The organism is Kitasatospora sp. NPDC004615, from assembly GCF_042873545.1.
In the GTDB taxonomy this organism is placed as follows: Bacteria; Actinomycetota; Actinomycetes; order Streptomycetales; family Streptomycetaceae; genus Kitasatospora.
Map to the genome: position 1 here is coordinate 338,457 of NZ_JBIALQ010000006.1, position 54,916 is coordinate 393,372.

The 54,916-nt window shown below is 71.6% G+C and carries 42 protein-coding genes (1 of these 42 running past the window's edge); 27 read left to right on the forward strand and 15 right to left on the reverse strand.

The genetic code is table 11. The annotated features are described in order from the left end of the window. Window positions 1–1,188, forward strand: partial view of an ATP-binding protein gene (locus ACFYS8_RS22715; RefSeq protein WP_387643418.1) — the end only. The gene continues 2,115 nt to the left of window position 1, outside the view; the window shows 1,188 of its 3,303 coding nt (coding positions 2,116–3,303); the start codon falls outside the window, past its left edge; the stop codon is at window positions 1,186–1,188. Window positions 1,189–1,211: 23 nt separating this feature from the next. Here the strand turns inward: ACFYS8_RS22715 and ACFYS8_RS22720 are convergent, their stop codons facing one another. The 3 genes from ACFYS8_RS22720 to panB all read right to left on the reverse strand — a co-directional run bounded on the left by ACFYS8_RS22720 (window position 1,212) and on the right by panB (window position 4,130). Further along, window positions 1,212–2,042, reverse strand: a complete 831-nt coding sequence (locus ACFYS8_RS22720) for an ABC transporter permease (protein WP_387643420.1) — start codon at window positions 2,040–2,042, stop codon at window positions 1,212–1,214. Continuing rightward, complete coding sequence (locus tag ACFYS8_RS22725; RefSeq protein WP_387643422.1) at window positions 2,039–3,019, reverse strand: ATP-binding cassette domain-containing protein; 981 nt, start codon at window positions 3,017–3,019, stop codon at window positions 2,039–2,041. The genes ACFYS8_RS22720 and ACFYS8_RS22725 overlap by 4 nt, the downstream gene beginning before the upstream one ends. Before the next feature lie 241 nt (window positions 3,020–3,260). Next, window positions 3,261–4,130, reverse strand: coding sequence for a 3-methyl-2-oxobutanoate hydroxymethyltransferase (panB, locus tag ACFYS8_RS22730; RefSeq protein WP_387643424.1), 870 nt, complete (start codon window positions 4,128–4,130; stop codon window positions 3,261–3,263). 213 nt (window positions 4,131–4,343) lie between these two features. Here panB and ACFYS8_RS22735 point away from each other — a divergent pair, with 213 nt between their 5' ends. The 3 genes from ACFYS8_RS22735 to ACFYS8_RS22745 all read left to right on the forward strand — a co-directional run bounded on the left by ACFYS8_RS22735 (window position 4,344) and on the right by ACFYS8_RS22745 (window position 7,751). Continuing rightward, the gene (locus tag ACFYS8_RS22735; protein WP_387643426.1) at window positions 4,344–5,957 is read left to right on the forward strand and encodes an MFS transporter; all 1,614 of its coding nucleotides are present in this window, start codon (window positions 4,344–4,346) and stop codon (window positions 5,955–5,957) included. A gap of 23 nt (window positions 5,958–5,980) precedes the next feature. Next, entirely contained in the window at window positions 5,981–6,622 is a 642-nt protein-coding gene (locus tag ACFYS8_RS22740; RefSeq protein ID WP_387643428.1) for a TetR/AcrR family transcriptional regulator, read from the forward strand. Window positions 6,623–6,752: 130 nt separating this feature from the next. Then, the gene (locus ACFYS8_RS22745) at window positions 6,753–7,751 is read left to right on the forward strand and encodes an endonuclease/exonuclease/phosphatase family protein (RefSeq protein ID WP_387643430.1); all 999 of its coding nucleotides are present in this window, start codon (window positions 6,753–6,755) and stop codon (window positions 7,749–7,751) included. On the opposite strand, the gene ACFYS8_RS22750 is transcribed toward ACFYS8_RS22745, so the two are convergent. Beyond that, window positions 7,748–8,551 (reverse strand): putative protein N(5)-glutamine methyltransferase, encoded by an 804-nt coding sequence (locus ACFYS8_RS22750; protein WP_387643432.1) that lies wholly within the window; start codon window positions 8,549–8,551, stop codon window positions 7,748–7,750. The two genes, ACFYS8_RS22745 and ACFYS8_RS22750, sit on opposite strands and share 4 nt — an antisense overlap. Window positions 8,552–8,734: 183 nt before the next feature. Next, on the reverse strand, window positions 8,735–10,480 hold the full coding sequence (locus ACFYS8_RS22755; protein ID WP_387643434.1) for an NAD+ synthase: 1,746 nt from the start codon (window positions 10,478–10,480) through the stop codon (window positions 8,735–8,737). Window positions 10,481–10,694: 214 nt separating this feature from the next. Here ACFYS8_RS22755 and glnA point away from each other — a divergent pair, with 214 nt between their 5' ends. From glnA to ACFYS8_RS22770, 3 genes are all read left to right on the forward strand, one after another. Beyond that, a complete protein-coding gene (glnA, locus tag ACFYS8_RS22760; protein WP_387643436.1) occupies window positions 10,695–12,056 on the forward strand; it encodes a type I glutamate--ammonia ligase in 1,362 nt (453 codons plus the stop codon). 89 nt (window positions 12,057–12,145) lie between these two features. Next, a complete protein-coding gene (locus ACFYS8_RS22765) occupies window positions 12,146–12,373 on the forward strand; it encodes a dehydrogenase (RefSeq protein WP_387643438.1) in 228 nt (75 codons plus the stop codon). A 186-nt stretch (window positions 12,374–12,559) separates the two neighbouring features. Then, complete coding sequence (locus tag ACFYS8_RS22770) at window positions 12,560–16,234, forward strand: tetratricopeptide repeat protein (RefSeq protein WP_387643440.1); 3,675 nt, start codon at window positions 12,560–12,562, stop codon at window positions 16,232–16,234. A gap of 6 nt (window positions 16,235–16,240) precedes the next feature. Here ACFYS8_RS22770 and ACFYS8_RS22775 read toward each other — a convergent pair whose 3' ends face one another. Then, window positions 16,241–16,369 (reverse strand): hypothetical protein, encoded by a 129-nt coding sequence (locus tag ACFYS8_RS22775; protein WP_387643441.1) that lies wholly within the window; start codon window positions 16,367–16,369, stop codon window positions 16,241–16,243. A gap of 74 nt (window positions 16,370–16,443) precedes the next feature. Here ACFYS8_RS22775 and ACFYS8_RS22780 point away from each other — a divergent pair, with 74 nt between their 5' ends. Next, window positions 16,444–19,485 (forward strand): bifunctional [glutamine synthetase] adenylyltransferase/[glutamine synthetase]-adenylyl-L-tyrosine phosphorylase, encoded by a 3,042-nt coding sequence (locus ACFYS8_RS22780; RefSeq protein ID WP_387643443.1) that lies wholly within the window; start codon window positions 16,444–16,446, stop codon window positions 19,483–19,485. A 51-nt stretch (window positions 19,486–19,536) separates the two neighbouring features. Here ACFYS8_RS22780 and ACFYS8_RS22785 read toward each other — a convergent pair whose 3' ends face one another. After that, a complete protein-coding gene (locus tag ACFYS8_RS22785; protein ID WP_387643445.1) occupies window positions 19,537–20,484 on the reverse strand; it encodes a phosphatase PAP2 family protein in 948 nt (315 codons plus the stop codon). 305 nt (window positions 20,485–20,789) lie between these two features. Here ACFYS8_RS22785 and pulA point away from each other — a divergent pair, with 305 nt between their 5' ends. From pulA to ACFYS8_RS22830, 9 genes are all read left to right on the forward strand, one after another. Further along, entirely contained in the window at window positions 20,790–26,321 is a 5,532-nt protein-coding gene (pulA, locus tag ACFYS8_RS22790; protein ID WP_387643447.1) for a pullulanase-type alpha-1,6-glucosidase, read from the forward strand. Between the two features lie 413 nt (window positions 26,322–26,734). Next, window positions 26,735–29,089 (forward strand): M4 family metallopeptidase, encoded by a 2,355-nt coding sequence (locus tag ACFYS8_RS22795; RefSeq protein ID WP_387643449.1) that lies wholly within the window; start codon window positions 26,735–26,737, stop codon window positions 29,087–29,089. A 290-nt stretch (window positions 29,090–29,379) separates the two neighbouring features. Next, entirely contained in the window at window positions 29,380–30,552 is a 1,173-nt protein-coding gene (locus ACFYS8_RS22800) for a macrolide family glycosyltransferase (RefSeq protein WP_387643451.1), read from the forward strand. Window positions 30,553–30,860: 308 nt separating this feature from the next. Then, window positions 30,861–32,588, forward strand: coding sequence for a carbohydrate-binding module family 20 domain-containing protein (locus ACFYS8_RS22805; protein WP_387643453.1), 1,728 nt, complete (start codon window positions 30,861–30,863; stop codon window positions 32,586–32,588). A 259-nt stretch (window positions 32,589–32,847) separates the two neighbouring features. Next, entirely contained in the window at window positions 32,848–33,873 is a 1,026-nt protein-coding gene (locus ACFYS8_RS22810) for an alpha/beta hydrolase (protein WP_387643455.1), read from the forward strand. A gap of 171 nt (window positions 33,874–34,044) precedes the next feature. Then, window positions 34,045–34,773: a hemerythrin domain-containing protein gene (locus tag ACFYS8_RS22815; protein ID WP_387643457.1), complete on the forward strand. Its 729-nt coding sequence runs from the start codon at window positions 34,045–34,047 to the stop codon at window positions 34,771–34,773. A 103-nt stretch (window positions 34,774–34,876) separates the two neighbouring features. Next, on the forward strand, window positions 34,877–35,503 hold the full coding sequence (locus tag ACFYS8_RS22820; protein ID WP_387643459.1) for a TetR family transcriptional regulator: 627 nt from the start codon (window positions 34,877–34,879) through the stop codon (window positions 35,501–35,503). Between the two features lie 69 nt (window positions 35,504–35,572). Further along, window positions 35,573–36,328: an SDR family NAD(P)-dependent oxidoreductase gene (locus ACFYS8_RS22825; protein ID WP_387643461.1), complete on the forward strand. Its 756-nt coding sequence runs from the start codon at window positions 35,573–35,575 to the stop codon at window positions 36,326–36,328. A gap of 45 nt (window positions 36,329–36,373) precedes the next feature. Then, entirely contained in the window at window positions 36,374–37,414 is a 1,041-nt protein-coding gene (locus ACFYS8_RS22830) for an NAD(P)-dependent alcohol dehydrogenase (protein WP_387643463.1), read from the forward strand. 43 nt (window positions 37,415–37,457) lie between these two features. Here ACFYS8_RS22830 and ACFYS8_RS22835 read toward each other — a convergent pair whose 3' ends face one another. Further along, window positions 37,458–37,931, reverse strand: coding sequence for a pyridoxamine 5'-phosphate oxidase family protein (locus tag ACFYS8_RS22835; protein WP_387643465.1), 474 nt, complete (start codon window positions 37,929–37,931; stop codon window positions 37,458–37,460). Between the two features lie 67 nt (window positions 37,932–37,998). Here ACFYS8_RS22835 and ACFYS8_RS22840 point away from each other — a divergent pair, with 67 nt between their 5' ends. Further along, window positions 37,999–38,544: a DUF1697 domain-containing protein gene (locus ACFYS8_RS22840; RefSeq protein WP_387643467.1), complete on the forward strand. Its 546-nt coding sequence runs from the start codon at window positions 37,999–38,001 to the stop codon at window positions 38,542–38,544. A 7-nt stretch (window positions 38,545–38,551) separates the two neighbouring features. On the opposite strand, the gene ACFYS8_RS22845 is transcribed toward ACFYS8_RS22840, so the two are convergent. Continuing rightward, the gene (locus tag ACFYS8_RS22845) at window positions 38,552–39,517 is read right to left on the reverse strand and encodes a DUF1152 domain-containing protein (RefSeq protein ID WP_387643469.1); all 966 of its coding nucleotides are present in this window, start codon (window positions 39,515–39,517) and stop codon (window positions 38,552–38,554) included. A gap of 346 nt (window positions 39,518–39,863) precedes the next feature. Next, entirely contained in the window at window positions 39,864–41,189 is a 1,326-nt protein-coding gene (locus ACFYS8_RS22850) for a helix-turn-helix transcriptional regulator (RefSeq protein ID WP_387643471.1), read from the reverse strand. 156 nt (window positions 41,190–41,345) lie between these two features. Here ACFYS8_RS22850 and ACFYS8_RS22855 point away from each other — a divergent pair, with 156 nt between their 5' ends. From ACFYS8_RS22855 to ACFYS8_RS22865, 3 genes are read left to right on the forward strand one after another with little or no spacing between them, the layout of a single operon-like run. Next, a complete protein-coding gene (locus ACFYS8_RS22855) occupies window positions 41,346–42,338 on the forward strand; it encodes a Gfo/Idh/MocA family protein (protein ID WP_387643473.1) in 993 nt (330 codons plus the stop codon). Continuing rightward, window positions 42,335–43,588: a DegT/DnrJ/EryC1/StrS family aminotransferase gene (locus ACFYS8_RS22860; protein WP_387643475.1), complete on the forward strand. Its 1,254-nt coding sequence runs from the start codon at window positions 42,335–42,337 to the stop codon at window positions 43,586–43,588. The genes ACFYS8_RS22855 and ACFYS8_RS22860 overlap by 4 nt, the downstream gene beginning before the upstream one ends. Next, window positions 43,585–44,019: an NUDIX domain-containing protein gene (locus tag ACFYS8_RS22865; RefSeq protein WP_387643477.1), complete on the forward strand. Its 435-nt coding sequence runs from the start codon at window positions 43,585–43,587 to the stop codon at window positions 44,017–44,019. The genes ACFYS8_RS22860 and ACFYS8_RS22865 overlap by 4 nt, the downstream gene beginning before the upstream one ends. A 128-nt stretch (window positions 44,020–44,147) precedes the next feature. Here the strand turns inward: ACFYS8_RS22865 and ACFYS8_RS22870 are convergent, their stop codons facing one another. The 3 genes from ACFYS8_RS22870 to ACFYS8_RS22880 all read right to left on the reverse strand — a co-directional run bounded on the left by ACFYS8_RS22870 (window position 44,148) and on the right by ACFYS8_RS22880 (window position 47,453). Further along, window positions 44,148–45,113, reverse strand: a complete 966-nt coding sequence (locus ACFYS8_RS22870; protein ID WP_387643479.1) for a DUF1152 domain-containing protein — start codon at window positions 45,111–45,113, stop codon at window positions 44,148–44,150. Between the two features lie 234 nt (window positions 45,114–45,347). Continuing rightward, window positions 45,348–46,031 carry a RibD family protein gene (locus ACFYS8_RS22875; protein ID WP_387643481.1) on the reverse strand — a complete coding sequence of 228 codons (684 nt, stop codon included), beginning with the start codon at window positions 46,029–46,031 and terminating at the stop codon, window positions 45,348–45,350. 45 nt (window positions 46,032–46,076) lie between these two features. After that, window positions 46,077–47,453 (reverse strand): helix-turn-helix domain-containing protein, encoded by a 1,377-nt coding sequence (locus tag ACFYS8_RS22880; RefSeq protein WP_387643483.1) that lies wholly within the window; start codon window positions 47,451–47,453, stop codon window positions 46,077–46,079. Between the two features lie 273 nt (window positions 47,454–47,726). On the opposite strand from ACFYS8_RS22880, the gene ACFYS8_RS22885 reads away from it, so the two are divergent. From ACFYS8_RS22885 to ACFYS8_RS22900, 4 genes are read left to right on the forward strand one after another with little or no spacing between them, the layout of a single operon-like run. Next, complete coding sequence (locus ACFYS8_RS22885) at window positions 47,727–47,867, forward strand: hypothetical protein (RefSeq protein WP_387643484.1); 141 nt, start codon at window positions 47,727–47,729, stop codon at window positions 47,865–47,867. Window positions 47,868–47,881: 14 nt separating this feature from the next. After that, the gene (locus ACFYS8_RS22890) at window positions 47,882–49,069 is read left to right on the forward strand and encodes a cupin domain-containing protein (protein WP_387643486.1); all 1,188 of its coding nucleotides are present in this window, start codon (window positions 47,882–47,884) and stop codon (window positions 49,067–49,069) included. Then, window positions 49,066–49,962: an aldo/keto reductase gene (locus tag ACFYS8_RS22895; RefSeq protein WP_387643488.1), complete on the forward strand. Its 897-nt coding sequence runs from the start codon at window positions 49,066–49,068 to the stop codon at window positions 49,960–49,962. The genes ACFYS8_RS22890 and ACFYS8_RS22895 overlap by 4 nt, the downstream gene beginning before the upstream one ends. Then, window positions 49,946–50,788 (forward strand): hypothetical protein, encoded by an 843-nt coding sequence (locus tag ACFYS8_RS22900; protein ID WP_387643490.1) that lies wholly within the window; start codon window positions 49,946–49,948, stop codon window positions 50,786–50,788. Before ACFYS8_RS22895 ends, ACFYS8_RS22900 begins: the two co-directional genes overlap by 17 nt. Window positions 50,789–50,825: 37 nt before the next feature. Here ACFYS8_RS22900 and ACFYS8_RS22905 read toward each other — a convergent pair whose 3' ends face one another. Further along, window positions 50,826–51,674 (reverse strand): siderophore-interacting protein, encoded by an 849-nt coding sequence (locus ACFYS8_RS22905; RefSeq protein ID WP_387643492.1) that lies wholly within the window; start codon window positions 51,672–51,674, stop codon window positions 50,826–50,828. 102 nt (window positions 51,675–51,776) lie between these two features. Continuing rightward, entirely contained in the window at window positions 51,777–52,136 is a 360-nt protein-coding gene (locus ACFYS8_RS22910; RefSeq protein WP_387643493.1) for an arsenate reductase family protein, read from the reverse strand. A 107-nt stretch (window positions 52,137–52,243) separates the two neighbouring features. On the opposite strand from ACFYS8_RS22910, the gene ACFYS8_RS22915 reads away from it, so the two are divergent. Further along, entirely contained in the window at window positions 52,244–53,458 is a 1,215-nt protein-coding gene (locus tag ACFYS8_RS22915) for a cytochrome P450 (protein WP_387643495.1), read from the forward strand. Window positions 53,459–53,636: 178 nt separating this feature from the next. Beyond that, a complete protein-coding gene (locus tag ACFYS8_RS22920) occupies window positions 53,637–54,803 on the forward strand; it encodes a PP2C family protein-serine/threonine phosphatase (RefSeq protein WP_387643497.1) in 1,167 nt (388 codons plus the stop codon). Window positions 54,804–54,916 lie beyond the last annotated feature (113 nt).

Genomic DNA, 54,916 nt, shown 5'->3' on the forward strand with positions numbered 1-54,916 from the left:
CCACTGCCGCCCGAGGTCCTCCAGGAGGCCCGCCGCCACCTCGGGCTGCACCGGCTGATCAGCATGTTCTCCGGCGACCTCGGGATGCTCGACGACGCCGCCGCGCTGAGAACCGCCCACCGGGTGCTGGAGGTCTACACCCCCGACCTGCCGCAGTCCTACCAGGCCCCGGTGCTCAGCCGGGTGTTCGCGGTCTTCCTCACCGGCGAGATGGACCGCACCCGGGCGGTGCTGGACGACGCGGTGGCCGGCGCCCGCCGCCACGGCGCCCCCGGCGACCTGGCGTTCGCCTTGCAAATGCGCGCCCGGCTGCTCAACGACCTGGCCGGGGGACTGGAGCAGGCGATCGCCGACAGTGAGGAGGCGCTCGCCCTGTACACCGCGCAGGGCGACCTGTGGGGCAGCTCCGACGCGCTGGCCGCGAAGGCGGAGAACGCCACCAAGTCCGGCGACCGCGCGCTCGCCGAACGGGCCTTCCGCGAGGCGATCGAGCTGGCCGTCCGGCTCGGCGCCCGCCAGGAGGTGCCGCTGCTGCGCGCCCGGCTCGGCGAGGTGATCGCCGAATCGGACCCGGCGGCCGGCGAGCGGATGGTCCGCGAGGCCGTCGCCGAGGCCGCCGTGGACAGCCGGGACGCCGAGGGCGCGCGGCTCTACGGCCGCCTGGTGCTGTGCAACCTGTGCGTGCAGCGCGGTGAGTACGCCGGGGCGCTGGCGGTGCTCGACGAACTGTCCGACGAAGTACCCACCCGCGGCCCGCTCCCCTGGGTGTTCCTCGGCATCACCACCTGCATCCGGGGCTGGGCGACCGCCCGCTCCGGCGACCCGCGGGCCGGACTGGCCCTGATGCGCGAGGGCCGCCGCGCGATGGCCGAGGTGGAGGGCCGGGCCACCGTCTTCGTCGAACACATGGCGATGATGCTGATGATCCCGCTGGCCGCCGTCCTCGCCGAACTGGCCCAGCAGGAGGGCAACTTGGCCGCCGCCCGGCGCGGCGCCGAACTGGTCGGCGCGCACGAGGGCCTCAGCGGCGCCTCCGGCTCCTTCATGGAGCGCGCCGAACGTGCCCGCTGCGAGGCGGTCCTGCGCGAACTGCTCGGCGAATCGGCGTACTCGACGGCACACGAGAAGGGCGGACGCCTCGACCTGCACGAGGCGTCCGCCCTGCTGAACGATCCCGGGGAGTTCTGAGACCGACCTCCCCAGCCCGGCGTTCAGGTGCGCTTGCGGAAGCGGGCCACCGCCAGCGGCGCCGTCACCGCGGTGATCGCCGCCGACCAGATCAGCACCGTCACCACCGAGTTGCCGACCGCGCCGCCGTTGATCAGCGCCCGGCAGGCATCCGCCAGCGCCGACAGCGGATTGTGCTTGGTGAACGCCTGCAACCAGCCCGGCATGGTGCTGGGATTGGCGAAGATCGAGCTGCCGAACTGCAGCGGCATCATCACCAGCATCGCCATGCCCTGCACCGCCTGCGCACTGCGCATCGCCATGCCCAGCAGCATCGACACCCACATCAGCGAGGCGCCGAACACCAGCGACAGACCGACCGCGGCCAGCAGCGCCAGCGGGCCGCCCTTGACCTCCAGGCCGAGGATCAGCGCGAAACCGATCAGCACCACGAACGCGACGACCGCCCGCAGCGTCTCCGCGATCATCTTCGACAGCAGCACCGCCGAACGCCCGATCGGCAGGGTGCGGAAACGGTCCATCACGCCGGTCTGGAAGTCGGTGTTCAGGCCGGTGCCCAGCGCCATCGCCAGACTCAGGCCGGTGGTGCCGAGCAGGCCGGGCACCATGTACTGCATGTACTCGTGCTGGTTGGAGGCCATCGCGCCGCCGAACACGTAGACGAACAGCAGGATCATGATGACCGGTACCAGCAGGGCGTCCAGCATGGACTCCGGGTCGGCCTTGATCCGCATCAGGTTCCGGCGGGTCAGCGCACCCAGGTGGCGCAGGTTCGAACGCAGGCCGATCCGGGTGTCGTCGGCGGACCGCACGGACGCGGCGGCCGGGGCGGGGCTCAGGGTGGCGGTGCTCATGCGACGGACTCCTTGTCACGGGCCGGGGCGGGGACGGACGGCTTGCCGGTGATGGACAGGAATACCTCGTCCAGGCTCGGCAGTTTGGTGTCGATGCTGGCGATCCCGAATCCCCGGGTGCCCAACACGCCTATCACGGTGGTCAGTTGGCCTTCGTCGGTGAGGTGCACCGCGAGCAGGCCGGACTCCTCGGAGCAGGTCGCCGGGATGCCGGCCCCGTGCAGCGACCGGGCCATCTCCGGCAGCTCCGCCGGCCGCAGCGGGCGCACCTGCAGGCTCTGACCGCCGACCTGGGTCTTCAGCTCCTGGATGCCGCCACTGGCGATCACCCGGCCCTTGTCGATCACGGTCAGCGCGTCGGCGAGCTGCTCCGCCTCCTCCATGTACTGGGTGGTCAGCAGCACCGTCGACCCCTCACCGACCATCCGCTGCACCTCGTCCCACACCTCGTTGCGGGTCCGCGGATCCAGGCCGGTGGTGGGCTCGTCCAGGTACAGCACCTTCGGGCGGCCGATCATCGACGCCGCGAGGTCGAGGCGGCGCCGCATCCCACCCGAATAGCCCTTCGCCGGGCGCTTGGCGGCCTCCGTGAGCGAGAACCGCTCCAGCAGCTCGGCCGCCCGGGCCTTGGCGTCCTTGGCGGACAGATCCAGCAGGCGCCCGATCAGGTACAGGTTCTCGTAGCCCGACAGCAGCTCGTCCACCGACGCGTACTGGCCGGTCAGCCCGATCGTCCGCCGCAACTGCTTCGGCTGCCGCAACACGTCGAACCCGCCCACGAACGCCGTGCCCGCGTCCGGCTTGATCAACGTCGACAGCACCCGCACCAGCGTGGTCTTCCCGGCCCCGTTCGGCCCGAGCAGCCCCAGCACCGTCCCCTCACGCACCGTCAGATCGACCCCGTCCAGGGCCTTCGTCTCCCCGTAGTGCTTCACAATGCCGTGGACCTCCACGGCGTTCCCCGTGTTTCGTGTCATGGGAACACCGTGCCGGGGCCGGCTGTCACGGGGCTGTCAGCCCGCTGTCAGGCAGACGGTTGCGATGACAGGGGCGCGAAAGTTGTGCGGGTGCGAAACCAGGGGCGCGTGGGGGCACCTCCCAGCCCCCTGGGGCTGGGGGAGAACTGCGCGAAACGGAAGGCACCCAACAGCAAGATCGCGACGCACGGCAATGACTTGCACGTGGTCGCGACCTCGCAGATGGGCTCCCGAGAACCGGCTACTGGAAGCTGTGCTCCGGCCCCGGGAAGGTGCCCTCGCGGACGTCCGAGGCGAACTCGCTCGCCGCCTGCGCCAGCGTCGCGCGCAGGTTGGCGTACTGCTTGACGAACTTGGGGACGCGGCCGGCCGTCATGCCGGCGAAGTCGGTCCAGACGAGGACCTGGGCGTCGGTGCCGGGGCCGCCGCCGATGCCGACGGTCGGGATCGCGGAGTGGGTGGTGACCTCGGCGGCGAGTTCGGCGGGGACGGCTTCGAGGACGACGGAGAACGCGCCGGCCTGCTGGACGGCCTTCGCGTCGCGGAGCAGCTGGTGGGCGGCCTCGTCGCCGCGGCCCTGGACGGGGTAGCCGCCATAGGCGTGCACGGACTGGGGGGTGAGGCCGATGTGGGCCATCACGGGGATGCCGGCCTCGACGAGGAGTTCGATGGTGCGGGCGCTGCGTTCGCCGCCTTCGAGCTTGACGGCGTGGACGCCGGCCTCCTTCATCAGGCGGGCCGCGTTGTGCATGGCCTGGGCGGGGGATTCCTGGTAGGAGCCGAAGGGCAGGTCGGCGACGATCAGGGCGCGCTGGGTGCCGCGGACGACGGCGGCGGAGAGCATCACCATCTGGTCCATGGTCACCGGCACGGTGGTCTCGTAGCCGAGGTGGCAGTTGCCGGCGGAGTCGCCGACGAGCAGGACGGGGATGCCGGCTTCGTCGAAGACGCCGGCGGTGAGGGCGTCGTAGGCGGTGAGCATGGCCCACCGTTCGCCGTTGCGCTTGGCCTTGGCGAGGTCCCGGACGGTGACCCGCCGGTTGGTGACCCCGCCGTAGAGGGTGGCGGGCGCGTCCTGCGGCTGGGCAGGCTGAAGCGGAGAGGCGTTCATTGAACAGACTCCTGGTGTGTGTCGTCTCGTGGCGCCGTGCGGCGTCCCCGGATCTGGCTCCATGCTTGCATGCCACGGGCCGTCAGCAAAGGGGCGGGAGTCCTGCCGTCCCCGGCCGTTCGGAGGGGTTCTTGGGGAGGTCTTTGCCGTACGGTGTCCCGACCGTTACGATACGGGACCGTCTCGTATCGAATAGGCGGCTAGTCTGCTCGTATGACCTCGCCGACCGCGCCGCCGGCACCTCGGGTGCCGGAAGCCGTACACCGCCGACGCTGGTGGATCCTGGGCACCCTGGTGCTCGCCCTGCTCGTCGTCGTGCTCGACAATTCGATCCTCAACGTGGCGATGAAGACCATCGCCACCCCCGCCCCGGTGGGCCTCGGCGCGAGCCAGAGCGACCTGGAATGGGCGATCAACTCCTACACGCTGGTCTTCGCCGGCCTGCTGTTCACCGCCGGCCTGCTGGGCGACCGGTTCGGCCGGAAGTGGACCCTGCTGTCCGGCATGGTGGTCTTCGGCCTCGGCTCGCTGCTGTCCGCGTTCGCCGCCAGCCCGGGCGAACTCATCGGCTACCGCGCGGTGATGGGCCTCGGCGGCGCGTTCGTGATGCCGGCGACGCTGGCCATCATCATGAACGTCTTCGAGCGGCACGAGCAGCCCAAGGCGATCGGCATCTGGGCCGGCGCGGTGGGCCTGGCGATCGCCATCGGCCCGATCACCGGCGGCCTGCTGATCGAGCACTTCTGGTGGGGCTCGGTGTTCCTGGTGAACGTCCCCATCGTGATCCTCGCGCTCGGCCTGATGGGCTGGCTGGTCCCGGACTCCAAGGACCCCAACCCGGGCAAGCTCGACCCGGTCGGCGTGCTGCTCTCGGTGATCGGCCTGGTGGCGCTGATCTACGGCATCATCAAGGGCGGCGAACTCGCCGACTTCACCGCCCCCGAGGCATGGGTGCCGACCCTGATCGGCGTGGTCGCGCTGGCCGCGTTCGTGCTGTTCGAGAAGCGCACCAGCCACCCCGCGCTGGACGTCACCTGGTTCCGCAACAAGGTGTTCTCCGCGTCGATCAGCGTGGTCGGCATCGTGTTCTTCGCGCTGATGGGCGTCTCGTTCTTCGGAGTGTTCTACATCCAGAGCGTGCGCGGCTACAGCGCCCTGCAGGCCGGTGAGCTGATGCTGCCGCTGGCCGTCGCCCAGCTGATCTTCGCGCCCCGGGCCCGGCTGGTGGTCGACCGGATCGGCATCCGGCTGACCTGCGCCGGCGGCATGCTGCTGGTCACCGTCGGCTTCCTCGGCTACGCGTTCCTGACCGCGACCAGCCCGATCTGGCTGCTGATCGTGCTCGGCTTCGTGATGGGCACCGGCATGGCGCACGTGATGCCGCCGGTGACGGTCGCCATCATGGGCGCGCTGCCGCGCGAGAAGGCCGGCGCGGGCTCCGCGCTGAACAACACCTTCCGCCAGGTCGGCGGCTCGCTGGGCATCGCGGTGCTCGGCGCGATGCTGTCCACCGTGTACCGCAACGGCATGGAGGACCACCTCGGCACCGTGCCGGAGCAGCTCCGCGACCGGGCCGGCGAGTCGATCGAGTCCACCCTCGGGACGGCCGAGAAGCTGCACCTGCCGGGCCTGGTCGACCCGGCCAAGGACGCGTTCATCCACGCCATGCACGTGGTCTCCGCCGTCTCGGCCGGCGTCACCGTGCTCGGCGCGGTGCTCGCGATGGCGCTGCTGCCCGGCAAGCTCCCCGCCGCCCCCGGCGGCCCGGCCGGCCGGGCCGACGCGCAGGGCAAGGCGGACTCCGACGCTAGTCCCGCCAAGGTCTGATCGGCAGGGTGGAGAATAAGGCCATGACAAGCGCCGACACTCCGCTCAAGCCGTGCCACGGCCCCGCCGCGGAGCAGGACGCTCCGCGGCGGGGCCGCCCGCGTAGTGAGGCCGCCGAGCAGGCGATCTACGGCGCCGTCGAGAAGCTGATGGAGGACGGCGTCGGCCTGGCCGAGCTGTCCATGGAGCGGATCGCCGCCGAGGCGGGCGTCGGAAAGGCCACCATCTACCGGCGCTGGCCCAACAAGGAAGCCCTGCTGGTGGACGTGGTCGCCCGGCTGGAGGAGCCGATGCCCCCGCTGGCCGGCCCCACCTACCGCGACGACCTGATCAGCGCCGTCGACTACATGCGCCGGCGCGGCCTGATCAAGCGCTCCCGGTGGATCGTCAAGTCCGCGCTCGGGCAGATGAACAGCTGGCCCGAACTCAAGCAGACGTACCACGAACGGGTGGTCCATCCGCGCCGCGAACTGATCCGGCAGATCGTCCGCCGCGGCGTCGAGGCGGGCGAACTCCGCTCCGACGTGGACGTCGAGCTGCTCTGCGAGATGCTCATCGGACCGATCCTGCTGCGCACCGTCCTGTGGGACGACGCACCGCTGGAGGACCCCGACCTGCCCCGCCAGATGATCGACGCCGTCCTGGAGGGCATCGCCGCCCGTTAGATCGGCCTGGGCGTGGAACTCCTCGCACACATTGTCGCGTCCCTCCCGTCATAGGCTGAGCCGAGAATCGGATCGGAGCAGGTCGGGCGGGTCGGCAGGGAGTCGACGGACACGGCGGCAAGGAGCGGGCATGGTGCGGGCGGACGGCCCGGCGGTTGTGGCGGACGAGCAGGCGCCGACCTGGCGCGGCCGGCTGCGGCGCTGGTTCGACTGGCGGCGCGCCTGGCTGCTCACCGCGCTCGGCGTACTGCTCACGGTGCTGCTGGTGACCCACGCCCAGCTGCCGAACCGGTTCGGCAACCTCGGCAGCCTGCTGGAGACCTTCCTGCCCTGGCTGGGCCTGGCGGTACCGGTGCTGCTGGTACTCGCCCTGTGGCGGCGCTCCGGCGTCGCCGTGGTGGCCGCGCTGCTGCCCGCCGCGGTGTGGCTGAACCTGTTCGGCGCGCTGCTGGTCGACAAGAGCAGCGGACCCGGCGACTTCACCGTGCTCACCCACAACGTGTCCGCCGCCAACGACGACACGCAGGGCACCATCCGGATGCTCAACGGCTCCGGCGCGCAGATCGTCGCCCTGCAGGAGATCTCCGGCGCCGTCGCGCCCGTCTACGCCGCCGGGCTGGAGCAGGCGTACCCGTACCACGTGGTCAAGGGCACCGTCGGCCTGTGGTCCAGCTACCCAATCGACGACGTCACCGTGGTCGACCTCAAAATGGGCTGGACCCGGGCCTTCCGCGCCCAGGTCACCACCCCCAAGGGCCCGCTCGCCGTATACGTCGCCCACCTGCCCTCGGTGCGGGTCAAGTTCGACAGCGGCTTCACCGCCGGCCGCCGCGACGTCAGCGCGCAGGCCCTCGGCGACGCCATCGAGCACGAGCCGCTGGGCAAGGTGCTGCTGCTCGGCGACCTCAACGGCACCATGAACGACCGCAGCCTCGCCCCCATCACCTCCCAGCTGCGCTCCGCCCAGGGCGCGGCCGGCGACGGCTTCGGCTTCTCCTGGCCGGCGTCCTTCCCGATGGCCCGGATCGACCAGATCCTCAGCAAGGGCGGGCTGGTCCCCACCGACTCCCGCACCCTGCCGGCGGACGCGAGCGATCACCTGGCGCTGACCGCCGCGTACAAGTACTAGGAGGGCCCGCCCGGACTGCTGCCGATCACCACGGTGGCGTCCCGCTCCTCGTCCTGCTCGATCCGGACCGTCAGGCCCTGGCGGGACATCAGTGCGGCCGTCGCCGGGGCCTGCCGTTCGCTGGTCTCGATCAGCAGGTGGCCGCCGGGCGCCAGCCAGCGCGGCGCGGCGGCCGCCACCCGGCGCTGCACTGCCAGGCCGTCGGCGCCGCCGTCCAGTGCCACCGGCGGCTCGTGGTCGCGGGCCTCCGGCGGGAGCAGCGGTATTTCGCCGGTCGGCACGTACGGGGCGTTGGCCACCAGCAGTCCGACCCGGGCGCGCAGGTCGGCGGGCAGCGGGGCGTCCAGGTCGCCCAGGTGCACCACGCCGCCGTACGGGGCGAGGTTGCGGCGGGCGCACGCGACGGCGGCCGGGTCGACGTCGGCGGCGTGCAGCTCGACCCCGCCGAGCCGGGCGGCCAGCGCCGCGCCGATCGCGCCGGAGCCGCAGCACAGGTCCAGCACCACCGCGCCGGGCGCGCCCAGTGCGACGGCCCGTTCGACCAGGAACTCGCTGCGCCGGCGCGGAACGAACACACCCGGGGTCAGCGCGATGCGCAGCCCGGCAAACTCGGCGAAGCCCACCACCTGCTCCAACGGGTGCCCCGCGCACCGCAGTTCGAGCATCTCGGCGAGCCGGTCGGGGCGGTCGGCGGCGGACAGCAGCAGCCGGGCCTCGTCCTCGGCGAAGACACAGCCGGCCGCCCGCAGCCGGTCGGTGACGTGGTCGGTCAGCTGGGCGGGGGAAAGGGGGAACGACACGGAGACCTCTCGGAAAGCCTTGCGGGCTCCCCGTCCGGTCAGGCCGCGGCCGGACGGCGGGGGAGCACCTCGACAACCTGCACGGTGATCTCTCCCACCTCCTTCGGCCGGCGCGCCGTCCATGATCGGGCGCGTATCGCGGCGCTCACCCTAACCCCTGCCGCCCGTCCTGTCAGCCCTTTGTCAGCCCTGTCGCCAGCGGTTGGTGATGGGCAGCCGGCGGTCGCGGCCGAAGTTCTTCGGCGAGACCTTCGGGCCCGGCGGGTACTGCCGGCGCTTGTACTCGGCCAGGTCGACCAGGCGCACCACCCGGTCCACCACCTCGGCCGGGAAGCCCTCGGCGACGATCGCGTCCCGCCCCTGGTCGCCCTCGACGTACCGGTCCAGGACGGCGTCCAGCAGGTCGTAGTCCGGCAGCGAGTCGGTGTCCACCTGGTCGGGGCGCAGCTCGGCGGACGGTGGCTTGCTGATGGTGTTCTCCGGGATCGGCGGCACCTCGCCGCGCGCCTCGGCCTGCGCGTTGCGCCAGCGGGCCAGCCGGAAGATCAGCGACTTGTAGACGTCCTTGATCGGGCCGTACGCGCCGACCGAGTCGCCGTACAACGTCGAGTAGCCGACCGCGAGTTCACTCTTGTTGCCCGGGGCGAGGACGATCTGCCCCTCCTGGTTGGAGATCGCCATCAGCAGGGTGCCGCGCAGCCGGGACTGCAGGTTCTCCTCCGCCAGGCCGGTCAGCTCGGTGGCGCCCATGTAGGCGTCGAACATCGGGGCGATCGGGACGGTGCGGAAGTGCAGCCCGGTGCGGCGGGCCAGCTCGGCGGCGTCGTCGCGGGAGTGCTGCGAGGAGTAGCGCGAGGGCATCGAGACGCCGTACACGTGCTCCGCGCCGATCGCGTCCACCGCGATCGCCGCCACCAGCGCCGAGTCGATGCCGCCGGACAGGCCGATCAGCACCGAGCGCATGCCGTTCTTGCGGACGTACGCCCGGGTGCCCTCGACCAGCGCCGCGTACACCTCGGCCTCGTCGTCCAGCCGCTGGTTGATGTGGGGGGACTCGATCTCGGCGGGCGCGGGCTTCGGATCGCCGCCCAGGTCGACCCGGGTCAGCCGCAGGCCGTCGGCGAGCACCGTGCCGTCGGGCAGGCCCGGCTCGGACGCGGCCGGCAGGTCGAGGTCCATGACCAGCAGCGCCTCCGCGAACTGCGGTCCGCGGGCCAGCAGTTCACCGTTCTCGTCGACCACCAGCGACTCGCCGTCGAAGACCAGCTCGTCCTGCGCGCCGACCATGTTCAGGTACACCAGCGGGCAACCGGCCTCGGCCGCACGGCGCTTGACCAGCTCCAGCCGGACGTCGTCCTTGTCCCGCTCGTACGGCGAACCGTTGATCGACAGCAGCAGCCCCGCGCCGGCCTGACCGGTCGCGGCGACCCGGCCGCCCTCCTGCCAGATGTCCTCGCAGATCGCCAGCGCGACGTCCACGCCGTGCAGCCGAAGGACCGTCAGCTGGTCGCCCGGCACGAAGTAGCGGTACTCGTCGAACACGCCGTAGTTCGGCAGGAAGTGCTTGGCGAACCTGGTCACCACCTCGCCGCCGCGCAGCACCGCCGCGCAGTTCTGCGGCTTGCCCGCGTACTTGCTGCCCGGCTCGCCCCGGCCCAGGTAGCCGACCAGCACCGGAGTTTCGCCCAGGCCCTCGGCCTGCAGCTTGGCCGCCAGGTCCACCAGGGCGGCGCGCGAGCCCTCCACGAAAGAGTCGCGGAACGCCAGGTCCTCGACCGGGTAGCCCGTGAGCACCATCTCCGGGAACGCGATCAGGTCCGCGCCGGACTCGGCGGCCCGCTTCGACCAGCGCAGCACCTCCTCGCTGTTGCGGGCGAGGTCACCGACCCAGGGGTCGATCTGGCACAGGGCGAGACGCAGATTCGGCATGCCCCTGAGTGTAATCGTCTAACTGACGTTATGTCGCGAGGGGTGGGTTGCCCGCACGGTCCGCGCGGTCGGCAAGCGGACCGGGATCCGCCATGATGGGTCACGGCGCGATGCGGTCCGACGCGGCGCGGTTCGGTGCGACGCATCCGGTTCGTCCGGTTCAGGGCGTGTCAGGCGTAACACGGGCGTAAAGAGCAGAGGTGAGACTGTCCCCATGGGCAAGCAGCAGGAGTTCGTGCTTCGCGCACTCGAAGAGCGTGACATCCGGTTCGTCCGGCTGTGGTTCACCGACGTCCTCGGTTTCCTCAAGTCCGTGGCGGTCGCCCCCGCGGAACTGGAGCAGGCCTTCGAGGAGGGCATCGGCTTCGACGGCTCCGCGATCGAGGGCTTCGCCCGGGTGTACGAGTCCGACATGATCGCCAAGCCGGACCCCACCACGTTCCAGATACTGCCGTGGCGCTCCGAGAACCCCGGAACCGCCCGAATGTTCTGCGACATCCGGATGCCCGACGGCTCCCCGTCCTACGCCGACCCGCGCTATGTCCTCAAGCGCACCCTGAAGAAGGCCTCCGACCAGGGGTTCACCTTCTACACCCACCCCGAGATCGAATTCTTCCTCCTCAAGGACCTCCCCGGCGACGGCACCCCGCCCACCCCCGCCGACCAGTCCGGCTACTTCGACCACACCCCGCGCGGCATCGGCCACGACTTCCGCCGCCAGGCCATCACCATGCTCGAATCCATGGGCATCTCGGTCGAGTTCAGCCACCACGAGGGCGCCCCCGGCCAGCAGGAGATCGACCTCCGCTACGCCGACGCGCTCTCCACCGCCGACAACATCATGACCTTCCGCCTGGTCATGAAGGAGGTCGCGCTCGAACAGGGCGTCCACGCCAGCTTCATGCCCAAGCCGTTCTCCAACTTCCCCGGCTCCGGCATGCACACCCACGTCTCCCTCTTCGAGGGCGACCGCAACGCGTTCCACGAATCCGGCGCGGAGTACCAGCTCTCCAAGGTCGGCCGCTCCTTCATCGCCGGCCTGCTCAAGTACGCCGCCGAGACCGCCGCCGTCACCAACCAGTGGGTCAACTCCTACAAGCGCATCTGGGGCGGCTCCCAGCGCACCGCCGGCGCCGGCGGCGAAGCACCCTCCTACATCTGCTGGGGCCACAACAACCGCTCCGCCCTCATCCGCGTCCCCATGTACAAGCCCGGCAAGCAGGGCTCCACCCGCATCGAGGTCCGCTCCCTCGACACCGGCTGCAACCCCTACCTCGCCTACGCCGTCACCCTCGCCGCCGGCCTCAAGGGCATCGAGGACAACCTCGAACTCCCCCCCGGCGCCGACGACGACGTCTGGGCCCTGACGGATGGCGAACGCCGCGCCCTCGGCATCCAGCCCATGCCCCAGAACCTCGGCGAAGCGATCGACCTCATGCAGCGCAGCGAACTCGTCGCCGAGACGCTGGGCGAGCACGTCTTCGACTTCTTCCTGCGCAACAAGCGGCAGGAGTGGGAGGAGTACCGCTCGGAGGTCACGCCGTTCGAGCTGAAGAAGATCCTCCAGGTGCTGTAGCCCTGCGGGTCTTGGGGGTTCCGGGCCGGTGGCACGTACTGCCGCCCCGGGGCCCCGGGGGCCGGTGTCGCATCGGTACAGTGCGCGCCATGTCATCCGAGGAGAACCGGCCGGGCTGCCCCGAGTGCGATCGTCCGCTGTCGTTCGGCGCCATGGTGCTGTTCGAGCGCGAGGACGACGGCAAGCGGACCTGTCGCGGCGTGTGGGAGTGCGACCAGCGGCACGTCTGGTGGGGGTGGCTGGACCGGCCGGGTGAGCCGTTGGAGGCCTGCCCGTACCCCGACATCCTCCGTGAGTGGCCGCCGTCGACGGGGTAGTGGCGGGTTGTGTCGACAGTTGGTCGCGGGCGGTTCCAGTTGCTGGGCTGCCGCGCCGGGGAGCGATCTGGGGGCGGGCGTGGCCGGGGTGCGTGAATTGCGGGTGGTCGAGCAGGAGGCGATCGTGTTCCACGAATGCCGCGAGCCGCAGGCCGAGATGCAGCAGCGGGACGGCGGGTCGCCGAGGTGAGTGGCGGGCGGGGGCCTTCGCGGCAGGAGTTGATCCGGCGTCGGCGGCGGAGCGGGTTCGTCGGGCGGCGGAGTGAACTGGCTGTGTTCACCGAGGTGTTGGGGCAGGTGCCGGAGGACGCGGCACAGTTCCTGTTCCATGTGCACGGGCCCGGCGGGGTGGGGAAGTCCACGCTGGTGCGGCAGATGGAGACGGCGGCGCGGGACGCACGGGCCGCGACCGGGTACGTGGACGAGGCGGTGGCCGATCCCGTCGAGGCGATGAAGGCGCTCGCCGGGCAGTTCGGGCAGCAGGGTGCGCCGATGAAGGCGCTGGAGCGGCTGCTGAACACGTATCAGCAGCGGCGGCACGAGGCGGACGCCGGTCTGGTGGTGGCGGGGGAGAGCGCGTCCCCGTCTCCGGGAAGTGTGATCGCGTCGAGGGTCGGCCTGGTCGGGCTGGGGATGATCCCCGGGGTCGGAGCATTCACGGGGGCGTTGGACGCCAATCAAGTCGCTGCCGGCGCCGAGCAGTTGAAGGGCATGCTCAGCGCGCGGTTCCGTAGCCACGAGGACGTGCAGCTGGTGCTGTCGCCCGTCGAGGCGCTGGCGCCGGTATTCCTTCAGGAGCTGACGGAGATCGCGCAGCGGCGCAGCTGGGTGGTGTTGTTCTTCGACACCTACGAGCGCACCGGGCCGATGCTCGACACCTGGCTGCGGGACGTGCTGCTCAGCGACCGCTACGGCGAGTTGCCCGCGAACGTGCTGGTGGTGCTGGCCGGGCAGAGGCGGCTGGACGCGCAGTGCTGGGGGGACTGGCTGGACCTGGTCGCGGATCTGCCGCTGGACGTGTTCACCGAGACCGAGGCGCGCCAGCTGCTGGCCGCCAAGGGCGTCACGGACGAGCACGTGATCGAGGTGGTGCTGCGGCTGTCCGGTCGGCTGCCGCTGCTGGTCTCCACTCTCGCCGAGTCGCAGCCGAGTGCGGCGGCCGAGGTCGGCGACCCGGTCGGCACAGCGGTTGAACGCTTCCTGAAGTGGGAGACCCGGCCCGAGCGGCGGGCGGCCGCGTTGGCCTGTGCGCTGCCGCAGGAGTTGGACGAGGACGTGTACCGGGCGGCCGTTGAGGACGAGGAGGCTCGGGAGCTGTTCGAGTGGCTGCGGTCGATGCCGTTCGTCACCGACCGGTCGGGCCGTTGCCACTACCACGACGTGGTGCGGACGGCGATGCTGCGCTTGCAACGCCAGCAGTCGCCGGTGCGGTGGCGGCGGCAGCACGAGCGGCTGGCGACGACGTTCGGCGAGTGGCGGGCTCAACTCGCCTGCGACGCAGAGGAGACGGGAGGCCGCTGGCGGGACGAACGCTGGTGCGGGTACCGCCTCCAGGAGACGTACCACCGGCTGTGCGCCGACCCCGACCGGGCGCTGCCGCTCGCGTTGCGGGAGTTGCTCGACGCCTGGAGCCACAGCACTGCGACGCTGCTCCGCTGGGTGCAGATGCTCGCCCGGGCAGGTCGGGACACGGGCACGGGGGAGCTCCAGGAGTGGGGTGATCGGCTGGTGGCGGCGATGGCCGAACCGGAGCCGGGGATCGCCGCGACGACGCTGCTGCTGTCGGGCAGGGTCCTCGACCGCCCGGGTCGGGCCGTGGCGTACCGGCGGCGCGGCATCGGACACCACGGGCAGGGCCGGCACGACCTCGCGCTGGCGGACTTCGACCGGTCGGTGACGCTCGACCCCGACCGGCCGGAGGCGCTGCACAGTCGCGGGCGCGCCCTGATCACGGCGGAGCGGTACGAGGAGGCGCTGGCCGATCTCGACCGGGCCGTCGAGCTGGATCCCGACTACGCCGCGGCCTTTGCCACCCGGGGGGAGGCCCGGCGTCTGATGGGACAGTACGAGGAGGCGCTGGCCGACTTCGACCGGGCGGTCGAGCTCGACCCCGGCCACGGCTGGGCCCTCGGGCGTCGCGGCGACACCCATCAGGAGTTGGGACGGCACGAGGAGGCGCTGGCGGACTACGACCGGGCCGTCGAGCTCGATCCGGACGACCGCCGGGCTCTCATCGGCCAGGGGCAGACCTACTGGGGGAGAGGGCGAACCGAGGAGGCGCTGGCCAGTTTCGGTCGAGCGATCGAGGTCGATCCCGAGGACCTGTTCTCCCTCACCGTCCGGGGCGAGATCCACCGGCAGTCGGGGCGGCCCGAGGTGGCGCTGGCCGACCTCGACCGGGCGATCGAGCTCGACCCGGAGTACGTCCTGGCCCTCAGCTTCAGGAGCCACGCCAACCGGGACCTGGGGCGTCACCAGGAGTCACTGAGGGATCTCGACCGGGCGCTCGAGCTCGATCCGGACAATGCGCCGGCCTTGGTCCGCCGAGGTCTGACCTACCGGGAGCTGGGCCGGCTGGAGGAGGCGCTGGCCGACTTCGCCCGGGCGATCGAGATCGACGGCGAGTACGGGTGGGCCTTCCACGTACGGGGTGGGACCTACCGGGAGCTGGGCCGGTTCGAGGAGGCGTTGGCGGACTACGACCGGGCCGTCGAGCTCGATCCCGGGGACGTGGTGGCCCTCACCGCGCGCGGCGACACCTGCCGGGAGCTTGGGCGGCCCGAGGAGGCGCTGGCCTCGTACGACCGGGCAGTGGAACTCGACCCGCACTCCCAGTGGACGGTGCTGGCACGTACGTGGATGTACCGGGACCTGGGGCGTCATCAGGACGCGCTGGACGGTCTCGACCGGGCCATTCGGCTGATGCCCGAGGCGGCGACGCTGTTCGTCACCCGCGGCAGCCTTCACCAGGCGATGGGAGACCACCCGGAGGCGCTGGCCGACTTCGACCGGGCGCTCGCCCTCGAACCCGACGAGCCCAGGACTCTGGCGGCGCGTGGCCACCAGTACGTGGCGATGGGACAGCACACGGAAGCACTGGCCGACTTCGACCGGGCCGTGGAACTCGCCCCCGGAAGCGGCTGGGCGGTCGAGCAGCGGGGCAACGCCCACCTGGCGATGGGCAGGTACGACGAGGCGTTGGCAGACTACGACCGGGCGCTCGAACTCGGTCCCGACCATGCGTTGCTCGCCGGTTCGCAGGGCTTCGCCCACCGGATGGCGGGCAGATTCGCCGAGGCCCTGACGGCGTACGACCGCGCGGTGCGACTCGATCCGGCCCACGGTGTGCTCCGGGGCGTCGTGTACCGGCTCCTCGGCCGGTACGACGAAGCGTTGGCCGACTGCGACCGGGCCGTCGAGGCCAGTCCGGCGGCCTGGCTGGTGGCGGCGCGAGGGCTGACGTACCGCCTGCTGGGCAGATACGCGGAGGCGTTGGCGGACCTCGACCGGGCGATCGAGGAGGAGCCGGAGAAGGGCTGGGTCCACTACGAGAAGGGGGTGGTCCTGCACGCGCTCGGCCGGCCCGAGGGGGACGCCTGCTTCGCACGTGCCGTCGAACTCCTCCGACCGGGCGGCACTGTCGCGACCCTGAGCAACCTGGTGCTCGCCCACACCGCCGCGTCCGATCCGGCCGAAGCCGCTCATGTGCTGGACGCGTTCCTGCAGGCCGCGCCGTCCGCCGGGCAGCTCGCCGAACTGCACATCGAACTCGGCACCCTGGTCCAGGTCATGCCGTCCGTCGCCGAGCATGCGGCCGCCCTCCGGCAGCGGCTGCTGGAGGCACGGGCAGTGCCGGGCTGAGTGCGCTCAGCGGCGCAGCTGCTCGCGGCGCCGGGCGGGTGCGGGCCACGGGGCATGGCGGCGGCCCTCGTGGAACAGCAGGTTTTCGCGGGCCGGACTTGGTCGGACGAGCAGCGCGGGGGGACGGGCTGCCACGAGAGCGGCGAACGGTCCGGGGGCCCGCCTGGAACGTACGCTTCGGAGACGGGAGACGAACGGGAGGCGGAGCGGTGGAGGAACGGTCCGGGAGTCGGGTGAGTCGGTTGGAGACTCGGCTGGTGCGGCGGGGGTTCTCCGATCCGGATCAGGCGGTGCGGTTGTTGGACGAGCCGGAGTTGAGCGGGCTCGCTGCTGATCCGGTGCTGTTGGACGCGTTGGGGGCGGCGGCCGATCCGGATCAGGCGCTGTTCGGGTTGGCGCGGTTGCTGGAGGCGCTGGATCCGCATGAGCGGCACACCTTGCGCGACACGCTCACCACGTCGAAGCCGCTGCGTGACCGGTTGCTGGGGGTGCTGGGGGCGTCGACGGCGCTCGGTGATCATCTGGCCCGGCATCCGCGGGACTGGCACGCGCTGGTCACGTTCGAGTTGCGCGACATCCACCCGGGGCGTGGGGATTTTCTCGGCGAGCTGGCCCGTCGCGTTCAGCCGGGGGAGGCGGGGGCGGCCGATGCGCTGCGGGCCGCGTACCGGCGCTGCCTGCTGACGATCGCCGCCCGCGACCTGTCCGGCACCACCGACCTGCCGCAGGCCGCCGCCGAGCTGGCCGACCTGGCAGGTGCCACGTTGCAGACCGCGCTGGACATCGCCGCCGCCGAGGACCCGGCGGCGGCCGCCGCGTGCCGGCTGGCGGTGATCGGGATGGGGAAGTGCGGCGGCCGGGAGCTGAACTACGTCTCGGATGTGGACGTGATTTTCGTGGCGGAGCCGCGGGACGGGGTGGACGAGCAGCGCGCGATGCAGGCCGCCACCCGCCTCGCCGCGCGGCTGATGCGGCTGTGCTCGGACACCACCGGCGAGGGCGTGATTTGGCCGGTGGACGCCAATCTGCGCCCGGAGGGCCGCAACGGTCCGCTGGTGCGCACCCTGGCCAGCCACCTCGCGTACTACCGGCGGTGGGCCAAGACCTGGGAGTTCCAGGCGCTGCTGAAGGCCCGCCCGGTCGCCGGGGACGCCGAACTCGGCCGGGCGTACACCGAGGCGGTGGCCCCGCTGGTGTGGGAGGCCGCCGCCCGTGAGCACTTCGTCGCGGACGTCCAGCAGATGCGCCGCCGGGTGGTCGACACGATTCCGGCGGGCGAGCTGGAACGGCAGCTGAAGCTCGGCCCGGGCGGGCTGCGGGACGTCGAGTTCGCCGTCCAGCTGCTGCAACTCGTGCACGGCCGGACCGACGAGGGCCTGCGCAGCGGCAACACCCTGGAAGCGCTTTCCGCGCTCTCCTCCGGGGGTTACGTCGGCCGCGCCGACGCCGCCTCGCTGGACGGCGCGTACCGCTTCCTGCGCACCCTCGAACACCGCATCCAGCTGCACCGGCTGCGCCGCACCCACCTGATGCCCACCGACCCGGCCGACCTGCGCCGACTGGCCCGCACCATGGCCCCGCTGATCAACGGCGACACCAGGGACGACCCCGTCACCGCCCTGCAACGGGAGTGGAAGCGGCACGCCGTCGAGGTGCGGCGGCTGCACGAGCGGCTGTTCTACCGTCCGCTCCTCGACGCCGTCGCCGAACTGCCCGTCGCCGAACTGCGGGTCACCCGCTCCGGCGCCGCCGGGCTCACCGCCGAAGCCGCCCGGCAGCGCCTCGCCGCACTCGGCTACGCCGACCCGGCCGCCGCGCTGCGGCACATCTCCGCACTCGCCTCCGGCGTCAGCCGCAAGGCAGCCATCCAGCGCACCCTGCTGCCGGTGCTGCTCGGCTGGTTCGCCGACTCCGCCGACCCGGACGCCGGCCTGCTCAACTTCCGGCAGGTCTCCGACGCGCTCGGCGGCACCCCCTGGTACCTGCGGCTGCTGCGCGACGAGGGCGCGGCCGCCGAACACCTGGCCCGGGTGCTGTCGGCCGGGCGATTCGCCCCTGATCTGCTGCTGCGGGCACCAGAGGCGGTCGCGATGCTCGGGGACTCCAGCGGGTTGGCGCCGCGCGGCCGGGCCGCACTCGAGTCCGAGATCCTTGCCGCCGTCGGCCGCGCCGACAGCCCCTCGGCCGGGGTGGCGGCAGCACGGTCGGTGCGCCGCCGCGAACTGTTCCGCACCGCCGCCGCCGACCTGCTCGGACGACTCGACGACGACCCCGCACAGGCGCTGGACGCCGCCGGCGAAGCCCTCACCTCGATCAACGCCGCCACCCTGCAGGGCGCGCTGCGCGCCGCGACCGCCGGCTGGGAGGCCCGCAACGGCGAACTGCCCACCCGGATCGCGGTCATCGGCATGGGCCGGTTCGGCGGCCACGAACTCGGCTACGGCTCCGACGCGGACGTGCTGTTCGTCCACGAGCCGCGACTCGGCGTCCTGGACGACGACGCGGCGGGCGCGGCGAAAGCCGTGATCGGCGAGATGCGGACCCTGCTCGCCGCGCCCTCGGTCGAACCCCCACTGGAGGTCGACGCGGACCTCCGCCCCGAGGGCCGCAACGGCCCGCTGGTGCGGACCCTCGCCTCCTACGCCGGCTACTACGCGCGCTGGTCGCACGCCTGGGAGAGCCAGGCGCTGCTACGGGCCGAACCGATGGCCGGCGACCTCGAACTCGGCGCACGCTTTCGGGACCTCATCGACCCGCTGCGCTACCCCGGCGGGGGCGTCTCCGAACGCGACCTGACGGAGATCCGCCGCATCAAGGCCCGGATCGAGGCCGAACGACTGCCCCGCGGCGCCGACCCCACCACCCACACGAAGATCGGCCGCGGCGGGCTGGCGGATGTGGAGTGGACGGTCCAGCTTCTCCAACTCCGGCACGGCCACGAGATCCCGGACCTGCGCACCACCCGGACCCGAGCCGCGCTCTCGGCCGCGACGGCGGCCGGCCTGGTGGAGCGGGAGGACGCGGAGGTGCTGGACGCCGCGTGGGTCCTGGCCTCGCGGGTACGGGCCGCCGTGATGCTGGTCCGGGGCCGGGCCGGGGACAGCTTCCCGGGCGACGCGAGGGAACTGGCGGGCGTCGCGCGCTACCTCGGCTACGGGGTCGGGCACTCCGGCGAGCTGCTGGACGACTACCGTCGGGTCACGCGGCGGGCGCGACACGCTGTCGAGCGGCTGTTTTACGGGACGGAGTAGGGCGAACGCAGGCGGGCCGCTCGCGCAAGTCTTCCTGCGCCCCTGGTTTCCCTAGGCAGAGACCTTGGTTTCCCAGGAGACCGGAACCGTCAGGGCGTTCTCCGCCGGGTCGTCCGGGTCGCGGGGGAGGCGGTAGACCCAGTTGTGGTAGATGAACCGGGCCGCGACGAAGCCGATGATCAGGCAGATCTCGCCGCCGACGGCGTCCAGCCAGAAGTGGTTGGCGGTGGAGATGATCACGCTGAGGGTGACGAGGGGGTAGGCGAGGCCGAGGACGCGGACCCAGGTGCGGCGGGCCAGGAAGAAGATGGTGAGGCCGCACCACATGGACCAGCCGATGTGCATGGAGGGCATGGCCGCGAACTGGTTGGAGACGTGTGCGCCGGCGCCGGAGGCCATGGAGCCCCAGGTCTGGTGGACGGTGACGGTGTCGACGAAGCCGGCGTCCATCAGGCGGGGTGGGGCGAGGGGGAAGAAGTAGAAGCCGAGCAGGGCGATGCCGGTGGTGACGAAGAGCACCGTGCGGGCGGCTGCGTAGCGGCCGGGGTGGGAGCGGTAGAGCCAGACCAGTACGCCGATGGTGACGATGAAGTGCAGGGTGGCGTAGTAGTAGTTCATTCCGACGATCAGCCAGGTCACCGAGTTGACGGCGTGGTTGATCGAGCGCTCGACGGCGATGCCCAGGGTGTGTTCGAGGCCCCAGATCCAGTTGGCGTGCTTGTGCGCTATCGCGGCCTGCTCGGGAACCGCGTTGCGGACCAGCGAGTACAGCCAGTAGCTGATGCCGATCAGGGCGAGTTCGAAGAGCAGGTGCGGTCTGCGCGGGATGCGGCGCTGCTCGCGCAGGCGGGCGCGGAGGCCGGCGGCGGGTGGCTGGGCGACGCGGGTGGCTCCGCCGGGCTTGTGGGCGGTGTGGTCCGTGCCCGGGTCGGAACCGTCGCGTGCGCTCCGCTCGGCGCGGTCGGCGCCGGGTGCGTGGATCTCGGTCGGTTCCCCCATGGACGAGAAGTCTGCCAGAAGAGGTGTGGCCGCTTGCTCATCCTCTGGTCGGGGATTCTTCACCGACTGTCCCCCTACGGGGGTAGGGGTCGATCGGTTCTCGAGGCGCATGGGGTCCATTGTGGCGTGAGGGTTACCGGGGGTCGAGCCGGGGTCTCGTTCGTGCGCGGATCCCAAGCGGGGCAGGTCACGACTCGATATGACTCCCGGCCGGAAGGGCTTTCGCATCTTGCTGAAACATCTTGCAGAGCGCTAGGTTCCACGCCACCCACCCTGCCCGAGCGCCCCAGAGGGAGAGCCCTGTCGTGGCCGACGCCCAAGCCCGTTCCCCGCGCCGCACCACCCCGTACCGCCGTCCCGGACGGGCCTCCGTCCTGGTGGCGGCCTCGCTGATCGCCGCGACGCTGGGCGCCGTGCCGCTCGCGTCGGCCGCGCCGTCCGCCCCGCCGGCCGCGCCGTCGGATGCGTCGCTGGCTTCGACCGCGGCCCGGCACGACCTGACCCGGGAGCAGTTCTACTTCGTGCTGCCGGACCGGTTCGCCAACGGCAGCACCGGCAACGACACCGGTGGGGTCACCGGCGGGCGGCTGGACAACGGCTTCGACCCGGCCGACAAGGGCTTCTACCACGGTGGCGACCTGCAAGGGCTGATCGACAAGCTGGACTACATCCAGGACCTCGGCACCACCGCGATCTGGATGGCGCCGATCTTCAAGAACAAGCCGGTGCAGGGCGCGGGGGCGGACGCATCTGCGGGCTACCACGGCTACTGGATCACCGACTTCACCCAGGTCGACCCGCACTTCGGCACCAACGCGCAGCTCAAGGAGCTGATCGACAAGGCGCACAAGCGCGGCCTCAAGGTCTTCTTCGACGTCATCACCAACCACACCGCGGACGTCATCGACTACGCGGAGGGCTCGTACGACTACCGCTCGACGGGCGCCTACCCGACGCTGGACGCCGACGGGAACCCGGTGGACGAGACGGCGGTCGCCGACGCTCGGGCGCAGTGGCCGGGCATCTCGAAGGACTCCTTCCCCTATGCCCCGGTGTTCCGGGCGCCCGCGGACGCGAAGGCGAAGTCCCCGTCCTGGCTGAACGACCCGGCGCTCTACCACAACCGGGGCAACTCGACCTTCGTCGGCGAGTCCGCGACCGAGGGCGACTTCTCCGGCCTGGACGACCTGGACACCCAGAACCCGAAGGTCGTCGCGGGGATGGAGAAGATCTACCAGCAGTGGGTGGCCGACACCGGGGTGGACGGGTTCCGGATCGACACCGTCAAGCACGTGAACATGGCGTTCTGGGAGCAGTGGGCGCCGGCGCTGAAGCAGTTCGCGGCGCAGCAGGGGAACAAGAAGTTCTTCATGTTCGGCGAGGTGTACTCGGGTGACCCGGCGGTGACCTCGCCGTACGTCACCAAGGGCAAGCTGCAGGCGACGCTGGACTTCGCGTTCCAGGAGGCGGCCCGGAAGTACGTGTCGCAGAACGGTTCGGCGAAGGCGCTGAGCGAGCTGTACGCGCAGGACTACCGGTACACCACGGCCGACACCGACGCGTACGAGCTGCCGACCTTCCTCGGCAACCACGACATGGGCCGGTTCGGGTCGTTCCTGCGGAGCGACAACCCGGGGGCGTCGGACGAGGCGCTGCTGGGCAAGGACCGGCTGGCCAACGAGCTGCAGTTCCTGACCCGCGGGCAGCCGGTGGTCTACTACGGCGACGAGCAGGGCTTCACCGGCGCGGGCGGCGACAAGGACGCCCGGCAGGACATGTTCGCCTCGAAGACCCCCTCGTACAACAGCGACCCGGTGATCGGCGGCGACGCCGGTTCGAAGGACCGGTACGGCCGGGACGGGGCGCTGTACCGGGGGATCGCCGGGCTGGCGAAGCTGCGCAAGGACAACCCGGCGCTGGCCGACGGCGCGCAGGTGGAGCGGTACGCGGCGGACGGGCCGGGGGTGTACGCGTTCTCCCGGATCGACGCCAAGGACCAGGTGGAGTACCTGGTGGCGGTGAACAACGCGGCCGGGGCGAAGACCGTCACGCTGGACACCTTCTCGGCGGGCATGGACTTCGACGGCCTGTACGGGTTCCAGGGCAGGGTGAGCAGCGGCGCGGACGGCAAGGTGACGGTCACCGTCCCGGCGATGTCCTCGCTGGTGCTGAAGGCGAAGCACAAGCTGGCCAAGCCGGCGGCGGCTCCGTCGGTCACCGTGAACGCTCCGGCCGACGGTTCGTACGGGACGGTGGCGCTCGGCGCGAGCGTGCCCGGTGGCGGGTTCAACCGGGTGACGTTCGCCGCGCAGGTCGGCAACGGGCCGTGGCGGACGCTGGGCACCGCCGACAACGGGGTGTACCGCGTCACGCAGAACCTGGACGGCGTCGCGCCCGGCACCGTGGTGCGGTTCAAGGCCGTGGTGCAGGACTCGGCGGGCCGACTGGCCTCCGCGAGCGGGCAGTTCACCACCGGACAGCAGGCGCCGGTGCCCGCGCCGAGCGCGGTGACGCGGCCGTACGCGGTGGTGCACTACCAGCGCCAGGACGGCAACTACGACGGCTGGAACCTGTACACCTGGGGCGACATCGCCGACGGCGAGGGCACCACCTGGCCGGACGGGCACGGCTTCGTCGGGCGGGACGCGTACGGCGCGTTCGCGTACGTGAAGCTGAAGGGCGGGGCGTCCGACGTCGGGTTCGTGGTGGAGAAGAACGGCACCAAGGACGTCGAGCAGGACCGGCACATCGACATCTCCGCCACCGGCGAGGTGTGGATCAAGGAGGGCGACCCGGCCGTCCGCACGGCCAACCCGGACGGGGCGCAGCCGGTGCCGGAGGGCAAGGCGGTCATCCACTACCGGCGCGCCGACGGCAACTACGACGGCTGGGGCCTGCACGACTGGACGGGCGCGGCCACCCCGACCGACTGGGGCAACCCGCTGATGCCGGCCCGCAAGGACGCGTTCGGCGCGGTGTTCGAGGTGCCGCTGGCGGCCGGGGCGAGCAGCCTCAGCTACATCATCCACAACGGCAACGACAAGGACCTGCCGCAGGACCAGTCGCTGAACTTCGCCACCTCCGGCCGCGAGGTGTGGATCATCGGCGGCCAGGAGGGCTACCTGCTGCCGCAGACCGCCGGCGCCTCCTCGCAGCTCGACCTGGGCTCCGCGAAGGCCCAGTGGATCGACGCGAAGACCGTCGTGGTGCCCGCCAACTACGGTGCGGCGGACGCCCAGTTGAAGGGCGGCACCAGCGCCCAGCTGATCTACGACCCGGCCGGCGGGCTGAGCGTCGAGCAGGGCGTGCTGTCCAAGCCCGGCCACTGGATCCGGCTCACCCCGGCGGCCGGCCTGACGGACGCCCAGACGGCGAAGTTCCCGCACCTGGCGGGCTACCGGGCGTTCACCGTGGACGCGCGCGACGCCGGCCGGATCACCGCCGCGCTGCGCAGCCAGCTGGTCTTCGCCGAGCACCTGCCGAACGGCGCGGCGCTGGCCGCCACCGGCGTGCAGATCCCCGGCGTGCTGGACGACCTGTACGCCGGGAAAGCCGCGAAGGCCCAGCTCGGCCCGGTGTACACGGGCCCGGGCCGGGGCAACGGCAGCAACCGCCAGGTGACGCTCTCGCTGTGGGCGCCGACCGCGACCGAGGTGGCGGTGCAGCTCTTCGACAGGGCGAGCGGCGGCACCCCGAAGACCGTGCCGCTGAAGCGGGACGAGGCGTCGGGCGTGTGGTCGCTGACCAAGGACGCCAAGGAGCTGGACGGCAAGTACTACCTGTACCAGGTCAAGGTGTGGGCGCCCAGCGTGCAGAAGATGGTCACCAACACCGTCACCGACCCCTACTCGACCGCGCTGGCCACCGACTCGAAGCGCAGCCTGGTGGCCGACCTGTCGGCCGCCGCGACCAAGCCCAAGGGCTGGGACCAGCACCGCAGCCCGGCGGCGATCCCGGCCGTCAAGCAGCAGATCCAGGAACTGCACGTGCGGGACTTCTCGGCCGCCGACACCACCGTGCCGGCCGACGAGCGCGGCACCTACCTGGCGTTCACGCAGTCGAAGTCCGCGGGCATGCAGCACCTGAAGGAGCTCGCCGCGGCCGGGGTGACGACCATTCACCTGCTGCCGACCTTCGACATCGCCACCATCCGGGAGAACCGGGCCGACCAGAAGCTCCCCGCCTGCGACCTGGCCGCGCTGCCCGCCGATTCGGGCAAGCAGCAGGAGTGCGTGGCGGCGGTGAAGGCCGACGACGCCTACAACTGGGGCTACGACCCGCTGCACTACACCGTCCCCGAGGGCTCCTACGCCACTGATCCGAACGGGACGGCGCGCACCGTGCAGTTCCGCGAGATGGTGCAGGCGATGCACGACGCGGGCCTGCGGGTGGTGCTCGACGTGGTCTACAACCACACCGCGGCGGCCGGGCAGGACGAGCACTCGGTGCTGGACAAGGTCGTCCCCGGCTACTACCAGCGCCTCAGCGACAGCGGCAAGGTCACCACCGACTCGTGCTGCGCCGACACCGCGCCCGAACACGCCATGATGAACAAGCTGGTGGTCGACTCGGTGCTCACCTGGGCCAGGCAGTACCGGGTGGACGGCTTCCGGTTCGACCTGATGGGCCTGGACCCGAAGTCCACCATGCTGGACGTGCGGTCCGCGCTCGGCGGGCTCACCCCGCAGCGGGACGGCGTGGACGGGAAGAACATCTTCCTCTACGGCGAGGGCTGGAACTTCGGCACCGTCGCGAACGACGCCCGGTTCGTCCAGGCCACCCAGGCCAACATGGCCGGGACGGGCATCGCCACCTTCAACGACCGGATCCGGGACGCCGGGCGCGGCGGCAACTACATGCTGTCCTCGGCCCCGCAGCAGGGCTTCGCCTCCGGCCTGTACACCGACCCGAACGGCTCGGCCGACAACGGCAGTTCGGCGGACCAGAAGGCCCGGCTGCTGCACCAGATGGACCAGATCAAGGTCGGTCTGACCGGCAACCTGGCCGGCTACGCGTTCACCGACTCCGCCGGAAAGTCCGTCACCGGCAGGGGAGTCGACTACAACGGCGCCCCGACCGGCTACGCGGCCAACCCCGGCGAGGCGGTGGAGTACCTGGACGCGCACGACAACGCCGACCTGTACGACGCGCTGGCGTTCAAGCTGCCGCAGGGCACCTCGCCCGCCGACCGGGCCCGGATGCAGGCGCTCGGCCTGTCGCTGACCGCGCTCGCCCAGGGCCCGGGCTTCGCCCAGGCCGGCAGCGACCTGCTGCGCTCCAAGTCGCTGGACGCCAACTCGTACGACTCCGGCGACTGGTTCAACGCCGTCAACTGGGACTGCAAGCTGGGCAACGGCTGGGGCCGCGGCCTGCCGATGGCCGCCGACAACCAGGAGATGTGGGCCCGCGGCAAGCAGCTGCTGGCCGACCCGAAGCTGCGGATGGGCTGCAACGAGATGGGTGCCAGTACGGCGCTCTACCAGCAGTTCCTGAGGATCCGTCAGTCCTCGCCGCTGTTCTCGCTGGCGAGCACGGCCGAGGTGCAGCGCCGGCTGTCCTTCCCGCTGTCCGGCACCGCGGGGGAGAACCCGGGTGTGATCACCATGCACCTGGACGGGACGGGGCTGCAGGGCGCCGAGAAGGGCCTCACGGTGGTCTTCAACGCCACCCCGACCGCACAGACCCAGACGGTGGCAGGCCTGCGCGGCACGGCGCAGGCGCTGCACCAGGTGCAGGCCTCGGGCACCGATCCGGTGGTCAGGCAGGCAGCCTTCGACGCGGCCTCGGGGACCTTCACGGTGCCGGGCCGGACGGTGGCGGTGTTCGTCCAGAAGTAATGGTTCCCTGCCGGTAACAGGGGTCTCACCTCCGGGTGGGGCCCCTTGCGGGGTTGGCCGGAAAGCATCGGTGCGGTACGGTCAACCGCCATGTTTAGCTGACGGCATCCCAAATGCCGGACCATGGGGGGCTCTTGAGGGACTTGTAGGGCGGTCATAAATGAGTCAATCCGTGGCATGCATCTGTCATTCGACAGGTGTTTACTGCCACGATTCCCCTCGCTGCGAAGACAGGTAGCCCCAACTCTCGCCGGTGGAGCCCTCCCCAGGCCACCGGCAGCCCCGCAGCCCGCACCGCGCACGTGCACCGCACCCTCGCCGCGACAGGCGGCCGGGGCCCCCGCTGCGCCGCAACCGCGGCCAGATTCTCTTCACCGCTCGTGACCCCGCGACGGTCGGTAAAGGAGTCCCGAATGTCTCGCTACACGCATGCCCGCGTGAGCATGGCCGCCCTCGCGGCCACCACCGCCCTGCTGGTGACCGCGATCCCGTCGGTGGTGGCCCAGGCCGCCCCCGCCGGCCCGTCCGCGGCCTCGCAGGTCGCCGGCCAGCAGGTGGCCGCCGGGCGCGCCCAGTTGCTCTCGGACGCGGGCTCCCGCGCCCCCCAGGTCGCGCAGAACCTGGGCATGGGCTCCGCCGAGAAGCTGGTGGTCAAGGACGCGTTCAAGGACGCCGACGGCACCCAGCACTTCCGCTACGAGCGCACCTACAACGGACTCCCCGTCCTCGGTGGCGACATGGTCGTCCACCAGGCCGCGAACGGCACCACCAAGGGTGTCGACCGGGCCTCCACCGCGTCGCTGAACGGCCTGTCCACCACCCCGAAGCTGGCCGCCGCCAAGGGCCAGGCGACCGCGCTGGCCGCCGAGTCCGGCTCCGCGCTGGAGACCGCGCCCCGCCTGGTGGTGTGGGCCGCCGACAACAGCCCGCGGCTGGCCTGGGAGACCGTGGTCGCCGGCACTCAGAAGGACGGCACCCCGAGCAAGCTGCACGTGGTGACCGACGCCAACAGCGGCGACGTCATCCAGAAGTGGGAAGGCATCGAGACCGGCACCGGCACCGGCGTCTTCGTCGGCACCGTCAACGTCGGCACCACGCTGTCCGGTTCGACGTACCAGCTGAAGGACGCCACCCGCGGTGGGATGTACACCACCAACATGAACAACGGGACCAGCGGCAACGGCACCCTGTTCACCAAGGCCACCGACACCTGGGGCGACGGCACCGCCGCCAACAAGGAGTCCGCGGCCGTCGACGCCCACTACGGCGTCTCGATGACCTGGGACTACTTCAAGAACACCTTCGGCCGCAACGGCATCCGCAACGACGGTGTCGGCGCCTACAGCCGGGTCCACTACAGCAGCAACTACGTCAACGCCTTCTGGGACGACAGCTGCTTCTGCATGACCTACGGCGACGGCTCGGGCAACACCCACCCGCTGACCGAACTCGACGTCGCGGGCCACGAGATGACGCACGGCGTCACCTCCAACACGGCCGGCCTGATCTACTCCGGCGAGTCCGGCGGCCTGAACGAGTCCACCTCGGACGTGTTCGGCAACATGGTCGAGTGGTACGCCAACAACTCCAAGGACAACCCGGACTACCTGGTCGGCGAGCTGATCGACATCAACGGCAACGGCACGCCGCTGCGCTACATGGACCAGCCGTCCAAGGACGGCGCGTCCGCCGACTACTGGTCCTCCACGGTCGGCAACAAGGACGTCCACTACTCGTCCGGCGTCGGCAACCACGCCTTCTACCTGCTGTCCGAGGGCAGCGGCGCCAAGGTGGTCAACGGCGTGAGCTACAACTCGCCGACCTACAACAACATCCCGGTCACCGGCATCGGCCACGACAAGGCCGCCGCCATCTGGTTCCGGGCGCTGACCACCTACTGGACCTCGTCCACCAACTACGCGAGCGCGCGGGCCGGCATGCTGTCCGCCGCGACCGACCTGTACGGCGCCAACTCGGCCGAGTACAACGCCACCGCGACCGCCTGGGCGGCCGTCAACGTCGGCTCGGTGCCCAGCACCGGCGGCCCGACCGTGACCAGCCCCGGCAACCAGTCGACGGCGCTGAACTCCTCGGTCAGCCTGCAGATAAACGCCACCGGCGGCACCGCGCCGCTCACCTACACGGCCACCGGCCTGCCCACCGGCCTGTCGATCGACGCCGCCACCGGCAAGATCACCGGCACCGCCACCGCGGCCGGCACCTACAACGTGACCGTCACCGCGAAGGACGCCGCCGCCAAGACCGGCTCCGTCTCCTTCACCTGGACCGTCAGCGGTGGTGGCGGCGGCAGCTGCACCCCGGCCCAGCTGCTCGGCAACCCCGGCTTCGAGACCGGTAGCGCCGCGCCGTGGACCACCACCTCCGGTGTGGTCGACAACTCCGCCTCGCAGGCCGCGCACGGCGGCTCCTGGAAGGCGTGGATGGACGGCTACGGCTCCAGCCACACCGACAGCATCCAGCAGACCGTCACCATCCCGTCGGGCTGCAAGGCGTCGCTGAGCTTCTGGCTGCACATCGACACCGCCGAGACCACCACCAGCACGGCGTACGACAAGATGACCGTGACCGTCAACGGCACCTCGGTCGCCACGTACTCCAACCTGGACAAGAACACCGGCTACGCGCAGAAGACCATCGACCTGTCGGCCTACGCCGGTCAGACCGTCACGGTGAAGTTCAACGCCGTCGAGGACGTCTCGCTGCAGACCTCCTTCGTGGTCGACGACACCGCGATCCAGACCAGCTGACGCTCCTTCGGTAGTGCCGGTGCCCGGCAGCCGCTTCGGCTGCCGGGCACCGGCGCGTTCGCATGATGATCAGTCAATTACCTTTACCGGAGCCGGATTTAATTCGGATGCGTGCGACGGGCCGGGCGGGTTAGGGTCCCGGCATGTCCTTCTTCCACCAGATCTACGGCTGACGCGGCCGGGGCAGTGCCCCAAGCCACGCGTCCCGCACGCCACGGCGCCCCCTGACGGCGCGCCGGCGGTGCGGTGTTCCCTTCCCAGCCCCGTAGACCGGAAGCAGGTGCTTTCGCATGACCCGTCGTGCCCATATCGCCATGATCGGCATCCCGGCCGTCAGCCACGTCCGCCCGAGCCTCGAAGTGATCCGCGAACTCGTCGCCCGCGGCCACCGGGTGACGTACTTCAACGACCCGTCGGCGGCCGGGCTGATCACCCCGACCGGCGCCGAGCTCGTCCCGTACCCGTCCACCCTGCCGGTCGCCGACCACGACTGGCCGGACGACCCGATCGGCCAGATGCGGGTCTTCCTGGAGGACGCGATCGCGATGCTCCCCCGGCTGCACGCGCACTACGACGCCGACCCGGCCGACCTCTACCTGTACGACATCGGCGCGTACGCCGCCCGGGCGCTCGCCGAGGCGCAGGGCCGGCCGATCGTCCAGCTCTCGCCGACCCTGGTCGCCTGGGACGGCTACCAGGCGGAGGTGGGTGCCGCCATCCGCGAACTGCCGGGCGCGGACGGCTACTTCGGGCTCTTCGCCGAGTGGCTGGCCGGCTCCGGCGCCACCACGGTGGACGTGGACGCGTTCTCCGGGCGGCCGGCCCGGGCCGTCGCGATGATCACCGAGGCGATGCAGCCGCACGCCGACCGGGTGGACCGCAAGGCCGTGGAGTTCGTCGGGCCGTGCTTCGACCTGCGGGCGGAGCAGGGCGGTTGGCGGCGTCCGGCCGGGGCGGAGAAGGTGCTGCTGGTGTCGCTCGGTTCGGCGTTCACCCGGCAGCCCGAGTTCTACCGGAACTGCCTGGCGGCCTTCGGCGGCCGCCCCGGCTGGCACCTGGTGCTGCAGATCGGCAAGCACGTCGACCCGGCCGAGCTGGGGGAGATCCCGGCCAACGTCGAGGTGCACTCCTGGGTGCCGCAGCGGGCGGTCCTGGAGCAGGCCGACGCCTTCGTCACCCACGCCGGGATGGGCGGCTGCGGCGAAGGGCTGCTGGCAGGCGTGCCGATGATCGCGGTGCCGCAGGCCGCCGAGCAGTTCATGAACGCCGACCGGCTGGTCGAGCTCGGCGTGGCCCGCCGGCTGGACACCGCCGACGCCACGCCCGAGGCGCTGTGGTCGGCGCTCACCGAGCTGGTCGGGAGCGAGGAAGTGGCCGCCCGCCTGCGGGAGTTGAGCGCCCGCGCGAGGGGCGAGGGCGGCACCGCCCGGGCCTGTGACGTGATCGAGCAGCAGCTGGGCTGAGGCTCCTCCTCCGGATCCCGCCCGCAGAGCGCCGGTCCGCCGTTGACGAACTGTCAGCGGCGGGCCGGCGCTGCCGTTTTACCGGCCCCGGAGCGGGCCGCGGGCTCCCTTGACGGCCGTCCGGGCCGACCATATGGTCATGCCACTGCAAATTTCCTGCAAGTTTCACCCCGCCTTGCAGTCTCTTGCAGTGGCACCTCTCCCCTCCGCGCGGACGGCCCCAACACCCCAGCCGTCGCGGCCCCACCCAGCCGCCTCCCGGTCCGCGACCTGCGTCCGCGGACCGGGCCTCCCCCAGGAGCGCTCCCTTGCCCACCCTCGCCCCCGCCCGCAGGAAGCGTGCCGTCGCCGCCTGCACCGCCCTCGCGGCGTTCGGCCTCTCGGCCGGCGCCGGGCTCTCGCTGGCGCCCACCGCCGCCGCCACCCCGCCCGGCACCAAGGGCGTCACCGCCACCCTGTTCGAGTGGAAGTTCGACTCGGTGGCCAAGGCCTGCACCGACACCCTCGGCCCCAAGGGCTACGGCTTCGTCGAGGTCTCCCCGCCCCAGGAGCACATCCAGGGCGCCCAGTGGTGGACGTCCTACCAGCCCGTCAGCTACAAGATCGCCGGCCGGCTCGGCGACCGCACCGCGTTCAAGAACATGGTCACCACCTGCCACGCGGCGGGCGTCAAGGTGCTCGCCGACTCGGTGATCAACCACATGTCGGCCGGCAGCGGCACCGGCACCGGCGGCACCGTCTACACCAAGTACAACTACCCGGGCTACTACCAGGACCAGGACTTCCACTCCTGCCGGACGTCGATCACCAACTACGCCGACCGCGCCAACGTCCAGAACTGCGAGCTGGTCGGCCTCTCGGACCTCAACACCGGTTCCGCGTACGTCCAGCAGACCATCGCCAACTACCTCAGCGACCTGCTCTCGCTCGGCGTGGACGGCTTCCGGATCGACGCCGCCAAGCACATGGCCGCCACCGACCTGGCCGCCATCAAGGCCAAGATGAGCAACCCGAACGCCTACTGGGTGCAGGAGGTCATCTACGGCGCGGGCGAGCCGATCCAGCCCTCCGAGTACACCGGCACCGGCGACGTGGACGAGTTCCGCTCCGGCACCTGGCTGAAGAGCTCCTTCCAGGGCGGCAAGATATCCGACCTGCAGAGCTGGGGCAGCGGGCTGCTCGCCTCCGCCCAGGCCCGCACCTTCGTCGACAACTGGGACACCGAGCGCAACGGCTCCACCCTCACCTACAAGGACGGCTCCACCTACACGCTGGCCAACGTCTTCATGCTGGCCCACCCGTACGGCTCGCCGAACGTCTACTCCGGCTACGCGTTCAGCAGCAACGACGACGGCCCGCCGAACGCCGGCGCCGTCACCGCCTGCTACCAGAACGGCTGGAACTGCGTCCACGCATGGCGGCAGGTCGCCAACATGGTCGGCTTCCGCAACGCGGTGGCCGGTGCCGCGATGACCAACTGGTGGTCCAACGGCAACAACGCGATCGCCTTCGGCCGCGGCACCAAGGGCTACGTGGCGATCAACCGGGAGAGCTCGGCGATCACCCAGACCTTCCAGACCTCGCTGCCCGCCGGCGTCTACTGCGACGTCCAGCACGGCGACCCGGTGAGCGGCGGCTGCTCCGGCCCGACCTACACCGTCGGCGCGGACGGCAGGTTCACCGCCTCGGTCGGCGCCAACGACGCCGTCGCGCTGCACGTCGGCGCCACCGCCGCCGGCACCGCGCCGGGCGCCTCGTTCGCGGTCAACGGCACCACCTCGCCCGGCCAGAACCTCTACGTGGTCGGTGACGCGGCCGCGCTCGGCGGCTGGGACACCTCGAAGGCGCTGCTGCTCGGCTCCGCCTCCTACCCGGTGTGGAAGCTGGACGTGGCGCTGCCCGGGGGCACCGCGATCCAGTACAAGTACCTGCGCAAGGACGCCGCCGGCACCGTCACCTGGGAGAGCGGTACCAACCGCACCGCGACCGTCCCGGCGAGCGGAAGGATCACCCTGAACGACACCTGGCGTCCGTGACGCCGCTCCCGGAAACAGGCGGCCCCCGTCGAACGGCGGGGGCCGCCCCCGCCGTGCGGCGGGTTGTTCACCCCTCCGCAACCGGGGCCCGGGGCGGTACGTCATAGGATCTCGAACGGCCCAATCGCCGCACCTTTGTGCGGTCGCGGCCGTTCCCGGGGAGCGCCGGCCGTCACCAGCGCGCGGCGGCCCCGGCCAAGCCCAATGACCAGGGCCCCTCCCGGCTGCCGGGTCGGCCCCCGCCCGGAGAGACCGCCCCGTGCTGCCGCAGCCCCGTTCCGCCGCCCGCCGTCTGTTGACCGCCGCCGCCCTGCTCACCCTCGCCGCCCCGCTGGCCGCCTGCGGCAGCAACACCGGGACCTCCGGCGACGCCAAGGGCGCGAGCGCCGCAGGCCACTCGTCCCCGTCCGCCGCGCAGAGCAGCAGCGCCCCGCCCAAGCCGTCCAAGGTGCTGATGCCGACCGGCCCGGCCGCGCAGCTGTCCAAGGTCCGCGACACCGGCGCCGGGCCGATCATGATGACCACCCTGGCCGGCCCCAAGTCCGGTGTCAGCGGCAAGGTGTGGGTCTGGCTGCCGCCGCAGTACAACGACCCGAAGTACGCGAAGACCGGCTTCCCGGTGCTCACCCTGTACGCGGGCGGCCAGAGCGCCGGCTACAACACCTGGACCGACAACCAGCTGCCGATCCAGGAGATCGACGAGCAGATGGTCTCCCAGGGCAAGGCCCACCCGTTCATCATGATCATGCCGGTGCAGAACCTGGACTCCAACGAGTCCAAGGCCCTGGAGTGCGCCGACATCCCCGGCCAGCCGAAGATGGGCACCTGGATGGCCGAGGACATCCCGGACTTCATCCGCGCCAACTTCCGCACCGTCAAGGGCCGCGACGGCTGGGCCGTGATGGGCGCCTCCACCGGCGCGTTCTGCAGCGCCAAGCTCGCCCTGCAGCACCCCGACGTGTTCAAGGCCGCGGTGCCGATCGACGGCTACTGGAACCCGGACTCGCCGCTGTGGAAGGGCCACGACCAGGAGCGCCAGGCCAACAGCCCCGACAAGCTGATCGCCGAGGGCGCCGCCGACGTGCGGATGCTGGCCACCGCGGGCGGCGCCAACCCGTACGAGACCAAGCTGGTGAAGAACTGGGTGGAGAAGGCCAAGGCCCCCACCACTGTCGAGTACTACGAGCAGCCCGGCGGCAAGCACCTCACCTCCGACTTCAAGAAGATGATCCCGCACACCCTGGAATGGCTGACCGCCAACACCGCCGGACCCGAATCCGACTGACCGAGGTCGGAAACGGCTCCGAAAACGCGCTGACCTGCACATCAATCGGTCGTTCATTCGACCCTGATGCACTGCTCCCACCCTGGACCCCGTGGACCGGAGAACTGGACCGGGGCGCCGCAACCGCGGCCCCCGCTCCGGCCAGCCCCAGCCAGTCGTGAAGAGAGCGCCATGTCCCGTCACCTGCTGTCCGTCGGCCCGACGACCATTCCCGCCCCGTGCGAGGAGCTGCCCGCCGCGCCCGTGGCCGAACTCCTGCCGTTCGCCGGACTGCGCCTGGTGCACGCCGCCGTCCGCCGCGACCTCGCCCGGATCCCGCAGGCCCTGCGACTGCTCCAGCCCGACGACCACGAGAGCGCGCTCGCGCTCAAGCGGCACTGGGACTTCGTCACCGCCATGGTGACCTGCCACCACGAGCAGCAGGACACCCGGCTGTGGCCGCTGCTGCGCCGCTTCTCGCCCGAGCTGCGGCTGCTGCTCAACTGGCTGGAGTCCGACCACCACAACCTCGACCAGTGCTTCACCCGCACCACCACCCTGGTCGGCATCGCCACCCGCGACCCCGCCAGCTCCTGGCCGGTCTCCTACGCCGTCGAGGAACTCGCCGCCCGGGTGGAGACCCACCTGCGGATCGAGGAGCGCCAGCTGCTGCCGCGGATGGCCGACGTCTTCCAGCCCGGCTCCCGGATCGGCACCCTGCCCGAACTGCTCGACCTGCTGCGCCTCGCCGAGGGCCCGTCCGCGTCCGACGCCCTGGTCTGGCTGCTCGAAGGCGTCGACCCGATACAGATCGACCGCCTGCTGGCCGACTGCGACGACGAGACCGTCCGCCACTGGCCGCACTGGCGCGACACCTACGCCCGCTGCACCGACCGTCTCTGGGGCCCCGCCGGACAATGAGACCGTCCCGGATCCGTCCGGGACGTGAGCAGCGCGACCCGGGCCCGGATGTCCCGGCGGGACTCATGTCCCGCCGGGACATTTTCGGTAGTACGGTGATCACATGAGCACCGACCAGTGGCAGCCGCCGGTCTCGCTCGGGCGGCGCGACCGCAAGTCCCGCCGCACCCGCGAGGCGATGGCCGACGCCGCGCTGCGCCTCACCCTGGAACACGGCCTGGCCGCCCTCGCCGTCGAACACGTCACCGACGCCGCCGACGTCTCCCGGCGCACCTTCAGCCGCTACTTCCCGTCCCGCGAGGACGCCGTCCTCGACTCCCTGCGCACCGACTTCACCCGGATCAACGCGCAACTCGCCGCCCGGCCCGCCGCCGAGACCCCGGTCGCCGCCTACCGCGCCGCCGTCACCGCCTGGCTGCACGACGCCGACCACCCGGCCTGGCACCGCCGCCCCGGTATGCGGGCGCTGTTCGTGCTGATCGACGAGGAGCCCGCGCTGACCGCCGCCTACCGGCGGATCGCCGTCGCCGAGGAGGAGCAGTCGATCCGGCTGGTCGCCGCCCGGCTCGGCCTGCACCCGGAGACCGACCTGCGGCCCGCCGTCGCCGTCGGCCTCGGCGTCGCCGCCCTGCACGCCGCCACCCGCACCTGGGTGCGCGACCCGGCGGGCGACCTGCCCGCCCTGATCGACCGCGCCTTCGACCTGGCCGCGGTCGAACCCCCACGCTGACCCCCCTTGTCGGCGCACCCCGCACCACCCGCGTCCGCCCCTGGCGGCGCACGAAAGGACAGACCACCCATGACCACCCAGGAGTTCACCGGCCGCACCGCTCTCGTCACCGGCGCCGCCTCCGGCATCGGTCTGGCCGTCGCCACCATGCTCGCCGGGCGCGGTGCGAAGGTCGCCGTCGCCGACTTCCGCCTGGACGCCGCCCGGGAGGCCGTCGCCGCCCTCGAGGCGATCGGCGCCGAGGCCCTCGCCGTGCAGGTCGACGTCACCGACCCGGCCTCCGTCGAGGCCGCCGTCCGCACCACCGTGCAGGGCCTCGGCCCGCTCTCGCTGGCCGTCAACAACGCCGGCATCGGCGGCGCCGTCGCCCCCACCGGCGGCTACGACCCGCAGGACTGGCGGCGGGTGCTCGCCACCAACCTGGACGGCGTCTTCTACTCGATGCGCTACGAACTGCCGGAGATCCTCGCCGCCGGCGGCGGCGCGATCGTCAACATGTCCTCCATCCTCGGCACCAACGGCTTCGCCGGCTCGCCCGCGTACGTCGCCGCCAAGCACGGCGTGGTCGGCCTGACCAAGTCCACCGCGCTGGAGTACGCCGAGCAGGGCGTCCGGGTCAACGCGGTCGGCCCGGGCTTCGTCGACACCCCGCTGCTCAAGGACGCCGACCCGGCCGCGCGCGCGGCACTGATCGCGCTGCACCCCGCCGGGCGCCTCGGCCGCGCCGAGGAGGTCGCCGAACTCACCGCGTTCCTGCTCTCCGAGCGGGCGTCCTTCATCACCGGCAGCTACCACCTGGTCGACGGCGGCTACTCCGCCCGCTGACCGTCCGTCGCGGGCGGACCGCACGAGAGAGAGGGTTTTCCAGCCATGAAGGCAGTCCAGTACCGCACCGTCGGCAGCCACCCCGAGGTGGTCACCGTCCCCGACCCCGAACCCGGCCCCGGGCAGGTGCTGCTGAAGGTCACCGCCGCCGGTGTGTGCCACTCCGACATAGCCGTGATGAGCTGGCCCGCCGCGCAGCTGCCGTTCCCGCTGCCGCTCACCCTCGGCCACGAGGGCGTCGGCACGATTGCCGCGCTCGGCGCCGGAGTCACCGGCTTCACCGAGGGCGAGTCGGTCGCGGTGTACGGTCCGTGGGGCTGCGGCAGCTGCGCCAAGTGCGCCGAGGGCAAGGAGAATTACTGCCTGCGGGCGCACGAGCTGGGCATCCGGCCGCCCGGGCTGGGCGCGCCCGGTGCGATGGCCGAGTACATGGTGGTCGACGACCCGCGGCACCTGGTCCCGCTCGGCGACCTCGACCCGGTGCGGACCGTGCCGCTCACCGACGCCGGGCTGACGCCCTATCACGCGATCAAGGGTTCGCTGCCGAAGCTCGTCCCCGGCTCCACGGCGGTGGTGATCGGCACCGGCGGCCTCGGGCACGTCGCCGTCCAGCTGCTGCGCGCGATGACCGCGGCCCGGGTGATCGCCGTGGACGTCTCCGCGGAGAAGCTCGAACTGGCCCGCGCGGTCGGCGCGCACGAGGCGGTGCTCTCGGACGGCGCCGCCGCCGCGAAGGTCCGCGAACTGACCGCCGGGCTCGGCGCGCAGGCCGTCTTCGACTTCGTCGGCGCCCCGCCCACCACCGCGCTGGCCGGGCAGCTGGTCGCCGTTGAGGGCGACGTCAGCATCGTCGGCCTGGGCGGCGGCACGCTGGCCGTCGGCTTCGGCGCGCTGCCCTACGACGCCCGCGTCAGCTCCCCGTACTGGGGCAGCCGTTCCGAGCTGATCGAGGTCCTCGACCTGGCCCGGGCCGGCGCGATCGACGTGCACGTCGAGACGTACGGCATCGACGAGGCGCCGCTCGCCTACGAGCGCCTGCACGCCGGGAAGATCAACGGGCGCGCGGTGATCCTGCCGAACGGCTGAGGTTCCGTCGGGTGGCGGTCTCCTTCTCCGGCGAAGGGGGCCGCTACCGGCGTTGGATCACCTTGACGTTCCCGCCCGGCTGCCAGGTGCTGATCAGCAGGTGGTCCTCCGCCACCTCGGTCAGGGTGGCGCGGCGCAGCTCCAGCCGGAACGCGTGGAAGGGGCCGGGCGGCGGCTCGGGCAGCTCGGCGGCGTACGCGGCGAGCTCGTCCGGGTCGGTCAACTCGACGGCGTACAGGGCGAGTTTCGCGTCCCCGCCGGTCAGACTGGTGTCCGGCCCCGGGTTCGAGTGCAGGGCGCAGCGCGGGTCGCGGCGCAGGTCGAGCGCCTTGACCGCGCCCGCCATCGAACCGAGGTACAGGTCGGCGCCGAGGAAGTCCACCTCGATGCCGCTCACCCGGGGCGAACCGTCCCTGGTCAGCGTGGCGAGCACATGGTGCCGGTACGCCTCGAAGCGGGCGCGGATGCGCGGGGCGAGATCAGGAGCCTGCTGCTCGAAGTCCTGCCAGGTCGTCATGCGCGGAGTGTAGGCCGCCGGGTGGGGAGAACCGCTGATTGTCGGCGGCCCGTCCTAGACTCCGCGCATGGAGACCTACATCGCCTTCCTGCGGGCGATCAACGTCGGCGGCCGCACCGTGAAGATGGACCGGTTGCGGGAGTTGTTCGCGGGCCTCGGGCTGGAGGGCGTGCGGACGTACATCCAGAGCGGCAACGTGTTCTTCCGCAGCGCGGAGACCGACCGGGCGGCGCTGACGGCGCGGATCGAGGCGGGGCTGGCAGAGGGCCTGGGGTATCCGGTGCCGGTGATGCTGCGGACGGTCGAGGAGGTGGAGGCCGTGGTCGCGCTGGACCCGTTCGCGGGCGTGGAGGTCACCGAGAACGACCGCCTGTGCGTGCTGTTCCTCTCCGAGCCGCTGCCGCCCGAGCTGGCCCTGCCGGTGGCCTCACCGAAGGGCGATTGGGAGCTGATCGGCGCGAGTGCGGGCGCGGCGTTCGTGGTGATGCACCTGCGCGGCGGCCGGATGACCGGCAACCCGGCCACCGCCTTCCCCAAGTCCTACCAGGGGCAGGCGACTTCGCGGTTCTTCCACACCACCGCGAAGATCGCCGCCGCCGCCCGCAAGGGCTGATTACTCGCTAGTGCGGGTAGACGCGGGGCGGGCGCTGCCGGGGGAGGGAGTCCTGGAAGTCGCCGATGGCGGTGGCGACCTGGCGCATCAGCACGGTGTGCTCCAGCCGGTCGAGGTAGAGGTGGCGGGCGGCCAGCGCCTCCACCGTCACGCCGAAGTACATCGTCATCAGCGGGTTGATGAACAGCGCACTGTTGCCGGTGCGTTCGGTGAACCGGACGTCGCCGAACTCGCCGCGCAGGGCGGCGGCGATCGAGCCGTGGACGATGCTCGGATGCTCGGGGCACTCCTGGCGGGCGTGCGCGACGGCGTCCAGGTAGAGGGCGGCCTCGGGCGCGTCGGCGGGGAGCGAGAACGCGCCGAGGTGGCCGCCGTCGCGTTGCAGGGCGGCCAGGTTCTCCAGCACCAGCGCGTGGTTGACGCCGTGGTAGGCGTCGATGCCGAACCCGAGGCAGGCGACCAGCCGGGTGGGCACCTCGGTGAGGCCGGCCACGGCGGCGAGCGAGGCCATGTCCTCCTCGGGGGTGCCGAGTCCGGCCTCGTCGCCGCGCAGCAGGATGTCGGTGCCGCCGTCGACCAGCAGGATCGCGTCGATGCCGAGGTGCTCGACCAGCGCCCGGTACGCGGCCCGCAGCGGCTGCACGCCGGTGGACGGGAACGCCCAGACGGTGTCCGGCTGCTGGTGCGAGCGCAGCCAGCGTGCCAGCGAGCGTTCGGGGAAGTAGACGTCCGCGCTGCGCACGTCGGGGGTGATCCGGGCCAGCTCGGGGGCGTGCCAGACGTCCAGGTCGAGGCCGTACAGATTGCTGAACGAGAAGTTCGCCAGGTGCACTTCGCGCCCGGCGGCGCGCAACGCGAGGGCGAGCGGCAGCCCCGCATAGACGTCGAAGCCGCCGCCCGCGCCGGCGATCAGGATCCGCTCGGCGGCCAGCAGGCGGGTGAGCAGCGGCGGCTGAAACACACTGGTGGTCACCGGGCGGACGGTACCAGGCGGCCGGCTCCCGCCGTGCGCCCGTGGCCGGTGAAGTGGACGTGCTCGCGGTCCAGGTGACGCGTGTTCAGGCAAGGAGCCGAAGGCGAATGCGACGAGGGCCGGTTCCGCTGTCCTCGACGGCGAACCGGCCCTCACCCAGTCGCAGGTGGGGCGCTGACGAGGCCCCGTTCGGAAGATCGCCTGGTCCGAGATCGGAGCGAAGTGACTGCCGACCGCTCACCCCTTGCCGCTCGCTCCTGCACCGGATCGACGGCCGGCCCCGGAGCCTGGTCGTCCATCCGACCGGATTGTGCAGGCTGGAAGGTGCTGCTCCGATCCCATGTCGTCAGCTCGCCTTGAGACGGTCCGTGAGGTCGGAGACGCCATCGACCTGGCGGTAGGGCTGGAATGCCGGGGCGAGTTCGTGCACCAGGGTGATGCACCGTTCGGCGCCGATCCGGGTGGCGAGGTCGAGGGACTGGTTGGCAACGGCGAGGGCCTGTTCGACCTCGCGGGCTTGTAGGAGGCTGCGGGCCTCGTAGGTCAGGAAGATCCCTCGTGTCTTGTCGCGGGAGCGCGGCAGCAGGTTCATGCCTTCGTCGATACGAGCGTGGGCCTCGTCGGTGCGGCCGAGGTCGAGCATGCACTGGCCGGAGTCAACGGCGAGGTCCGCGGTGCTCATCCATCGGCACCAGGCCGGTGCCGGGTCGGGACTGTCGGTCAGGAGAGCGGTCTCGGCGGCGGCCAGGTCGTGATGGCAGGCGGAGGCGGCGCCGAGGGCGGCGTGTGCGCGGGCCCGGCGAAGATGAAGCAGGGACCGGGCGGTGGGGTGCCGGGTGTGGACGAGGGCTTGGCTGAGGGGCTCGACAGCGGCGTCGGGCTGGGTGAGCCAGATCGACTGGTAGGCGAAGTCGGAGAGGATGCCGGCGCCGAGGTCGCGGTCGCGGGCGGCGTGCGCGTTCGACAGGGCCGCGTTCCAGAGCTTGCCCGCCGCGTGGTGGTGCCCCTGGTCGAAGCGGTGCCAGCCGCAGGTGCTGGCCAGGGAGGCGGCCAGCTGGTGGAGTCGTCGGCCGACCGGTTCGGTGTACCGGCCCCGTGCCAGCAGGTCGGTGACCGTCTCCAGCTGGGCATTCATCAACTTCGCGGTGTGCTGGCGCTGTTCGGTGGGCATGGTGGTCAGCTTGGCGCTGGTGTCCTCCAGCCAGTCGACCAGTTCACCGTCGACGTACTTACCGTTCAGGGCGGTGGTGAGCCGGTCGGGTTCGAGGGTGGCCCACTGGGCGGAGAGCCCGGCCAGCGCGAGCGCGCTGAAGGCCATGAAGGTGCGGCGGCGGTGGTCCATGGTGGCTCTCTGTGCGTCTCGAAGTGCGTGGACGGTGAACGCCACCCCGAGCGGCACCGGTTGTTCCTGGCCGGGTAGCCAGTGCGGCCACTCGAAGGCCCCCAGGTCGCCGATCGGGACGTCGAAGGCTTCGGCGATCAGGAGCTGGGAATCGATGCTGGGCGTCTTGCGCCCGTTCTCCCACTTGCTGACGGCGGCCTTGTCGATGCCGGAGCGAAGACCCTCGGGCCGGTTCCTGGCAGCACGGTGGATTCGGGCCGCGAGGTCGGTCTGGGACCAGCCGCGCAGCGCGCGGGCGTACGCGAGGGGGTGCCGGATCTGGTCGTCCACGGGGTCAATCCCATCATCGACGGTGACAGTGAGCGTACTGCGTGTACGGGCGGGACTACCCCGGGACCACGGGCAACGCCTGGTTGATGAACGCGAGTTGGGCTCTACTCGTCGTGCACCGACAAGTTCCCGCAACTATGCGGAAGGAGTCCGCACATGAAACGACGCGCTGCGGTCATCGGCCTCGGCCACCAGGCGCTCGAAGACCACCTGCCCGGCCTGCTCGGCTCCAGCCGGGCCGAGCTCGTCGCGATCTGCGACAACAACCCCGACACCCTGCGGCAGCGGCAGGAGGCTCTCCAGGTCCCCGGATTCACCCGCGCCGGTGAGCTGCTGGACGCGGTGGCCCCGGACTTCGTGGTCGTCGCCGTCCCGCACCACGCCGGCCGGGAGGTCGTCCAGGAGTGCGCCGCCCGGGGCGTGCATGTTCTCAAGGAGAAGCCGTTCGCCACCTCGGTGTCGGAGGCCCAGGACCTCGCCCAGATCTGCCGAGCCGGGCGGATCGAGCTGATGGTCACCCTTCAGCGGCGGTTCAACCCGATCTACACCAGCGTCGCCGGATTGCTGGACCAGATCGGCACCCCGTTCCTCATCGACGGCCAGTACACCTTCCACACCGACGACCCCGGGGGCGGGTGGCGCGGAGACCTCCGCCAGGCCGGGGGCGGCTGCATCATCGACATGGGCTACCACCTGATCGACCTGCTGCTGTGGTACTTCGGCCTGCCCAGCCGGGTCATCGCCGAGTTCTCCACCACGGCCGTCCCCGGCGGCAGCTACGACGCCGAGGACACCGCTGTCATCCAACTCGGCTACGACAGCGACTTGTACGGCTCGGTGCTGCTGTCGCGGTGGGTGGCTCCGAAGACCGAACGCCTGCACGTGGTCGGCACCCGCGGCTCGGTGCTGCTGACCAAGGGCCAGGTCCAGCGACTCGACCTCGGCGGCACCGTCGTGGAGGAGCTGACCCGCCCCCACGCGCCGGCCTCGGCGTCGGCCGCGCAGATCGACTACTTCTGCCGGGTCCTGGACGGCGAGAGGCCCAACACCTCGGGCCCCGACCAGCACCTCGCACACGCCGCGTTCGTCGCCTCCTGCTACCAGTCCAAGGCAGCAGGGCGCTACATCGACCCGAAGGAGATGCTGTGACCAGCACCCTTGCCGTGTTCGGAGGCAAGCCCGCCGTCACTGCCGACGGCCCGCACTTCACCTGGCCGCCGATCGACGACACCACCCGCGCCAAGGTCGCCGCCCAGCTCGACGAAGCGATCTCCATCCCCGGCCGGTCCGGAATCGTCGCCGAACTGGAGGACGGCCTCCAGGAGTACTTCGGCGTCCGGCACGCGGTCACCACCAGCTCCGGCACCGCAGCCCTGCACGCCACCTACTGGGCCGCGAGGATCAAGCCCGGCGACGAAGTCATCGTCCCGGCCTGGACGTTCCACGCCACCGCCTCCCCACTGTTCCACCTCCGCGCGGTGCCGGTGCTGTGCGAGACCGGGCCGGACGGCAACATCGACCCGAACCGGATCGAGGAACTGATCACTCCCCGTACTCGGGCGGTAATGGTCACCCACCTGTGGGGCAAGCCCGCCGACATGACCGACCTCGTCGCCGTCGCCAATGCCCACGACCTGGTGGTGCTGGAGGACGGCTCCCACGCGCACGGCGCGAGCATCGCCGGGCAGAAGGTCGGCACGTTCGGCCTCGCCTCGGCCTTCTCCCTCAACGGTCCCAAGCCGCTGTCCGGTGGCGAGGGCGGCTTCGTCCTGACGGACGACGACGACACGTACCACCGGGTCATCACGCTCGCGCACTACAACAAGCGGGCCAAGACCGAGATCCCGGAAGGCCATCCGCTCGCGCGGTACGCGGTCACCGGCGCCGGTCTCAAGCTCCGCATCCATCCCCTTGCCGCAGCCATCGCCCACGACCAGCTGCGTCGACTGGATGGCTACCTCGCCGGTCGGGCGGAGATCGCACGCCACCTCACCGGACAGCTCGCCCGGGTCCCTGGTCTGGAGGTGGCCGAGCTGCCCGAAGGGGTGGTCTCCTCCTGGTACGGGTTGACGCTCACGTACAGGCCGGACGAGCTCGGCGGCCTGCCGATCGAGAGGTTCCACCAGGCACTGATCGCGGAGGGCGCCACCGAGTTCGACCGGCCCGGCTCCACCTGGCCGATGAATCAGCTGCCGCTGTACCAGCAGCCCGGCATGCTGTTCCCCGGTCACCCGCATTCCCACCGCCGGTACAAGGCGGGGGACTTCCCCGTTGCCGAGCGTGCCCACGCCAGCATGATCAAGCTCCCGGTCTGGCATCGTGAGCAGGATCTGGATCTGGCCGAGCAGTACGTTCGCGCGGCCATCAAGATCAGCGACCATCACAAGGAGCTGCTGTGACCGTCACCTCCCCCGAGTTCGCCGCCGGCCTGGCGGCCGAGGCCGAAGCCGCCGGCATCACCGGTTTTGTCGCCGCTGCTGTGATCAACCACGACGGCCGGGTCCTGCTCGTGCGCCGCAACCCGGACGACTACATGGGCGGCCTGTGGGAGATCCCCTCCGGAACGGTCGAGTCCGGGGAGACCGTCCTGGACGCTTTGCGTCGCGAGACCGGCGAGGAGACCGGCCTGACCATCGACCAGGTCACCGGTTACCTCGGGCACTTTGACTACCGGAACAGCCGTGGCGGCATCACCCGCCAGTTCAACTTCGCCGTCACCGTGGAGAAGACCGAACCGGTGGTCCTCACCGAGCACGACGCCCACCAGTGGGCACTCCCGAGTGGGCTGCCCGAGGTGAGTGACGCAGTTCGCGAGCTGATCGCACACTGAGGGGGTACGAGCGGGCGGGGCTCTCGGACTCCCCGAGGGCCCTGCCCGGCCGCGGTCGGGACGACATGCCGCCTTGCCTGTCGGACAGCCGTCGCGTTCGCGGGTGCGGCGCGTCCGCCGACTGTCGGTCAGTGCGGGTACGCCCGGGCGGGGCGCAGCCGGGGCAGGTCCTCGCGGAAGTCGGCGATGGCGGAGGCGATCTGGCGGGTCTGGGTGGTGCCCTCCAGGCGGTCGAGGTAGAGGTTGCGGGCGGCCAGGGCCTCGACGGTGACGCCGAAGTACAGCGTCATCAGCGGGTTGACGAACGGGTCGCTGCCGGGCACTCGCTCGGCGAGCCCGACGTCGCCGAACTCGCCGCGCAGCGCGGCCGCGACGCTGCCCTGCACGATGCTGGGACGGTCGGGCGCGGCGGCCCGGGCCTGCTCGACGGCGTCCAGGTACAGGGCGGCTTCGGGCGCGTCGGCGGGGAGCGAGAACGCGCCGAGGTAGCCGCCGTCGCGTTGCAGGGCGGCGAGGTTCTCCAGTACCAGGCCGTGGCTGACGCCGTGGTGGGCGTCGATGCCGAAACCGAGGCAGGCGACCAGGCGTTCGGGGACGGACCGCAGCCCGGCGACGGCGGCGAGCGAGGCCATGTCCTCCTCGGGGGTGCCGAGGCCCGCCTCGTCGCCGCGCAGCAGGATGTCGGTGCCGCCGTCGACCAGCAGGATCGCGTCGATGCCGAGCCGGCGCACCAGCGTCCGGTACGCGGCGCGCAGCGGCTTCACCCCGGTGGAGGCGAACGCCCAGACGGTGTCGGGCTGTTGGTGGGCGCGCAGCCAGCGGGCCAGGGCGCGTTCGGGGAACTTGGGTTCGGCGGAGCGGGTGTCGGGGGTGATCCGGGCCAGTTGCGGGCCCTCCCAGGCGGTGGCGTCCAGGCCGTAGTGGTGGGTGAACGCCAGGTTCGCCAGGTGCACTTCGCGTCCGGCGGCGCGCAGCGCGAGGGCGAGCGGCAGCCCGGCGTAGATGTCGAAGCCGCCGCCCGCGCCGGCGATCAGGATCCGCTCGGCGGCGAGCAGGCGGGTGAGCAGCGGCGGCTGAAACACACTGGTGGTCACCGGCCGGACGGTACCAGGCGGTTCGGCCCTCGTAGGGTGTCAGGGAACCTGAATGCGGACGCGACGTGGGCCGGTTCCTGCTTCGACGGGTGAACCGATCCCTGCTGCCCCGAAGACTGGGAAGCCGACCCGTGTCCGAGTGCTGATCCGAGTGCTCCGGTGCGTGCGAACCTGTGTGCACCACTCGGACTCAGTTGTCGTTCCGTGCGCTGCGAAGGTCAGCTTCGGTGCCGCTCACGCCCCGGCTTCCTTCGGGGCGTAGCGCAGCAGCACCACGTCGCCCACTGTCTCGGCGCCCAGCAGCTTCATCCGGCGAGTGCTGCCGCCCGGGAACTCGGCCGGGTGGACGAAGCGCGGTGCGCCGGCCTCGCCCACCAGCAACGGCGCCACGGCCAAGTGGATCTCGTCGGCCAGGCCGAGGCTCAGGAACTGCGTGTGGATCTGGCCGCCGCCTTCGACCATGAGTCGCTGCACGCCGCGCACTGCCAGGTCTTCGAGCATCAGGCCGAAGTCCACCGTGTCGCCGGTGCTCACCACGTCCGCCAAGCCGTCCAGGGTGTCGCGCAGCTTCAGCGCGCCGACGTCGGTCGTGTAGACCACCTTCTTGTCGCCGAAGTGCCAGAACTTCAGGTCGCGGTCCAGGTCGCCGCCGGCCGTGATCGTGACCTTGAGCGGGTACTCCGGCTTGCCGGCCTCAACCCGAGCTGCGCGACGCTGATCGCTGTTCACCAGGAGTCGCGGGTTGTCGGTGCGGAGGGTGTTGCCGCCGATGAGAATGGCGTCCGACTCGGCCCGCACTTGGTCCACGCGATCGAAGTCGTCCGAGTTCGACAGCAGCAGTCGCTGCGGCGAGGTGTCGTCGATGTACCCGTCCACCGAAGTGGCGACGCTCAGCAGGACGAAGGGGCGCTCGGCCATCGTGGCTCCGTTCTCGCTAGGGCGGCGTGGGTGCCGCCAGGGTGATCACACTTCATGGAGCATCACGCCGTCGAGGGCTTCGCGGAACTCCGCGACCTCGGACACCGCTGACCACGGTTGCAACTTGCCTTCCAGTGAGACCAGTTCAGCGAAGATCCGGGAGGACCCTGTGCTGGTCGCAATCGACAGGGCTTCAGATGCGGTGGCTGCGGCCCGCTCGGGACCGATGGCGCGGAGCTGGGCACCGGCGGACCGGGCCAGGTAGACACCACGGTCGCGTCGGAACGAGGCGGGCAGCGCCCGGATCGCCTGGTCGAAGCCGGCCACGGCGGCACCGTACCGGCCCAGCACCGCCCAGGACCGGGCCCGCTGGGCTTCGACGTAGGCCGCGTTGAGCCAATGACCGCGGTTCACGCCGGTCTCACTCGGCACACCGACCAGCTCCAGGGCCTGGTCGTACGCGCGCCGGCACGCCGGCTCGTCGCCGAGCAGCGCATGCCCATGCGCTCCGTAGACCGCACCGAGCGCCGTCAGCCGACTCCGAGGTGGGGCAATCCTCCGGGCTGCTTCGGCCAGGTCGACGGCATCGAGCGATTCCCGCATGTCGCCGGCCAGTTGCGCCTTGCGGGCGGTGATGTAGACGGTCAGGTCGTGATCACCAGCAGCGGTCGCCCAGTCGACAGCCCGGTCCGCCCAGTACTGAGCGGCTCGGTGGTCACCACTGTCCTGGAACAGCCAACTGCAGAACTCGGCGTACTCGGCTTGGACCTGCATGAGGTCGAGTCGGTCGCGGCCCGAGGCCTCGCGGCGGAGCTGTTGGATCAACCGGACGTGTTCCTGGGCGCTGGCTACGACCTGGCGCGGTCCGAGCACGTTGTCGCATGCGACCAGTGACTTCCGCAGCTGCCGCAGGTTCTCGACCGGATGCACGTCGGGCGACAGTACGAGCCGAGAGCCGGGCGCAGGTGCAACTGCCGCCGCTGGGAGTACTGCTGCTCCAGCCACGCCGGCAGCCGAGCGGAGCAGAGCGCGGCGCGGCATCGTCACGAAGATGATCCTTCCGTCCGAGGTCCGGCAGCCGACCCGGATCTCACCGTCGGAGAGCGTCATCGCCGAGCCGATTTCAGCCGGGTCCGGGACCGCCCCCGGTGACACCGGTTCTGCGTCGTGCAAGGCGACCGCTGTCTGCCGGGAGAGGAGCGGCACGCTGGTCGGTGGCGGGGCCAGCAGATCGCCGAGTTCTGTGGCGGTGACCTGGAGCAGTAGGGCCAGCCGTGGCATCTGGAACGGCTGAGGATCACCCCGGCCGCTCTCCCAGCGGACGACGGTGGACCGGTCAACCGTGAGAGCTTCAGCAAGCCCCTCCTGGGTGAAGCCCATGGCGCGGCGACGCTGGGCGAACTTGTCCCGTTTCGTCGTCACTCAGGTCTCCCTGCTCACCACGACTGATTCGTCCGTCCGGCATCCGCCCTGGTCATGCTCACCTGTGCCACATGGATGCCACATCGGTGCGCCAATTCTCCCCTGGTCCAAGCTTTCTGGCGGCGGTTTCGTAGAGCTCTGCCGGACAACGCTGATGATCCGGCACCGACTTCCAGCCCTGGGCTGCTGGGGCAGTCCAGGGCTGGAAGCTCCGACCGAGCCGGTTTCTGCCGACTCGGAAGTCGTTCCACTAGCGCGAGAGGGGTACAGCTCATGCCCGAGAACCTCACGTCCTCCACCGAGCTGGAGGAGGACGGCCTGCTGGTCGCCCGCCGTCAGGTCACCGCGGCGCGGTCCCGCTTCGAGGTGCCGTCGGACGGTGGCTCCACCGGCGTCACCGACACCAACGACTGACGGCTGACACCACTGTGACCACCGAGATCCTTTCGGTGGCCCAGCGTCTGGGCGGGGACCGGTTCCTCGCCCGGACGCTCGGCCGCAGCTACCACGTTGCGCGCGGCGACGCCGCGTCGGTCGCCGGACTGGTGAGCTGGGATGACCTCAACGACATCCTCACGCACCACCGGCTCGAAGCCCCCCGGTTCCGGCTGGCGATGGACGGCGACCCGGTACCGGCGTTTCGCTACTCGCGGCCGGTCGTCACCCGCCGCAGCACCATCTGGCACCGGCTTCAGCCCTCCTCGCTCCACGAGCAACTGGCCAGTGGCGCCACGTTGGTGGTCGACGCCGTAGATGAACTGCACCCCGGCATCGGGCGCCTGGCCAAGCATCTGGAGAGCTGGCTCCGCACTGCTGTGCAGGTCAATCTGTACGGCTCCTGGACCGGCACCGAGGGCTTCGGCACCCACTGGGACGACCACGACGTGATCGTGATCCAGCTCGACGGCGCGAAGCGCTGGAAGCTCTACGGTCCGACCCGTAACGCCCCGATGCACCGAGATGTCGCTGCGCCCGAGGAACCGCCGGAGCAGCCGGTGGCCGACCTGGTGCTCACGGCGGGCGACGTGCTCTACCTGCCCCGAGGCTGGTGGCACGCGGTCGCCGCGTCCGAGGGCCAGTACTCACTGCACGTGACCTGCGGGCTCCAGACCACCACCGGCGCCGACCTGATCACCTGGCTGTCCGAGGTGCTGCGCGGCCACGAGGTCGTCCGGACCGACGTACCGCGGTTCGGTACCGACACCGAGCAACGCGAGTTCCTGGACCGGATCGCCGAGCTGGTGGCCGACGAGCTGACCAGTTCCGACTTGATCAGCCGGTTCGGCCTGGCGCGCGATGCCACGGAGTCGGCCCGGCTGGCACCGTCGCTGCCGTACGTCACCGGTGTTCCGGTTCAGCCCGATCTGCTGGTGCAGTTGGTGGTCGCGCGGGCCAACCTGTCGACTCTGCCGGATGGCAGCGCCCAGCTGACAGCAGGCGGCGAGGAATGGACGTTTGCCGCGAAGGCGCTACCGCTGCTCCAACCACTGCTGGACGGCTCGACGCACAGTCTGGGCGAACTGGCGGTCGTGGCCGGCCTCACCATCGAGCAGGCCGCCGGAGCGGTGAACGAACTGGTCGCCGGCCAGGCGGCCGCGGTGAGGACCGCCCGGTGACGGTGCAGCTCGGCCTCGGCACCTACCGCTGTCCCGATGTGGAACGGGCCGCCGCCTTGGCGGCGGCCCACGCGGCCGACTGGATCGACACTGCACCCAACTACGACCGGGGCCGGGCCGAGGCCGCGCTGTTCCAGGTGCTCGGCGACAACCCGCAGATCAAGGTGTCGACCAAGGTCGGGTTCGTCCCCCGCCTGTTGCGGGATCGGGCGGTGAAGGACGGCGTACTCACCGGGGCTGAGGCCGACAGCGGCCACAACCTGACGGCCGCGTACGTCGCCTGGCAGATCGAGCGGAGCTGGCGCGCGCTGGGCCGCGTGCCCGACGTGGTGTTCCTGCACAACCCCGAGCACCACTGCGAGCCCCACCGGATCCGGGAACGCCTGTACATCGCCTTCGCGGCCCTGGAGGAGGCGTGTGCCCACCGGCTCATCCATGCGTACGGCGTGGCCACCTGGAACGGGTTCTCCCACGGAGTCTTCAACGTGCCGCTGCTGGTCGATCTGGCGACCAGGGCCGGCGGCCCGCAGCACCACCTGCGGGCCGTCCAACTCCCGCTGTCGGTGGTGAAGCTGAGCGCCATCGCGGAAGCGCTTGACGGCGGCGGCGTGCTGGCCGAGGCCCAGGCGGCCGGTTTGGACGTGTTCGCCTCGGCACCGCTGCACGGAGGTGAGGTGCCGAAGCTGGTCACTCCGGAGCTGGCCGAGCTGATCCGCCCGGGCAGTTCGCCGATGCAGGCCGGGCTGGCTGTCGTGGCGTCGGCCCCAGGTGTGCGGCGTGTGCTGCTGTCCACGGGCAACACGGGACACTGGACCGATGCTGCTGCCACCGTGAACGGGCAGCAGTTGTCCGAAGCCGTCATGCGGAGGGTTGTCGATGTACTCGGTACCTGAGCCCGAAGTCGTCGACCGGATGCGCCAGGCCCATGCCGAGGTAACTGTCCAACTCCAGGCCCAGGCCGTTGGCGGCGCCGAATCCTGGGGCTGGCGCGGTCGGACCCTGAGCCGGTTGGTCGCCGCCCCGACTGGCGATGGCTGGTTGCGGCTGGTCTCCGTGCCGGCCGACAAGGCCGACGGCAAGCTCTGGGAAGGCCCGATGGCGGCCGAGCTGTCGATGCCGTCGGACGTTCCGCGGCCCCGGCTGCGCCGCCGGTTGACCTGGGCCGACGGCGAGCACGGTTACCTGGCCGAGCTGTACGACCCGGTGCCGAACCGCACGGTCACAGTGGACGGACCGGTGCTCCGCGACAAGCCCGCCCTTGATGCCGCCTGGTGGGCTGGGCTGGCCGGCGCGCTCGACCTGGTGGCCGGCGTCTGGACCAGCCGGGTAGCCGTTCGGCAGGAGTACCTGGACCGGGCGATGCCGCAGTTCCTCGGCGTACCCGTCGACACGACGGTCCCGGCCTGGAGCACGGCTCACGGCGACTTGCACTGGGCCAACCTCACCGCGCCCTCTCTGTCGGTCCTCGACTGGGAAGGGTGGGGCGTCGCGCCGGTCGGTTTTGACGCCGCCATGCTGCACACCTACTCACTGCTGGTACCGGAGACCGCCGCCCAGCTGCGACGCCACCTCGGCCACGTGCTCACCACCCCGGCCGGCCGGTTCTCCGAGCTGGTCGTCATCACCATGCTGCTCCAGACCGTCCAGCGCGGAGACAACCTCGACCTGGAGGCGCCCCTGCGCGAGCGGGCCTCGGTCCTGCTCGGCACCACGATCTGACGTACTTCCCGTACTGGGCCGGACAGTATCAGCGGGGTCAGCCCCCGTACTGGGCCAGCAACTCCTGGGCGTCGGCGAGGTCTTCGGGGGTGGGGGCGTCGTCCTGGGTGAGGCGGTGGCGCCAGTAGCCGGTGAAGTGGATGTTCGCGCGGTCCAAGTGGCGCTCGGTCAGCAGGTGCTGGCGCAGGGCGCGGACGGTGCCGGCCTCGCCGGCCAGCCAGGCGTGCTCCAGGTCGGCGGGGAGTTCGGCGGTGCGGACGGCGGCGAGCAGACGTTCGCCGGGGGCGGCGCCGTCGCGGTGGACCCAGTGGGCGGTCAACTCGCCGAAGCCGCGCAGGGGTTGCTGTTCCTCGGGGCCGGCGGTCTCGATCCAGGCGTGGGCCCGGGCCCCGGCCGGCAGGGCCTCCACCAGGGTGGCGAGCGCGGGCAGCGCCGACTCGTCGCAGGCGAACAGCAGCGGGCGGCCGCCGTCCAGCGGGAACGGGCGGGCGAACTCGGGGGAGGGGCCGAACATGGCCAGCACCTGCCCGGGCCGGGCGCGGGCCGCCCAGTCGGCCGCCGGGCCGTCGCCGTGCAGCACGAAGTCGACGTCCACGGTGTGCAGTTCGGCGTCGTGGGCGCGGACGGTGAAGGACCGCATCCACGGGCGGCGGTGCTCCGGGACGGCGTGGCAGGCCCGGTACCAGTCCATCAGGTCCTGCCCGGGGGCGGCCGCGGGCAGCTCGGGGGAGTCCTGCCCGGGGCGCGGGAAGTACAGCTTGACCTGCTGGTCGGGCCCGGCCAGGGCGAACTCGCCGGGCGGCAGCGCGAAACTGGCCCGGACGGTGCGCGGGGTGGGGCGGCGGACGGCGGTGACGGTCAGGCGGCGGATCGGCAGGTCGGACACGGCGGGCTCCTGTCGGATCGGAGGTGGCCGGGCCAGCCTGCCGGGGCCCGCTCACAGCACGCTGTCAGCGGGCTGTCACCGCGCCCCGGCCGGCAAAACCCGTCAGTGCGAGAGCACGTCCTTCAGCGCCTCCTCGGTGCGGCCGATCACCGTGTAGCCGTCGTCGGCGGTGATGATCGGGCGCTGGATCAGCGCCGGGTGCGCGGCCATCGCCTCGACCCAGCGCGCCCGGTCGGCGTCCTCCCGGCCCCAGGAGCGCAGGCCGAGCTCCTTGCCGACCGGCTCGTCCAGCCGGGCCACGTCCCACGGCTCCAGGCCGAGGCGGCCCAGCACCTCGGTCAGTTCGGCGGCGGTCGGCGGCTCCTCCAGGTAGCGGCGCACCGTGTACTCGGCGCCCGCCGCGTCGAGTTCGCCCAGGGCGGTGCGGCACTTGCTGCACCGCGGGTTGATCCAGATCTCCATGACCGGCCACCCTACCGACCGGCCCCGCCCGGGCGGCGGGAACCCGGGCGCGCCGCCCGGCCGTTCCGCAGCGGACAGATAAGTACGACTGCTGACGGGGGAGTTGCATGGACGTCGCCACGATCGTCAACGAGCTGATGGGCCCGGAGGGCTCCCGCGACCCGTACCCGCTGTACGAGCGGCTGCGCGCGTTCGGGCCGACGGTGCGCAGCGACGAGTACATCGTGATGGTCACCGGCCACCAGGAGATCGACGAGATCCTGCGCAGCCCCGCCTTCGGCGTCATCGAGCCGGAGGTGAGCGTCCAGTTCCAACCCGACTACCTCGACCACCCGGGCCAGACCCTGCTGGGCGACTCGATCCTGGAACGGAACGCGCCCGCCCACGGCCGGATGCGCTCGCTGATCTCCTCGCTGTTCACCCCGCGCCGGGTCGCCGCCCTGGCGCCCGCCGTCACCGCCGCCGTCGAGCAGCTGCTCGACGAACTCGCCGAGCACGGCGACGGCCCGGTGGACTTCCTGGACGCCTTCGCGTTCCGGCTGCCGATCGGCGTGATCTGCGAACTGCTCGGCGTCCCCGAGCAGGACCGGCACCTGTTCCGCCCGCTGGCCTCCGACCTCACCGCCACCCTGGAGTTCCTGGTCGGGGACGAGGAGCTGGCCGCCGCCGACCGCGCCGCCGATGAACTCTCCCGGTACTTCACCGAGTTGGCCGCCCTCCGGCGCGCCGACCCGAAGGACGACCTGGTCAGCGCGCTGGTCGCGACCGCCGACGCCGACCAGCAGCGGCTGTCCGACACCGAACTGCTGGCCAACCTGGCGCTGCTGCTGGTGGCCGGCTTCGAGACCACCGGCAACCTGCTCGGCAACGCCCTCGCCCTGCTGTTCCAGCACCCCGGCACCGCCGCGCAGCTGCGCGACGGCACGCTCGACCCGGCCGCGCTGGTCGAGGAGGTGCTGCGGTTCGACTCGCCCGTCCAGCTCACCTCCCGGATCGCGCTCACCGGCACCGCCGTCGGCGGCGAGCCCGTCCCGCGGGACACCGGGCTGATGCTGCTGATCGGCGCCGCCAACCGCGACCCGCGACGCTTCCCCGACCCCGACCGCTTCGACCCGACCCGCGGCGGCGGCCGGCTGCTCAGCTTCGGCGGCGGCCCGCACTACTGCCTCGGCGCCCAGCTCGCCCGGCTGGAGGCCGTCACCGCGCTGCCCGCCCTGCTGCGCCGCTTCCCCGCGCTGGCCCCCGCCGGTCCGGCCGTCCGCCGCGAGCGGCTGGTGCTGCGGGGCTTCCGCACGCTGCCCGTCACGCTCACCGGCCGCTGACCACGTCGCTGACCTGTCGTCGGCGGTGACACAGGTCACGCAAGTGGTTGAAATATGATCGAATCGGGCCGAACGGCCCAACCCGTCGGGACCTTGGCAAGGGGTGGTCCCGACGGACGGCACGGGACGATGGTTGCGGAGACGCACCCACCCCGGGCGCCCGCCTGAGGAGGTCAGCATGCCCGCGCCCACCGCAACGCCCGTCCGCGTCGCCCTCGACGAGGACCGCGACGAGGACCGCGGCCACCAGCACGGCCGGGAGGCCACCGCCCGCTGGGAGGCCGCGATGGCCGAGGCGCTGCGCACCCCCACCTGGGCGCGCGCCCTGCCGGCCCTGCTGCTGGTCGCCGATCTGGCGCTGGAGGAGTCCGTCCCCCGGTCCGTCGCCGCGGGCTTCCTGCTGACCGTGCTGCCCGTGGTCGCCGCGTTCAGCGCCGGCCCCGTCATGGTGGCCCTCGCGACCGTCCTCACCGTCGGCCTGCAGGCGCTGCTCGCGCTGCGCTCCGGCCACCTGCACGAACAGCACCACCTGTGGACGTACCTGGCCACCGTGCTGGCGGGTGTGATGGGCACCGGGCTGGCCACCCAGCGCCGCCGCCAGGCCCGCGCCCTGGTCCGGATGCGGGCCGTCGCCGACACCCTCCAGCACACCGTGCTGCACCCCGTCCCCGCCCGGGTCGGGGGACTGCGGGCCGCCGGGCTGTACCGGCCCGCGGAGGCCGACTTCGGCATCGGCGGCGACCTGTATGACGTGTGCGAGACCCGGCACGGCACCCGGATCCTGCTGGGCGACGTGCGCGGCAAGGGCCTGGAGGCGGTGCGCACCGTCGCCGACGTCATCGGCGCGTTCCGGATCGCCGCCCACGAGACCGCCGACCTCGGCGAACTCGCCGCCCAACTCGACCGCCAGGTACGGCGGGCGGCCGAGCAGCGCGGCGACGGCGAGCTGTTCGTCACCGCCGTGCTGCTCCAGCACGACCGGCACACCGGGCGGCTCGACCTGGTCAACCGCGGCCACCTCGCGCCGCTGCTGGTCGCCCCTGGCACGGTCGCCGCCGTCCGCTGCGCCGAGGACCTCCCGCTCGGTCTCGGCCACCTCGCCCTCGGCCCGGCCGCCGAACCCACCACCGTGCCGCTGCCGTCCGGGCACAGCCTGCTGCTGTGCACCGACGGCGTCACCGAGGCCCGGGACCGCGACGGCGAGTTCTACCCGCTGGCGGCCCGGCTCGGCACCCTGCCCGGCACCGACCCGGACACCCTGGTCGCTTTCCTGGAGCGGGACGTCCGCCGCCACGCCGGCACCCTCACCGACGACGTCGCGGTGCTGGCCCTGCGCGCGGCCTGAGCCGCCCCGCACTCGCCCGCGCGGCCTGAGCCGCCCCGCACTCGCCCGCGCGGCCTGAGCCGCCCCGCACTCGCCCGCGCGGCCTGAGCCGCCCCGCACTCGCCCGCGCGGCC

Coding starts and splice junctions, on each gene's coding strand:
- ACFYS8_RS22720 (WP_387643420.1), bottom strand. CDS start 2,042: ATGAGCACCGCCACCCTGAGCCCCGCCCCGGCCGCCGCGTCCGTGCGG.
- ACFYS8_RS22725 (WP_387643422.1), bottom strand. CDS start 3,019: ATGACACGAAACACGGGGAACGCCGTGGAGGTCCACGGCATTGTGAAG.
- panB (WP_387643424.1), bottom strand. CDS start 4,130: ATGAACGCCTCTCCGCTTCAGCCTGCCCAGCCGCAGGACGCGCCCGCC.
- ACFYS8_RS22735 (WP_387643426.1), top strand. CDS start 4,344: ATGACCTCGCCGACCGCGCCGCCGGCACCTCGGGTGCCGGAAGCCGTA.
- ACFYS8_RS22740 (WP_387643428.1), top strand. CDS start 5,981: ATGACAAGCGCCGACACTCCGCTCAAGCCGTGCCACGGCCCCGCCGCG.
- ACFYS8_RS22745 (WP_387643430.1), top strand. CDS start 6,753: ATGGTGCGGGCGGACGGCCCGGCGGTTGTGGCGGACGAGCAGGCGCCG.
- ACFYS8_RS22755 (WP_387643434.1), bottom strand. CDS start 10,480: ATGCCGAATCTGCGTCTCGCCCTGTGCCAGATCGACCCCTGGGTCGGT.
- glnA (WP_387643436.1), top strand. CDS start 10,695: ATGGGCAAGCAGCAGGAGTTCGTGCTTCGCGCACTCGAAGAGCGTGAC.
- ACFYS8_RS22765 (WP_387643438.1), top strand. CDS start 12,146: ATGTCATCCGAGGAGAACCGGCCGGGCTGCCCCGAGTGCGATCGTCCG.
- ACFYS8_RS22785 (WP_387643445.1), bottom strand. CDS start 20,484: ATGGGGGAACCGACCGAGATCCACGCACCCGGCGCCGACCGCGCCGAG.
- ACFYS8_RS22795 (WP_387643449.1), top strand. CDS start 26,735: ATGTCTCGCTACACGCATGCCCGCGTGAGCATGGCCGCCCTCGCGGCC.
- ACFYS8_RS22800 (WP_387643451.1), top strand. CDS start 29,380: ATGACCCGTCGTGCCCATATCGCCATGATCGGCATCCCGGCCGTCAGC.
- ACFYS8_RS22815 (WP_387643457.1), top strand. CDS start 34,045: ATGTCCCGTCACCTGCTGTCCGTCGGCCCGACGACCATTCCCGCCCCG.
- ACFYS8_RS22820 (WP_387643459.1), top strand. CDS start 34,877: ATGAGCACCGACCAGTGGCAGCCGCCGGTCTCGCTCGGGCGGCGCGAC.
- ACFYS8_RS22825 (WP_387643461.1), top strand. CDS start 35,573: ATGACCACCCAGGAGTTCACCGGCCGCACCGCTCTCGTCACCGGCGCC.
- ACFYS8_RS22830 (WP_387643463.1), top strand. CDS start 36,374: ATGAAGGCAGTCCAGTACCGCACCGTCGGCAGCCACCCCGAGGTGGTC.
- ACFYS8_RS22835 (WP_387643465.1), bottom strand. CDS start 37,931: ATGACGACCTGGCAGGACTTCGAGCAGCAGGCTCCTGATCTCGCCCCG.
- ACFYS8_RS22840 (WP_387643467.1), top strand. CDS start 37,999: ATGGAGACCTACATCGCCTTCCTGCGGGCGATCAACGTCGGCGGCCGC.
- ACFYS8_RS22855 (WP_387643473.1), top strand. CDS start 41,346: ATGAAACGACGCGCTGCGGTCATCGGCCTCGGCCACCAGGCGCTCGAA.
- ACFYS8_RS22875 (WP_387643481.1), bottom strand. CDS start 46,031: ATGGCCGAGCGCCCCTTCGTCCTGCTGAGCGTCGCCACTTCGGTGGAC.
- ACFYS8_RS22885 (WP_387643484.1), top strand. CDS start 47,727: ATGCCCGAGAACCTCACGTCCTCCACCGAGCTGGAGGAGGACGGCCTG.
- ACFYS8_RS22900 (WP_387643490.1), top strand. CDS start 49,946: ATGTACTCGGTACCTGAGCCCGAAGTCGTCGACCGGATGCGCCAGGCC.
- ACFYS8_RS22910 (WP_387643493.1), bottom strand. CDS start 52,136: ATGGAGATCTGGATCAACCCGCGGTGCAGCAAGTGCCGCACCGCCCTG.
- ACFYS8_RS22915 (WP_387643495.1), top strand. CDS start 52,244: ATGGACGTCGCCACGATCGTCAACGAGCTGATGGGCCCGGAGGGCTCC.
- ACFYS8_RS22920 (WP_387643497.1), top strand. CDS start 53,637: ATGCCCGCGCCCACCGCAACGCCCGTCCGCGTCGCCCTCGACGAGGAC.